The 56,975-nt window shown below is 59.6% G+C and carries 49 protein-coding genes (2 of these 49 running past the window's edge); 28 read left to right on the top strand and 21 right to left on the bottom strand.

Annotation, left to right across the window (positions count from 1 at the left end; all coding sequences use genetic code 11):
• Positions 1-691 carry the 3' portion of a quinone-dependent dihydroorotate dehydrogenase gene (locus ACQ4LH_RS04375; RefSeq protein ID WP_430696087.1) on the top strand. The gene continues 344 nt to the left of window position 1, outside the view, so only the last 691 of its 1,035 coding nucleotides appear in the window; its start codon lies off the left edge, out of view; the stop codon is at positions 689-691.
• Between the two features lie 247 nt (positions 692-938).
• Here the strand turns inward: ACQ4LH_RS04375 and rmf are convergent, their stop codons facing one another.
• On the bottom strand, positions 939-1,154 hold the full coding sequence (gene rmf / locus ACQ4LH_RS04370; protein WP_090255928.1) for a ribosome modulation factor: 216 nt from the start codon (positions 1,152-1,154) through the stop codon (positions 939-941).
• 425 nt (positions 1,155-1,579) lie between these two features.
• Here rmf and rlmKL point away from each other — a divergent pair, with 425 nt between their 5' ends.
• Positions 1,580-3,853, top strand: coding sequence for a bifunctional 23S rRNA (guanine(2069)-N(7))-methyltransferase RlmK/23S rRNA (guanine(2445)-N(2))-methyltransferase RlmL (rlmKL, locus tag ACQ4LH_RS04365; protein ID WP_430696086.1), 2,274 nt, complete (start codon positions 1,580-1,582; stop codon positions 3,851-3,853).
• Between the two features lie 34 nt (positions 3,854-3,887).
• On the opposite strand, the gene mnmC is transcribed toward rlmKL, so the two are convergent.
• The 4 genes from mnmC to ACQ4LH_RS04345 are packed head-to-tail and all read right to left on the bottom strand — an operon-like array spanning position 3,888 to position 9,577.
• On the bottom strand, positions 3,888-5,867 hold the full coding sequence (gene mnmC / locus ACQ4LH_RS04360) for a bifunctional tRNA (5-methylaminomethyl-2-thiouridine)(34)-methyltransferase MnmD/FAD-dependent 5-carboxymethylaminomethyl-2-thiouridine(34) oxidoreductase MnmC (protein WP_430696085.1): 1,980 nt from the start codon (positions 5,865-5,867) through the stop codon (positions 3,888-3,890).
• Complete coding sequence (gene greB, locus ACQ4LH_RS04355) at positions 5,864-6,361, bottom strand: transcription elongation factor GreB (RefSeq protein ID WP_430696084.1); 498 nt, start codon at positions 6,359-6,361, stop codon at positions 5,864-5,866. Before greB ends, mnmC begins: the two co-directional genes overlap by 4 nt.
• 34 nt (positions 6,362-6,395) lie before the next feature.
• Positions 6,396-8,894, bottom strand: coding sequence for an ABC transporter permease (locus ACQ4LH_RS04350; protein ID WP_430696083.1), 2,499 nt, complete (start codon positions 8,892-8,894; stop codon positions 6,396-6,398).
• Positions 8,894-9,577, bottom strand: coding sequence for an ABC transporter ATP-binding protein (locus ACQ4LH_RS04345; RefSeq protein WP_430696082.1), 684 nt, complete (start codon positions 9,575-9,577; stop codon positions 8,894-8,896). Before ACQ4LH_RS04345 ends, ACQ4LH_RS04350 begins: the two co-directional genes overlap by 1 nt.
• Positions 9,578-9,587: 10 nt before the next feature.
• On the opposite strand from ACQ4LH_RS04345, the gene ACQ4LH_RS04340 reads away from it, so the two are divergent.
• From ACQ4LH_RS04340 to ACQ4LH_RS04330, 3 genes are read left to right on the top strand one after another with little or no spacing between them, the layout of a single operon-like run.
• On the top strand, positions 9,588-10,193 hold the full coding sequence (locus tag ACQ4LH_RS04340) for an arylesterase (RefSeq protein ID WP_430696081.1): 606 nt from the start codon (positions 9,588-9,590) through the stop codon (positions 10,191-10,193).
• Between the two features lie 58 nt (positions 10,194-10,251).
• Complete coding sequence (locus tag ACQ4LH_RS04335) at positions 10,252-10,551, top strand: hypothetical protein (protein WP_430696080.1); 300 nt, start codon at positions 10,252-10,254, stop codon at positions 10,549-10,551.
• A gap of 58 nt (positions 10,552-10,609) precedes the next feature.
• Positions 10,610-11,563, top strand: a complete 954-nt coding sequence (locus tag ACQ4LH_RS04330; RefSeq protein WP_430696079.1) for a L,D-transpeptidase family protein — start codon at positions 10,610-10,612, stop codon at positions 11,561-11,563.
• Between the two features lie 136 nt (positions 11,564-11,699).
• Here ACQ4LH_RS04330 and oprI read toward each other — a convergent pair whose 3' ends face one another.
• Positions 11,700-11,951, bottom strand: coding sequence for an outer membrane lipoprotei OprI (oprI, locus tag ACQ4LH_RS04325; protein ID WP_090242095.1), 252 nt, complete (start codon positions 11,949-11,951; stop codon positions 11,700-11,702).
• Between the two features lie 518 nt (positions 11,952-12,469).
• On the opposite strand from oprI, the gene ACQ4LH_RS04320 reads away from it, so the two are divergent.
• Entirely contained in the window at positions 12,470-12,751 is a 282-nt protein-coding gene (locus ACQ4LH_RS04320) for a GNAT family N-acetyltransferase (protein ID WP_430696078.1), read from the top strand.
• Positions 12,752-12,819: 68 nt separating this feature from the next.
• Here ACQ4LH_RS04320 and ACQ4LH_RS04315 read toward each other — a convergent pair whose 3' ends face one another.
• Positions 12,820-13,554 carry a phosphoadenylyl-sulfate reductase gene (locus ACQ4LH_RS04315; protein ID WP_305590200.1) on the bottom strand — a complete coding sequence of 245 codons (735 nt, stop codon included), beginning with the start codon at positions 13,552-13,554 and terminating at the stop codon, positions 12,820-12,822.
• Positions 13,555-13,742: 188 nt separating this feature from the next.
• Between ACQ4LH_RS04315 and thrH the strand changes: the two genes are divergently transcribed.
• Positions 13,743-14,360, top strand: coding sequence for a bifunctional phosphoserine phosphatase/homoserine phosphotransferase ThrH (gene thrH, locus ACQ4LH_RS04310; protein WP_397493186.1), 618 nt, complete (start codon positions 13,743-13,745; stop codon positions 14,358-14,360).
• Positions 14,361-14,491: 131 nt separating this feature from the next.
• On the opposite strand, the gene pabB is transcribed toward thrH, so the two are convergent.
• Positions 14,492-15,841: an aminodeoxychorismate synthase component I gene (gene pabB / locus ACQ4LH_RS04305; RefSeq protein ID WP_430696077.1), complete on the bottom strand. Its 1,350-nt coding sequence runs from the start codon at positions 15,839-15,841 to the stop codon at positions 14,492-14,494.
• Between the two features lie 163 nt (positions 15,842-16,004).
• Here pabB and ACQ4LH_RS04300 point away from each other — a divergent pair, with 163 nt between their 5' ends.
• The 7 genes from ACQ4LH_RS04300 to ACQ4LH_RS04270 all read left to right on the top strand — a co-directional run bounded on the left by ACQ4LH_RS04300 (position 16,005) and on the right by ACQ4LH_RS04270 (position 26,780).
• Positions 16,005-18,719 carry a LuxR C-terminal-related transcriptional regulator gene (locus tag ACQ4LH_RS04300; RefSeq protein ID WP_430696076.1) on the top strand — a complete coding sequence of 905 codons (2,715 nt, stop codon included), beginning with the start codon at positions 16,005-16,007 and terminating at the stop codon, positions 18,717-18,719.
• Complete coding sequence (locus ACQ4LH_RS04295; RefSeq protein WP_430696075.1) at positions 18,716-21,439, top strand: LuxR C-terminal-related transcriptional regulator; 2,724 nt, start codon at positions 18,716-18,718, stop codon at positions 21,437-21,439. The genes ACQ4LH_RS04300 and ACQ4LH_RS04295 overlap by 4 nt, the downstream gene beginning before the upstream one ends.
• Before the next feature lie 244 nt (positions 21,440-21,683).
• Positions 21,684-22,118 carry a DUF6160 family protein gene (locus tag ACQ4LH_RS04290; protein WP_430696074.1) on the top strand — a complete coding sequence of 145 codons (435 nt, stop codon included), beginning with the start codon at positions 21,684-21,686 and terminating at the stop codon, positions 22,116-22,118.
• A gap of 88 nt (positions 22,119-22,206) precedes the next feature.
• Complete coding sequence (locus ACQ4LH_RS04285; protein ID WP_430696073.1) at positions 22,207-22,968, top strand: C39 family peptidase; 762 nt, start codon at positions 22,207-22,209, stop codon at positions 22,966-22,968.
• 38 nt (positions 22,969-23,006) lie between these two features.
• Positions 23,007-24,011: a transporter gene (locus ACQ4LH_RS04280; RefSeq protein WP_430696072.1), complete on the top strand. Its 1,005-nt coding sequence runs from the start codon at positions 23,007-23,009 to the stop codon at positions 24,009-24,011.
• A gap of 18 nt (positions 24,012-24,029) precedes the next feature.
• Positions 24,030-25,622 (top strand): outer membrane protein transport protein, encoded by a 1,593-nt coding sequence (locus ACQ4LH_RS04275; protein WP_430696071.1) that lies wholly within the window; start codon positions 24,030-24,032, stop codon positions 25,620-25,622.
• A 9-nt stretch (positions 25,623-25,631) separates the two neighbouring features.
• Positions 25,632-26,780 (top strand): MalM family protein, encoded by a 1,149-nt coding sequence (locus ACQ4LH_RS04270; RefSeq protein WP_430696070.1) that lies wholly within the window; start codon positions 25,632-25,634, stop codon positions 26,778-26,780.
• 64 nt (positions 26,781-26,844) lie between these two features.
• Here the strand turns inward: ACQ4LH_RS04270 and ACQ4LH_RS04265 are convergent, their stop codons facing one another.
• From ACQ4LH_RS04265 to ACQ4LH_RS04255, 3 genes are read right to left on the bottom strand one after another with little or no spacing between them, the layout of a single operon-like run.
• A complete protein-coding gene (locus tag ACQ4LH_RS04265; protein ID WP_430696069.1) occupies positions 26,845-27,831 on the bottom strand; it encodes an alpha-L-glutamate ligase-like protein in 987 nt (328 codons plus the stop codon).
• Positions 27,832-27,835: 4 nt separating this feature from the next.
• A complete protein-coding gene (locus ACQ4LH_RS04260; protein ID WP_430696068.1) occupies positions 27,836-29,362 on the bottom strand; it encodes an inactive transglutaminase family protein in 1,527 nt (508 codons plus the stop codon).
• Between the two features lie 5 nt (positions 29,363-29,367).
• Positions 29,368-29,904 carry an ATP-dependent zinc protease family protein gene (locus ACQ4LH_RS04255; protein ID WP_430696145.1) on the bottom strand — a complete coding sequence of 179 codons (537 nt, stop codon included), beginning with the start codon at positions 29,902-29,904 and terminating at the stop codon, positions 29,368-29,370.
• Positions 29,905-30,208: 304 nt separating this feature from the next.
• Here ACQ4LH_RS04255 and ACQ4LH_RS04250 point away from each other — a divergent pair, with 304 nt between their 5' ends.
• From ACQ4LH_RS04250 to prpF, 5 genes are all read left to right on the top strand, one after another.
• On the top strand, positions 30,209-30,946 hold the full coding sequence (locus ACQ4LH_RS04250) for a GntR family transcriptional regulator (RefSeq protein WP_430696067.1): 738 nt from the start codon (positions 30,209-30,211) through the stop codon (positions 30,944-30,946).
• The gene (gene prpB, locus ACQ4LH_RS04245) at positions 30,943-31,827 is read left to right on the top strand and encodes a methylisocitrate lyase (protein ID WP_397493199.1); all 885 of its coding nucleotides are present in this window, start codon (positions 30,943-30,945) and stop codon (positions 31,825-31,827) included. The genes ACQ4LH_RS04250 and prpB overlap by 4 nt, the downstream gene beginning before the upstream one ends.
• Positions 31,828-31,895: 68 nt before the next feature.
• A complete protein-coding gene (gene prpC / locus ACQ4LH_RS04240; RefSeq protein WP_430696066.1) occupies positions 31,896-33,056 on the top strand; it encodes a bifunctional 2-methylcitrate synthase/citrate synthase in 1,161 nt (386 codons plus the stop codon).
• 11 nt (positions 33,057-33,067) lie between these two features.
• On the top strand, positions 33,068-35,677 hold the full coding sequence (gene acnD / locus ACQ4LH_RS04235; RefSeq protein WP_430696144.1) for a Fe/S-dependent 2-methylisocitrate dehydratase AcnD: 2,610 nt from the start codon (positions 33,068-33,070) through the stop codon (positions 35,675-35,677).
• Positions 35,678-35,724: 47 nt separating this feature from the next.
• Complete coding sequence (prpF, locus tag ACQ4LH_RS04230; protein ID WP_430696065.1) at positions 35,725-36,912, top strand: 2-methylaconitate cis-trans isomerase PrpF; 1,188 nt, start codon at positions 35,725-35,727, stop codon at positions 36,910-36,912.
• Positions 36,913-36,979: 67 nt separating this feature from the next.
• Here prpF and ppsR read toward each other — a convergent pair whose 3' ends face one another.
• On the bottom strand, positions 36,980-37,798 hold the full coding sequence (gene ppsR, locus ACQ4LH_RS04225; protein WP_304867712.1) for a posphoenolpyruvate synthetase regulatory kinase/phosphorylase PpsR: 819 nt from the start codon (positions 37,796-37,798) through the stop codon (positions 36,980-36,982).
• A gap of 198 nt (positions 37,799-37,996) precedes the next feature.
• Here ppsR and ppsA point away from each other — a divergent pair, with 198 nt between their 5' ends.
• The 9 genes from ppsA to ACQ4LH_RS04180 all read left to right on the top strand — a co-directional run bounded on the left by ppsA (position 37,997) and on the right by ACQ4LH_RS04180 (position 46,199).
• Positions 37,997-40,372 (top strand): phosphoenolpyruvate synthase, encoded by a 2,376-nt coding sequence (ppsA, locus tag ACQ4LH_RS04220; protein ID WP_430696064.1) that lies wholly within the window; start codon positions 37,997-37,999, stop codon positions 40,370-40,372.
• A 64-nt stretch (positions 40,373-40,436) separates the two neighbouring features.
• Positions 40,437-41,444, top strand: coding sequence for an alpha/beta fold hydrolase (locus tag ACQ4LH_RS04215; protein WP_430696063.1), 1,008 nt, complete (start codon positions 40,437-40,439; stop codon positions 41,442-41,444).
• 49 nt (positions 41,445-41,493) lie between these two features.
• Positions 41,494-41,793, top strand: coding sequence for a Rieske (2Fe-2S) protein (locus tag ACQ4LH_RS04210; RefSeq protein WP_430696062.1), 300 nt, complete (start codon positions 41,494-41,496; stop codon positions 41,791-41,793).
• Positions 41,794-41,823: 30 nt separating this feature from the next.
• Positions 41,824-42,312 carry a ribonuclease E activity regulator RraA gene (gene rraA, locus ACQ4LH_RS04205; RefSeq protein ID WP_090255901.1) on the top strand — a complete coding sequence of 163 codons (489 nt, stop codon included), beginning with the start codon at positions 41,824-41,826 and terminating at the stop codon, positions 42,310-42,312.
• Positions 42,313-42,332: 20 nt separating this feature from the next.
• Complete coding sequence (locus ACQ4LH_RS04200) at positions 42,333-43,328, top strand: zinc transporter ZntB (RefSeq protein WP_430696061.1); 996 nt, start codon at positions 42,333-42,335, stop codon at positions 43,326-43,328.
• Positions 43,329-43,382: 54 nt separating this feature from the next.
• Positions 43,383-43,628, top strand: a complete 246-nt coding sequence (locus tag ACQ4LH_RS04195) for a CrfX protein (RefSeq protein WP_108488145.1) — start codon at positions 43,383-43,385, stop codon at positions 43,626-43,628.
• 2 nt (positions 43,629-43,630) lie between these two features.
• On the top strand, positions 43,631-44,446 hold the full coding sequence (locus ACQ4LH_RS04190) for a mechanosensitive ion channel family protein (RefSeq protein ID WP_430696060.1): 816 nt from the start codon (positions 43,631-43,633) through the stop codon (positions 44,444-44,446).
• Positions 44,447-44,534: 88 nt separating this feature from the next.
• Positions 44,535-45,134: an RNA polymerase sigma factor SigX gene (sigX, locus tag ACQ4LH_RS04185; RefSeq protein ID WP_430696059.1), complete on the top strand. Its 600-nt coding sequence runs from the start codon at positions 44,535-44,537 to the stop codon at positions 45,132-45,134.
• Between the two features lie 99 nt (positions 45,135-45,233).
• A complete protein-coding gene (locus tag ACQ4LH_RS04180) occupies positions 45,234-46,199 on the top strand; it encodes an OmpA family protein (RefSeq protein WP_430696058.1) in 966 nt (321 codons plus the stop codon).
• A 178-nt stretch (positions 46,200-46,377) separates the two neighbouring features.
• On the opposite strand, the gene cobA is transcribed toward ACQ4LH_RS04180, so the two are convergent.
• From cobA to ACQ4LH_RS04135, 9 genes are all read right to left on the bottom strand, one after another.
• Complete coding sequence (gene cobA, locus ACQ4LH_RS04175) at positions 46,378-47,115, bottom strand: uroporphyrinogen-III C-methyltransferase (protein ID WP_430696057.1); 738 nt, start codon at positions 47,113-47,115, stop codon at positions 46,378-46,380.
• Between the two features lie 359 nt (positions 47,116-47,474).
• On the bottom strand, positions 47,475-49,142 hold the full coding sequence (locus ACQ4LH_RS04170) for a protein kinase domain-containing protein (protein WP_430696056.1): 1,668 nt from the start codon (positions 49,140-49,142) through the stop codon (positions 47,475-47,477).
• Positions 49,143-49,350: 208 nt separating this feature from the next.
• Positions 49,351-50,562 (bottom strand): nitrate/nitrite transporter, encoded by a 1,212-nt coding sequence (locus tag ACQ4LH_RS04165; protein WP_430696055.1) that lies wholly within the window; start codon positions 50,560-50,562, stop codon positions 49,351-49,353.
• Between the two features lie 813 nt (positions 50,563-51,375).
• A complete protein-coding gene (locus ACQ4LH_RS04160; RefSeq protein WP_430696054.1) occupies positions 51,376-51,822 on the bottom strand; it encodes a thioesterase family protein in 447 nt (148 codons plus the stop codon).
• An 81-nt stretch (positions 51,823-51,903) separates the two neighbouring features.
• Positions 51,904-53,748, bottom strand: a complete 1,845-nt coding sequence (locus ACQ4LH_RS04155) for a sulfatase-like hydrolase/transferase (RefSeq protein WP_430696053.1) — start codon at positions 53,746-53,748, stop codon at positions 51,904-51,906.
• Positions 53,749-53,831: 83 nt separating this feature from the next.
• Positions 53,832-54,521, bottom strand: a complete 690-nt coding sequence (locus ACQ4LH_RS04150) for a polysaccharide lyase family 7 protein (RefSeq protein ID WP_430696052.1) — start codon at positions 54,519-54,521, stop codon at positions 53,832-53,834.
• Positions 54,522-54,697: 176 nt separating this feature from the next.
• A complete protein-coding gene (locus tag ACQ4LH_RS04145) occupies positions 54,698-55,489 on the bottom strand; it encodes an ABC transporter ATP-binding protein (protein ID WP_430696051.1) in 792 nt (263 codons plus the stop codon).
• A 39-nt stretch (positions 55,490-55,528) separates the two neighbouring features.
• Positions 55,529-56,380 carry a nitrate ABC transporter permease gene (gene ntrB / locus ACQ4LH_RS04140; protein ID WP_430696050.1) on the bottom strand — a complete coding sequence of 284 codons (852 nt, stop codon included), beginning with the start codon at positions 56,378-56,380 and terminating at the stop codon, positions 55,529-55,531.
• Positions 56,381-56,394: 14 nt separating this feature from the next.
• A protein-coding gene (locus tag ACQ4LH_RS04135; protein ID WP_430696049.1) for a CmpA/NrtA family ABC transporter substrate-binding protein crosses the window boundary here: on the bottom strand, positions 56,395-56,975 show its 3' end. It continues 703 nt past the right edge of the window; the window shows 581 of its 1,284 coding nt (coding positions 704-1,284); its start codon lies off the right edge, out of view; its stop codon occupies positions 56,395-56,397.

Below are 56,975 nucleotides of genomic sequence, written 5' to 3'. Positions count from 1 at the left end.
CAACCACGGTGTAGATCATCTGCTGGCCCGTGTGCAGGCAGCCAAATACAAGGGCGTGCTGGGCATCAATATCGGCAAGAACTTCGATACACCGGTCGAGAATGCAGTGGATGACTATCTGCTGTGCCTGGACAAGGTCTATCAACACGCCAGCTACGTCACCGTTAACGTCAGCTCGCCGAACACCCCAGGGCTGCGCAGCCTGCAGTTTGGTGATTCGCTCAAGCAATTGCTCGAAGCCCTGCGCAAGCGTCAGGAAGATCTGGCCGCGCAGTACGGTAAGCGTGTGCCGCTGGCGATCAAGATCGCGCCGGACATGAGCGATGAGGAAACCATCGAAGTTGCCAATGCGCTGGTTGAGGCCGGCATGGATGCGGTGATCGCCACCAATACCACGCTGGGCCGCGAAGATGTGCATGGTCTGGAATGTGCGGATGAGGCGGGTGGTTTGTCCGGTGCACCGGTGCGTGAGAAGAGCACGCACATCGTGCAAGTGCTGGCCGGTGAGTTGAAAGGCCGTTTGCCGATCATTGCAGTGGGCGGCATTACCGAAGGCAAGCATGCGGCTGAGAAGATCGCCGCAGGTGCCAGCCTGGTGCAGATTTACTCCGGCTTTATCTACAAGGGGCCGGCATTGATTCGCGAAGCGGTCGATGCGATTGCGGCGTTGCCGCATAAGCCTCAGGCCTAAATCCTGCGGGCAATAAAAAATGGCCTGGAGCCATTTTTAACGTCGCATAGCGACGGCCCGAAGGGTGGCCATCCATAGATGGCAGGCAATAAAAAATTACCGGGAGGAATTTTTAACGTCGCGTAGCGACGGCCCGAAGGGTTGCCGCCATGGATGGCAGGCAATAAAAAGGGCTCCCTAAAGGAGCCCCTGGGCTTGCGCCCGCCGCTCGGATGGAGCGCGCATGGTGAGTCGGTAGGTTCCTGAATCAGCCGACAGCGTGAAGTTCGTTAAGTCGATGGATGCCGGCGGTGCCGGTCATGCCGTCCCAATTGTCACCGCGGCCTTCGCGCCAGCCGTTTAACCAGGCTTGGCGGACAGAGGGGAGGGTGAATGGACAGAGTTCGCGGGATTTACCACTGATGCCGTATTGATAGCCGCGCAAAAAAGCTCTTTCTAACGGATCACGCTTAAGTCTTCTCATAGGGTGAAGCCCTCAATGTTGACTGTTATGTCCCTTAGACCTTGTAGCAAGGTCAGGCAGAAACGTTCTGCCTACGGAGTCCGCTGCCGGCGTCGCGAGCCTCCTTGCCAGCACCGTTGCAGTGCTGGCCTAGGTAGATTTCTAACGAATGCGCGGGTGCCTGTGAATGACCGTTTCGTCATAAGGCCGTAACCTTTTTGAGGGTCGGGCCATAAGGCGGTGCGGCGCCTACCCGGAGTTATCGCTGTAACGCCTATGCTGTGGGCGTATGCGCTGGATATGCTGGTGTTTTGCTATCGCGAATTAATTGCGATTGAGACTGTTGTTTATTCCGACGAAGGGTCGCGCTGCGATGCTTTGTCACTTATTTTGGCCGTGCTGATTTGTCTGCGCGCCGTTGATTGCCTTAGGCACTGGAAACTCCCATGTCGGATCGTTACGAACTATTCCTCACTTGCCCCAAGGGTCTTGAAGGCCTACTGCTCGAAGAAGCCAGCAGCCTCGGCCTTGAAGACGCACGTGAGCACACCTCAGCCATTCGTGGCATGGCCGACATGGAAACCGCCTACCGTCTGTGTTTGTGGTCGCGTCTGGCCAACCGCGTGCTGTTGGTGCTCAAGCGCTACAGCGTGCAGGACGCCCAGAGCCTCTACGAAGGCGTGCTGGAGGTCGACTGGTTCGAGCACTTGGAATCCACCGGCAGTCTGGCCGTGGAATTCAGCGGTAATGGCTCGGGCATCGACAACACCCATTTCGGCGCGTTGAAGGTCAAGGATGCCATCGTCGACAAGCTGCGCCTGAAAGACGGTACGCGGCCATCGGTCGATAAGCTCAACCCGGATCTGAGAATTCACCTGCGCCTGGATCGCGGTGAGGCGATTCTTTCCCTCGACCTGTCCGGCCATAGCCTGCATCAGCGTGGTTATCGCCTGCAGCAGGGCGCTGCACCGCTCAAAGAAAACCTCGCCGCTGCCGTATTGATCCGCGCCGGCTGGCCACGTATTGCTGCCGAAGGCGGCGCACTGGCTGACCCAATGTGTGGTGTTGGCACCTTCCTGGTTGAGGCGGCGATGATCGCCGCCGATATCGCGCCGAATATGACCCGTGAGCAATGGGGCTTCAGCAAATGGCTGGGCCATGTGCCGGCTTTGTGGAAGAAAGTGCATGCCGAAGCCGAAGAGCGTGCGGCAGCAGGCATGGCCAAGCCACCGCTGTGGATTCGCGGCTATGAAGCCGATCCACGGCTGATTCAGCCAGCGCGCAATAACATCGAACGCGCTGGCATGAGTGATTGGATCAAGGTCTATCAGGGCGAAGTGGCGACCTTCGAGCCGCGTCCGGATCAGAACCAGAAAGGCCTGGTGATCTGCAATCCACCCTACGGCGAGCGCCTGGGTGATGAAGCCAGCCTGCTGTATCTCTACCAGAACCTCGGCGAGCGTCTGCGTCAGGCCTGCATGGGCTGGGAAGCGGCGGTGTTTACCGGCGCGCCGGACCTGGGCAAGCGCATGGGTATCCGCAGCCACAAGCAGTACGCTTTCTGGAATGGCGCACTGCCGTGCAAGCTGCTGCTGATCAAGGTGCTGCCCGAGCAGTTCGTCACCGGCGAGCGTCGTACCCCTGAGCAGCGCGAACGTGAACGCGAGCAGGCCGAAGCGGACAAATCCCCGCTTGAGCCGCTGGAGCGTCAGTACAACAAGAACGGCAACCCGATCAAACCGGCGCCTGCACCTGCCCCGGTGGTTGAGCTGGCGCGCTTGAGCGAAGGCGGGCAGATGTTTGCCAATCGCCTACAGAAGAATCTCAAGCTGCTGGGTAAATGGGCGCGCAAGGAAGGCGTTGAGTGCTACCGCCTCTATGACGCCGATATGCCGGAATATTCCATGGCGGTGGATTTGTATGGTGACTGGGTGCATGTGCAGGAATATGCCGCACCCAAGTCCATTGATCCTGAGAAAGCCAAAGAGCGCATGTTTGATGCCATCGCCGCGATTCCGCAGGCGCTGGGTGTCGACAAGAACAAGGTGGTGATCAAGCGCCGCGAGCGCCAGAGCGGCACCAAGCAGTACCAGCGCCAGGCCACCCAAGGCCAGTTTATGGAAGTCAGCGAGGGCGGCGTAAAGCTACTGGTCAACCTCACCGATTACCTGGACACCGGCCTGTTCCTCGATCACCGTCCGCTGCGTCTGCGTATTCAGAAAGAGGCCGCCGGCAAGCGCTTCCTCAACCTGTTCTGCTACACCGCCACCGCGACCGTGCATGCGGCCAAGGGCGGCGCGCGTACCACCACCAGTGTCGACCTGTCGAAAACCTATCTGGACTGGGCGCGCCGCAACCTGTCGCTCAACGGTTATTCGGACAAGAACAAGCTGGAGCAGGGCGACGTTATGACCTGGCTGGCCGAGGATCGCGGCGAGTACGAGCTGATCTTTATCGATCCGCCGACCTTCTCCAACTCCAAGCGCATGGAAGGCATCTTCGACATCCAGCGTGACCACGTGCAGATGCTCGATCTAGCCATGGCCCGTCTGACCAAGGACGGTGTGCTGTATTTCTCCAACAACTTCCGCAAGTTTGAACTCGATGAGAGCCTGGCTGCGCGTTATCAGGTTGAAGAAATCAGTGCATCGACTCTCGATCCGGATTTTGCCCGCAACCAAAAAATCCACCGCGCCTGGCGGATCAGCCTGCGCGGTTGATGCTTGCGCGCGCCTGCTCGCAGGCGCGCGGTGTTCAGGATTTGTTGCGGATCAGTGCGCGCAAGGCGAAGCGATTCGGATGGCAGGCCTGCGCCACGTCGGCGGGCACTGGCAGCGGCTCGTTGTTAAGCCAGGCGGCGATCAACTCGCCGGACAGCGGCGCGGTGATCAGCCCGCGTGAGCCATGCCCGCTATTGATATACAGGCCATCTAGCCAAGGGCAGGGCGTTTCCGGCACTTGGCGGGCATCCTTGCTTAGCACCGCATAGGCCTCGGAAAAGGCGGTTGCGTCGGCTAACGGGCCGACAATCGGCAGGTAGTCCGGACTGGTACAGCGAAACGCTGCACGGCCCTGCAGTTGCTCTGGGCTCAGCGCGGCGACGTTAAGCCGGTTGGCCAGCTCTGGCGATATCTTTTCCAGAAGATGCAGGTTGCTCACGTGATCGGCGCTGTTCAGCGCCAGGTCGTCACTGTTGAAATCAAAGCTCGCGCCCAGGGTATGTTCATTCTGGCGTACCGGGGCGACATAGCCTTCAGCGCACACCACTGTGCTTAATCCGCGGCTGGCGGCTGTGGCCGGCAGGCGGCTGATCTGCCCACGGATGCGTTTTAGCGGAAGGCCTGCGCTCTGACTAAAACCTTTGATCTCGGCAGCGCTGGCTAATACCACAACACTGGCGCTGGCCAGCAGCTGCTCGCCATTCCAGGCCTGCCATTGATCGCCTTCACGGCGCAGCTCCAATGCCTCCTGATGCAGTTGCAGCTGGATATTCGGCTGCTGGCTAAGCAGTGCACACAGTGCCGGCGGATGCACCCAGCCCGCCTCGGGATAGAACAAGCCACCGGCTGGCAGGATTATGCCGGCTTTGGCTTCGGCGGCGCTTCTGTCCAGGTTTGTCAGCAAGTCGGCCGGAAAGGCCGCAGCGAGTTGCGTTTGGCGCTGCGCTTCTTTGGCGTCGAAAGCCAGTTGCAGCACGCCGCAGTTATCCCAGTCTTGGCCTTTGTGCAGACGCTCTAGCAGCCTGCGGGTATGGCCGAAGCCGCTGACGATCAAACGTGACAGCGTGGTGTGATGGGCTGAGAGCTTGAGGTAAAGCACGCCTTGCGGGTTGCCCGAGGCCTCCTGAGCGATGGCGCCGTGCCGCTCCAGCAGGGTGACCTGCCAGCCGCGCTGGGCCAGGCTGGTGGCAGTGGCACAACCGGCCAGCCCTGCGCCAATCACCAGTGCGCTGCGCTCGCCAATCGGCTGCTGTGGGCGGGCAAACCAGGGATTTTCGGCTGTTTCAGCTGTACCGATAAAACCGCCTTTAAGCACTTCCCATTTCTTGCCCAGGCCCGGTACACGCTTCATCTTGAAGCCGGCATCGTTCAGCCGCCGGCGTACATAGCCGGTGCTGGTAAAGGTGCCGAGAGTGGTGTCGGCGTGGGACAGCCTAGCCAATTCGTTAAACAGTTCTGGCGTCCACATGTCCGGGTTTTTTGCTGGGGCAAAGCCATCGAGAAACCAAGCGTCGACCTTGGCATCCAGCTGCCCGAGCAGTTCCAGGGCATCGCCGATCAGCAGGGTCAGAACAATGCGCCCGCCCGCAAACACCAAACGCTGAAAGCCTGGGTGCAGCGCCACGTACTGCGCCAGCAGCTGTTCGGCGTAGGGCGCAAGCTCCGGCCATAAGGTCAGTGCACGGTGCAGGTCGGCCTTGTGCAGCGGGTATTTTTCCACGCTGACAAAGTGCAGACGCGCCCCCGGTGCTGCGTGTTGTTCAAATAGCTGCCAGGCGCAGAGAAAGTTCAGCCCGGTGCCGAAGCCGGTTTCGCCAATGACCAGCTGCTGATCGGCCGTCAGTGCGGCGAAGCGTTCCGGCAGCTGGTTGTTGGCGAGAAACACATAGCGGGTTTCGGCCAGAGCGTTCTCGTTGGAGAAGTACACATCGGCGAACTGGCTGGACAGCGGTTGGCCCTGTTCATCCCACTCAAGGAGGGCCTGCTGGGTTGGGGCTTCTGGGGCGTCGGTCACGGGTAGTCGATCGCGACGATGTACCAGGTCTTCTCGCCGGTCGGGGTTTGTACCCGTACCTCGGCGTCCAGGCTTTTGCCGATTAGGGCGCGGGCCAGGGGCGAGTCGATGCTGATCAGGTTGTTTTTCAGGTCCAGTTCGTCTGGGCCGATGATACGGTAGCGCGATTCAGCGCCGTCCTCATCTTCCAAAGTGACCCAGGCGCCAAAGTAGACCTTGTCCGGATCGCTGGGGTGGGCGCTGACGACCTTGAGGTTTTCCAGGCGCTTGGTCAGAAAACGTACGCGGCTGTCGATCTCGCGCAGCATCTTCTTGCCGTAGGTGTATTCGGCGTTCTCCGAACGATCCCCTTGCGCCGCGGCTTCACTGACCGATTGGGTAACCTGGGGGCGGCGAACATGCCAAAGCTCATGCAGCTCGGCGCGCATGCGGGCTTCGCCCTCGGGGGTGATCAAGGGCGTGCCGGCGGAGCGTGGTGGGCGGTAGCGACTCATTAGTTCAGCTTGTTGGAGGCGGTGCGCGAGTCTATCAGCCCTCGCGCAGCACCGTCAGCGGGCTGATGTTTAGCGCCCTGCGTGTACCAAGAACGCCCGCCGTGCCCACCAGCAGCGCGCCGATCAAGGGCAGCAAAAGCAGCCAGGGATGCGGCTGCCAGGTGAGGTCGAAGGCAAAACGATAGAGCAGGAAGCTGATCAGCTCACAACCAAAGGCCGCCAGCAGCCCGCTTGACGCGCCAAGCAGGCCGAACTCGGCGCGGCGCGCCTTGATCAACAGTTTGCGTTCGGCACCCAACGCGCGCAGCAGAGCGCCCTGGCGGATGCGTTCATCCAGAGTCGCCTGCAGCCCGGCGAACAGCACGGCAAGGCCAGCTGCCAGGACGAACAGCAGAACGAACTCAATGGCCAGTGTGACCTGGGCGAGAATGCTGCGCAGTTGCGCCAGCAGCGCTTCGACCTGCAGCAATGTCACGGCTGGGAAGGCGCGCGACAGTTCGACCAGTTGCTTTTCGTACTGCGGCGGCAGGTAGAAGCTGGTCAGGTAGGTGACCGGTAGATCCTGCAGGGTGCCGGGCTGGAAGATCATGTAGAAGTTGGGCTGGAAGTTGTTCCAGTCGACTTCACGCAGGCTGCTGACCACCGCGTCGCGGTTGAGCCCGCCGACACTGAAGCTCAGGCGGTCGCCCAATTTCAGTTGCAGGCTTTCGGCCAGCTCGGACTCCACCGATACGCCCGGCAACTCGCTGGTATGCGCATCCGTCCACCAGTTCCCTGCGATGAGTTTATTGTCCGCCGGCAAATCGGCGGCCCAGGTCAGACTTAGGTCGCGGCGAATCGCGCGCTCGCCCTGGGATTCCTTGCTGACGATCTGCCGTACTGGCTCGCCATTGATCATCACCAGTCGACCGGGCACCACGGGGAACAATGGTGCGGGGTGCGGTGATAGTTCATTAAGGCGAGCGGCGAAGGCGTCTTTGTCTGCCGGCAGGATATTCAGCGCAAAGTGATTGGGCGCGTTCTCAGGCAGTTGATCCTGCCAGGTGTCGAGCAGCTCGCCACGCAGCAAGGCGATCAGCGCCATGGCCAGAATGATCAGGCCGAAAGCCAACGATTGCCCGGCTGCAGCCAGTGGATGACGTAGTAATTGGCCCAGGCCCAGCCGCCAGGGCAGTGAAGCACCGGCCAGCATGCGGCGCAGGCTCTGCAGGCCGAGCAGCAGTAATCCGCCCAGCAGCAGCGCGGTTACCAGGCCGCCGCCGAGCAGGGCGAAGGTCAGCTGCAGATCGAGGCTTAAACGCCACATGATCAGGCCGAGTGCTAGCAAGGCTGCGCCATACACCAGCCAGGAACTGGCCGGCACCGGCAGCAGATCGCGGCGCAGTACCCGTAGCGGTGGCACGCGACCCAGCGCGGCCAGCGGAGGCAAGGCGAAGCCTGCGAGGGCGACCAGCCCGGTGGCCATACCAGCCAGCGCGGGCCACAGCCCGCCAGGCGGAATCTGCGCTGGGAGCAGGTCCTGCAGCATATTGAACAGAGCCAGTTGAGCCAGCCAGCCCAGCAATGCGCCGATCAGGCTGGCGGTAATCCCCAGCAGTGCCAATTGCAGGCTAAACAGACCGAGTGCCTGGTTACGGGACAGCCCCAGGCAGCGCAGCAGTGCACTGGCATCGAAACGCCTGGCGGCAAAGCGTGCGGCCGAAAGGGCCACGGCCACCCCGGCCAGTAGCACGGCGGCCAGGCTGGCGAGGTTCAGATAGCGTTCGGCGCGGCCCAGGGCGCTGCCGACCTGGCGATTGCCATCTTTGGCATCTTCCAGGCGCTGGTTGGGCGCAAGCGTGATGCCCTGACGATACTGCGCCAATGCATCAGCCTCGCCGCGCCACAGTTCCTGATATCGCACGCGGCTGCCGGGTTGCACCACGCCGGTGGCGGCGAGGTCATCCAGGTGCATCAGCAGGTGCGGCGTCAGGCTGTAGAAGTCGCCGGCTTCGTCCGGGAGAAAGGTCAATACGCGGGTCAGACGTAGGGTTTTTGCGCCGACTTCCACGCTGTCGCCAGGTTTGAGGTTAAGCGCGACAAACAGGCGGGCTTCGGCCCAGGCTTCGCCGGGCTGCGGACCGGGACCAGTGTGTTCGGTGTCGTACAGCGCGGCGGCACTCTTCAGTTCACCGCGCAGTGGATAAGCGTTGTCCGCTGCTTTGACGCTGGCCAGCTGGATACCAGCATCGCTGGCGACCACGCTGGAGAACTCGACTAGCTGCGCGTGTTCCAGCCCTAATTGTTTGCCGCTGCTGATCTGCTCGGCTGTGCTGGGCGAGCTGCCAGTCAGGCGCAGGTCTGCAGCGAGAAATTCAGTCGCGCGCAGCAGCATGCCGTCGTTCAGGCGTGCGCTGAAATAACCGATGGCCGTGCTGGCGGCGACCGCGATCAGCAAGGCGAAAAACAGCACACGCAGCTCGCCAGCGCGGGCATCACGCAGCAACTGACGGCTGGCCAGGGAGAGCAGGCGGGTAAACGGCAGATGGTTCATCAGGGTTCCACGTGGTCGACCAGGTGGCCGCCCTCTAGACGGATCAGGCGTTGGCAGCGGTGCGCCAGGCGCTCGTCATGGGTGACCAGCACCAGGGTCGCGCCGCGCTCCTTGTTCAGTTCGAACAGCAGGTCGCTGATCCGCTCGCCGGTATGGCTGTCGAGGTTGCCGGTGGGCTCGTCGGCAAACAGCACCGCAGGCTCGGCGGCAAAGGCGCGGGCAATGGCCACACGTTGCTGCTCGCCGCCTGACAGCTGGCGTGGGTAATGGGTCAGGCGCTGGCCCAGGCCGACGCGGTCGAGCAGGCTGCGAGCGCGCTGGCGGGCATCGGCATGGCCTTCAAGCTCCAGCGGTAGCATGACGTTTTCCAGGGCATTCAAACTGTCGAGCAACTGGAAGGACTGAAAGACAAAGCCGACATGTTCAGCGCGAACGCGTGCGCGTTGATCTTCATCGAGGCTGGCTAAGTCGTTACCGGCCAGCACAATGCTGCCGCTACTGGGCAGGTCGAGCCCGGCGAGCAGGCCGAGTAGGGTGGATTTGCCCGAGCCGGAGCTGCCGACAATCGCCAGGCTGTCACCAGATACCAGCTCCAGCGACAGATCATGGAGTATGGTTAGCTCGCCTTCCGTGCTGGGGACCACTTTGCTAAGGTTTCGCGCGGTGAGAATACTTGAGCTCATGGAGAATCCAATGCGTAAGTGGTTGATCGGTACTGCCCTGAGCCTGCTGCTGTGGGGGCCGGCGGCGTTCGCTGGTACCGTACTGGTCGTCGGCGATAGTATCAGCGCGGCTTTTGGCCTGGATACCCGCCAGGGTTGGGTCGCCTTGCTGGAAAAACGCTTGGCGGAGGAGGGTTTTGACCATCGAGTGGTCAATGCTTCGATCAGTGGCGACACCAGCGCAGGTGGCGCCGCACGGCTGCCTGCGCTACTTGCAGAGCATCAGCCGGAGCTGGTGATTATCGAGTTGGGAGGCAACGACGGGCTGCGTGGCCAGCCCCCTGCGCAATTGCAACAAAACCTTGCGGCCATGGTGCAGGCATCGCAGCAAAAAGGCGCCAAGGTGCTGATCCTGGGCATGCAGCTACCGCCCAATTACGGTGTGCGTTACACCACTGCGTTCGCTGAGGTGTTCCCCCAGGTGGCGAAAGAGTACGACACCGCCTTGGTGCCTTTCGTGCTGGAAGGTGTAGGTGGCGTGCCTGCAATGATGCAGAACGACGGGCTTCACCCTGCTGCCGTAGCGCAACCCAAGCTGCTGGATAACGTATGGCCGGCCTTGAAACCTTTGCTCTGACAGGCTTTTCTGGGCGGTGCCTTTCGGCTAATGTGGCGGCCCCGCACTGGAGCCCTCAATGCCGCGCCCTGCCTGGTCCTTGCATGCCTACCAACTGATCGAGCCCGACGAGCAGCTTGACCTGTTCGCCTGCCGAGAAGTGCGCGTGCATTTGCTGGCGCGCCAGCTTGAGTTGGGCCAGTTTGCCGACCGTACGTTGTGCGGTGGTTTGTTGCCGGCGCAGCCGGTGTGGCGCGATCTGGATAAGACGATGCTGCGTGACAAGCGCTTGTGCCCTGCGTGCCGGGCAACACTTGAGGCGCAGAAACGCGGTGATCGTCCAGCATTGCCGGGGGCGTTGAGCTATCCAAGCCGCTGATCAATCGGTGTACAATCGCCTTCTACTTTTACCAACCATTTTCGTCAGGAATTTCCGGATGTTGTCGCGTGCCATTGCCGTCACCCGCTGCCTGCCGCTTGCCGCTGTCTTCGCGGTAGCGTCTGCCAATGCTCTTGAGTTTCCTCTGCCGCCACCTGGCGAGGATATCGTTGGTGAAGTGCAGGTGATCCAGGCCAAGTATGAAGACACCTTTGCCGATCTAGGTGTGGCCAATGACCTGGGTTATCTGGAAATGGTTGTGGCCAATCCAGGTGTTGATCCCTGGCTGCCGGGCGCTGGCAACGAGATTATTTTGCCGACGCGCTACATTCTGCCGCCTGGCCCGCGCGAAGGCATTGTGATCAACCTCGCCGAGTACCGCCTGTACTACTACCCGAAAGGTCGTAACGTGGTTTACACCTATCCATTGGGTATTGGTCGCGAGGGCTGGAGCTCGCCGGTTGCCAATGCGCGCATTACGGCCAAGACGCCGAACCCGGGCTGGACGCCGCCTAAGTCTATTCGCGAGGAGCATGCTGCCGATGGTGATCCGCTGCCGGCTTACGTGCCGCCAGGCCCAGATAACCCGCTGGGTCCATACAAGATGGGCTTGTCGGTGCCGGGTTACCTGATTCACGGCTCGAATAAGAAATTTGGTATCGGTATGCGCGTTAGTCATGGCTGCTTCCGCATGCTTAACCATAACGTGCTGAAGTTGGCTTCGATGGTTTCTGTGGGCACCTCGGTGCGTATCATCAACGAGCCTTACAAGTTTGGTCGTAGTGGCGGCAAGGTCTATCTGGAAGCGCACGCACCGCTGGATGATTCCGGTGATGCTTCGGTGGTCGATAAACACACTGCAGTGATCAATGCGCTACTGAAAAATGATCAGTTCGCCGATCTGCGTCTGGATTGGGAAATGTTGCGCGAAGTAGTAGCGGCTGAAGATGGCTTGCCGGTTGAAATTGCTCAGCCTGATCAGGCCATGGTGGCGACCGAGCCAGCTATCTGACTTCAGCTTGTTCAAAAGCCCGTTATGCGTAATCGCTTGCGGGTTTTTTATTGTCTTTTGATTGATGGGTACTTTCTCTTGGCAATAAAAAAGCCGACCCAGAAACTGGGTCGGCTTGTCATAGCCTTGTGAGCTATTACTTGCGGCTGGCTTTTTCCAGCATACGCAGAGCGCGCTCATTGGCTTCGTCAGCAGTTTGCTGAGCCTTCTGAGCAGCAGCCATAGCGTCATCAGCCTTACGGTAGGCTTCGTCGGCACGGGCTTGAGCGCGAGCAGCTGCATCTTCAGTTGCAGTCAGACGAGCTTCAGTTTCTTTGGACATGCTGCTGCAACCGGTAGCCAGAACTGCGGCCAATGCCAGAGCAGAGAATTTCAGAACGTTGTTCATCGTGTTCCCCTTGAGGTGGAGTTTTTCCATAAAAGCAATTTCCTAATGGTAGGAAATTAGCCGGCGTACATACTACCTGTAACTTGTAGTAAGTAAACGGAGGCAAGGCAAGCCGCAGAGGTTTTTTTCTGTTTATGCGGTGGTTGTTGGGGTGCTTGCTATCTTTTGGTTGAAAAACAATCAGTTCTGGGTGGGATGGCAGTTCTTTGCGCAGTGCTTACAGTCATTTTGTTACTGTGTCGGTTGTTCAAAGCAGCCTGAAAGTGATTCCGGAATTCCCCCAAGTATGATTGGTCAAAGGCCTCGCATCTAAATGCACCACTGGCAGATGCAACGGTTGGGCTGCACGGGTGTCGAAACGCCGTCGTGTGTGATCTAAGTCATTGATTCGCGTGACCTCACAGGTTTTGGCCTGATAAGCTCGGGATAATTGCCTACAACTTAATAGGTGCATGATGCTGTAACCCGATTGCTGCGCAAGCAAAGAGTGGGTTGCACGAGTTAACAGAGGAGTTGCGATGAGCGAGGCGTTGTCCATTCACCATGACCTGGCAGGCCATCAATTCGAGACCACAGTGGATGGTGATCGGGCGTACCTTGCTTATATGGATCTTGGGAAGCAAACCCTGGATATCTACCGCACCTTTGTGCCCAACTCGTTGCGTGGGCGCGGGATTGCAGCGGCATTGACCGAGCATGCGCTGCAATATGCCGAAGGCCTGGGTTACACGGTGATTCCTTCGTGCTCCTACGTGGAGCGCTACATGGTGCGCCGTCAGCGTCAGGTGGATAAAAGCTGAGTGATACGGACAAGAAAAAGGCCAGTCAGTGACTGGCCTTTTTTATATCTGCCTTTGTGCCTGCGGAGTCAGATTTTGGCGATCAGATTGCCGGCATGCAAACCGCATTCTTTCTGCGTGGCTTCTTCCCACCACCAGCGGCCCTCACGTTCGTGCTGATTTGGCAGCACCGGGCGGGTGCAGGGCTCGCAACCGATGCTGATAAAGCCGCGTTCATGCAAGCTGTTGTAGGGCAGCTCAAGCATGCGGATATAGGCCCAAACATCTTCGCTGCTCATCTGCGCCAGCGGATTGAACTTGTACAGGGTGTTGTCGGCAGTAGAAAAGGCACCGTCGATTTCCACCACGGCAACCTGGCTGCGTGTGCCCGGGCTCTGGTCACGGCGCTGACCGGTGGCCCAGGCCTTTACCGTGGCGAGTTTACGGCGTAGCGGGGCGGTCTTGCGGATGCCGCAGCATTCGCCATGGCCGTCCTTGTAGAAGCTATACAGGCCTTTTTCTTTGACGAAAGGCTCCAGCGCTGCCGCCTCCGGCGAGAGTATGTCGATGCTGATGTTGTAGTGCTCGCGCACCTGATCGATAAAACGATAGGTCTCCGGGTGCAGGCGGCCGGTGTCGAGGCTGAAAACTTTGACGTTCTTGTTGATTTTCCAGGCCATGTCGACCAGCACCACATCTTCCGCGCCGCTGAAGGATAGCCACAGTTCATCGCCAAAATGTTCGAAGGCGAGCTTGAGAATATCCTGGGGCGACTTGTTGGCGTAGGTTGCCGCCAGTTCGGCTGCATCGAAGGGGTGGCTCATCGGGCTGAATTCCTAGTTATGGTGACGTCGCGCGTCTTGTGTGGGGATGGTAGCAAAAGCCGGTTATACGACTAAATAACCAAGTGCCGTAGTAGACCTTTGATTTGGGTATAAACCTCTGCGTTGCAGAGCTTTGGGGGAGCGGCTAGAGTGCCGCCTCTCAAATAAATCCAAGCTAGGAGTGTCCTGTGGAAATCGCGTGTCTCGACCTGGAAGGCGTGTTGGTCCCGGAAATCTGGATCGCCTTCGCGGAAAAAACTGGCATCGAATCGCTGAAAGCGACCACCCGGGATATTCCGGACTATGACGTGCTGATGAAGCAGCGCCTGCGCATCCTGGACGAGCACGGCTTGAAGCTGTCCGACATCCAAGAGGTGATCGCCACACTCAAGCCTCTGGAAGGCGCGGTGGAGTTTGTCGACTGGCTGCGTGAGCGCTTTCAGGTGGTGATTCTCTCAGACACCTTCTACGAGTTTTCCCAGCCGCTGATGCGTCAGTTGGGTTTCCCTACATTGCTGTGTCACAAACTGATCACCGATGAAACGGATCGGGTAGTGGATTACCAACTGCGCCAGAAGGATCCCAAGCGTCAGTCGGTCATCGCCTTCAAGAGCCTCTACTATCGCGTGATCGCGGCGGGTGACTCGTATAACGACACCACTATGCTCAGCGAAGCCCACGCCGGCATCCTGTTCCATGCGCCGGATAACGTGATTCGCGAATTCCCGCAGTTCCCTGCAGTACACACCTATGAAGACCTCAAGCGCGAGTTCCTCAAGGCGTCCAACCGCGAGCTGAGCCTGTAATCAGCTCTCTATTGAAAAGCCCGCATTTGCGGGCTTTTTTGTAGCCTGCCATCCATGGCGGCCACCCTTCGGGCCGTCGCTGGGCGACGTCAAAAACTTCTCCCGGAAGTTTTTTGTGCCCGCCATCCAGGTCAGTCGCAGAACTGTTCCAGAGTCTCCAGCAGCACTTTGACCTTGGTAATCGACTCCTGGTATTCGGCCTGGCCGTTGGAGTCGGCGACTATGCCGCCGCCGCCCCAGCAACTGAGCTGTCCATCCTTGGCCAGCAGGCTGCGGATAGCGATTGAGCTGTCCATTTCGCCGCGCACATCCAGATACAGCAACGAGCCGCAATACAGCGCGCGGCGGGTTGGTTCCAGTTCGTCGATGATTTGCATGGCGCGAATCTTCGGCGCGCCGGTAATCGAGCCGCCGGGGAAGCTGCCAGCGATCAGGTCCAGGGCATCCTTGTCGGCCGCAAGTTCGCCGGTTACGGCGCTGACCAGGTGATGCACGTTGGGGTAGCTTTCCAGAGCGAAGAGTTCCGGTACCTGTACCGAGCCGACGCGGCAGCTGCGGCCTAGGTCATTGCGCAGTAGATCGACAATCATCAGGTTTTCCGCCCGGTCCTTACTGCTGCACAGCAGGGCGTCGGCTTGCGCTTTATCCCGCTCGGCATCGGTATGGCGAGGGCGGGTGCCTTTGATCGGCCGCGTTTCCACCTGGCCTTCGCTGATGCGCAAAAAGCGTTCAGGCGACAGGCTGATGATGGCGCCGCCGTTTGGCAACGTCTGATAACCCGAGAAGGGTGTTGGGCAGGCGGCGCGCAGGGCTTGGTAGGCGGTCCATGGAGAGCCCTGATAGCCCGCGCGAAAGCGTTGGGCAAAGTTCACCTGATAGCAGTCGCCGGCCTGGATATAGGCCTGAATGCGCGCAAAGCACTGCTGGTACTCGGCTTCGCTAATGTCGGACTGAAAACACCCCAGCAGCCTGAACGGTTCCGGCGCAGACGCTGCCGGCGCGGCGAACAGAGCACTTAGACGTTGGCGTTCGCCCGCATCCAGGCTTGGGTGAAACATCAGTTGGCTGCGTTGTTGCTGGTGATCGGTGATCAGCGCCCAGGCATACAGGCCAAAGCGCGCATCCGCTAAGTCGAGGTCATCAACGGCCTGAGCCGGCAGCTGTTCCAGCCGGCGGCCGAAGTCATAACTCAGGTAACCAATCAGCCCGCCGACGAACGGAAGCGGATTATCAGCCGGTGGCTGGCACTCGCCGAGGTCTGCAAGGCTCTGGCGCAGGCGTTGCAGGAAAGCGTTGGCCGTTTCGTCAGGCGTCGGTGCCAGCTCTGCCAATGGCCAGGCGCTGATAAGGTCATAGCGTCCACGCTGCGCGGTCGGCCGCCCCGCATCCAGCAAGACTGCGCCGGGTGCATGCATGACGCAGCTGAAGTAACGCGAAGGGTCTGCGAGGTAGGGCAGAGCCTGTACAAGGCAAGTAGGCATATGACACTTTCAAGGTGCGCGGATGCCGATTGTAGAACGTCGCCAACATTCATCCTAGAGCTTGCGGATGGGTTTACTCGGGATGCTGCCGCTCATTAGTATGGAAAGGTCCGCGGATGTTCGATGTGACTCATAAAATAATAATTACTACGGGATCAAGGCCATGGATGAAGTAATGGATCCTGCCGCTGGCAGCCTTTTGCGCGCCAAACTGATGCCACCCCAGGCTTCTACGGATTACCTGGTCAGGCCGCAGCTTGAATCTGCCCTGTGCGCCAACCCCCATGCGCGCGTGCTGCTATTGGCAGCCCCGGCCGGGTTTGGCAAAACCAGTGCGCTGGTCGCACTGGCCCATGCTCGCGAGCAAAGTGGTCATGCGGTGGCCTGGCTGTCGCTCGGCCCCGGTGACGATGAGCCATCGCGTTTTCTGTTGCAGCTGATTGAGGCGCTTTCCCGCCTGTTGCCGGGCTTTGGCGCAGAAGCTCTGGCCTACTTGCAGAACACCATGCGGGTGCCGGTTTCCGCGGTGATGGAAAGCCTGCTGGTGGATCTGGCGCAGCTGGAAACCCCGCTGTTGCTGGTGCTTGATGATCTGCACCTGATTCAGGACGCCGAGTTGCTTAGCGCACTCAATCGCCTGATCAAATTTGCCCCCGAAGCTTTTACCCTGGCCATCGGCAGCCGCTCGCAACCGGCGCTGAACTTGGCCACTCTGCGCGCCAAGGATTTGCTGGTGGAGATCGGTGAACAGGAACTGCGCCTGAGCAAGGCGGAAACCCGTGATTATCTGCAGCGTTGCGGCCTGCAACTGGATGCAGTGGCGTTTTCCGCCCTGTACAGCCAGACCGAAGGTTGGATGGTGGGTGTGCATCTGGCCAGTCTCTGGCTGCGCCATCAGCCCCAGGCCGCCGCGCAGATTGCTGATATGGGCACCGACCAGGCGGCGGTGGGCGCGTACCTGCTGCGCAGCGTTTTCGAACAGCTGCCGGTCGACAAACAGGAATTGCTGCTGGCCCTGGGCGTGGCGCAGCAACTCAGTGGCGACCTGGCCAATGCCCTGACTGGGCGGCATGACGGCCAGCAGTTGCTGGAAGAGCTTGAGGCCATGCAGCTGTTCCTCTTGCCGCTGGACCGCGAGCGCCAGTGGTATCGCTTTCACAACCTGTTTGCCGAATTCTTGCGCGGTCGCCTGAAAGAGCGCGACCCGGAGCGCTTCAAACAGCTGCATTTCAACGCCAGCCTGTGGTTCACCAACCACCATATGCAGAACCTGGCTATCGAGCATGCCTGTCTGGCCGAAGACCCGGAAATGCTCGCCGCATTGGTCGACGGTTGTGGTCTGGAGCTGATCAACCGTGGCCAGCTCAACCTGATCTACAAGTGGCGTCAGCATGTGCCGGATGAGATCGCCGAGCGTTTTCCCGTGCTGGTACTTGCCGATGTCTGGACTCGCGCCGCCGAGCTGGGTCTGGTGGAAGCCAATCGCATGCTCGATGAACTGCTTGAACGTTGGACGGAGGCCAAGCCGGGTGCGCCGTTGAGCGACAAGCTGTTGGCAACCCTGGCGATCAAGTCAGTTATCGCCTTGCAGAAGGATGATTTGCAGACCTGCATTGCCCTGGCGCGACGGGTTGAAGTGCAGCTGGGCCAGCACACTGCCTTTCTCGAAGTGGCGATGCTGATTGTCGGCGCGCTGGCCAATGTGATGATCGGCCAGCCGGACCAAGCCAAACGCCTGCTGGCTCTGGCGCAGCAGCGCAATCACTTCCTTGAAGGACGCTATCTGGATATGCAGCTGGCCAACGTCGAGGTGCTGCTGAGTCTGGAGCAGGGGCAGATCCGTCAGGCCGAGTTGTTGTTCGCCCAGCTGCGTGCTCGGGTTATTCCCTGGTTTGCCGATAGATCGCGGGCCCTGGCGCTGCCGACCATCACCGAGGCCCTGATCGCCTATAACCAGGGCCGCCTGGAGGGCATCGAGGAGCGCCTGCGTTGGGCGCTGGCTACGGTCGATGTGATCAACCCGATCGACCTGTATGCCCAAGGCATGCTGTGCATGGCCCATGTGCAGCGCATGCAGGACAACCCCAAGGATGCCTACGCCAGCCTGGTGCTGATGCAGAACCTCGCCGCGCGCAACCAGTCCTGGCGCTTTTACGCCCAGGCGGTGGCCGATGAGGTGGTGCAGATTCTTCAGGAGCCTGCTGCTGATCGATTGAAACGCGCCGAGCAACGGCTGAAGACCGTGGACTGGAACAAGCTGGCCGAGCATTACCAGCACATGCGCTTCAATCCAGTGCTGTGGGTGCGCGGTCTGACCCGTATTCGTCTGCAGCAGGCGCGCGGCCATTACAGCGAAGCGCTGCACGAAATCACCCAGCTGCGCGGCATGCTGCTGGATAACTGGCATGGCTTGCAGCGCCTGCGGCTCGATTTGCTGGCGGCACTGAGTTATCAGCGTCTGGGCTATCAGGAACGGGCGCAAAGCTTGTTGGTGCAATGTTTGATCGGTGCCGAGCGCGAAGGTGTGCGCAGCCTGTTTGTCGAGGAGGGCGAGGCCATTCGTCTGTTGCTGCAGCAGCTGGAGGCCGCCGAACGCCAGCCGGCGCTACAGGGCTTTATTCGCGGCTTGCTGGCCATCTGGCCGGGCAATAGCGCGCGGCAATCGCTGGAAGTGCTCGAAGAAGGGCTGACCGAGCGCGAGCGTGAGGTGGTCTGCCTGGCGGCTCAGGGCATGTCCAATGATGAGATCGGCCAACAACTGTCATTGGCCCTCGGTACGGTCAAATGGCACCTGCACAACATTTACGAAAAGCTCAAGGTGCGTAACCGTACGCAAGCCATCCGTCGCGCCCGTGAACTGAGTCTTCTGGACCTATGAATAGCCAATCGATGCCCCGTAAGGGCAAGTTGCCGTTACTGCGTACCAAGCTGTTTCCCGCAGAATCTGCCGGCCGGCCGTTGCTGGCCCGTTCAGCCTTGCTTGACCGGCTGTTCAATGCCCGCGAACAGCGCCTGATTCTGCTCAGTGCGCCCGCCGGTTTCGGCAAAAGTACGGTGCTTAGTCAATTTCGTCTGCGTTTGTTGGAGACCGGTGCGCGGGTGGCCTGGTTGTCCTGCGATGAAGCCGACAGTGAGCCGCAACGCTTGTTGCACTACCTGATTGCCGCGATAGAGGCGCAGCTGCCCGGCTTTGGCGCGAGTACCGCGCGCCTGTTGCGTGACGACCTGAGCGTGCCCAATGAATTGTTGCTGGATTCGTTTATTGGCGACCTGAAGAGGGTCCAGGGCGACCTGTACCTGATCTTCGATGACTTTCACCGCGTGCGGCATACGGAGCTGGGGCCACTGGTCAGTTACTTCGTCAAACAAGTGCCAGCCAATGTGCGGATGATTGGTAGCACCCGCTATAACCCGCGCTTTCTTGATGAACAACCGGTCATCACGCCTTGGGCGTTGTGGGTCAAGGCGGATGAGTTACGCCTTACCCGTAGCGAGACGGAAGCCTATTTCCATGAGCTCAAGCAATTGCAGCTGAGCAGTGCCGAGCTGGATTTGCTGCACCGGCGTACCGAGGGCTGGATTACGGCATTGCACCTGGTGGCTTTGGCACTGGCGCGGCACCCGGAGCGCGCTGCCTTTCTCGCTGGGCTTTCCGGTACCGAGCGCAATATCGCTGATTACCTGGCGGAGGATGTGCTGGATCATCTGCCGCAGGACCAGCAGCTATTTCTCGATCAGACCTCGGTACTCGATGAGTTCAACGCCGAGTTGTGCAACGCCCTGACCGGCCGCACAGATGGCGCGCAGATGCTCAAACGTCTGCAGACCGCTCAGCTGTTTATCATCGCGCTGGACGAGCAGGGCGAGTGGTTTCGCTATCACCATCTGTTTGCCGAGTTTCTCCAGGGCCGCCTGAGTCGTGCGGGCGACCCAACCCATCTGTTGCACGCCGCTGCCCGCTGGTGTGAAAGCCATGAGCTGACTGATAAATCGGTCAAATACGCCTTGCGCGCGCGTGACTACGCCTTTGCCGCCGAGCTGCTGGAGCGCCAGGGCGCGACGCTGATTGCTGGCAATCAGGTGTACGGCATTTTGGCGATCCTCAAGGATGTGCCGGCCGAGGTGATTCGCGAACACCCGGTGTTCCAGATTTTCTACGCCTGGCAGCTGGCCTTCGAGCAGAAGTACGCTGAAGCCGAAGCGCTGATCGAAGAGGTCAGCACGCGCCTGATGCAAGGGCGTGGCAAGCCGATGCACTTTGGTCTGGCAGTGTTGCTGGCGGTGGCCCAGGTGCTCAAGGCGCTGGTGCTGCTGTATCAGGACAGGCTGGAGGGCGCGCTGAAAGTGGCGCGTCACTGGCTGGCCCTGGTGCCGGATAACCAGCCGATTTTCCGCGCGAGCATGTCCTGTATTCAGGCCGCTGCTTACGCATTGTTGGGCGAGTTCGGCGATGCGGCCAAATCGATTGCGGTGGCGCGCGACAACCTGGAGCAGGCCGACAGCGAATACCTGCACGCGGTGGTCAGCCTGATTGAGGCCTTGATCTGCAAGGAGATGGGGCAGCCCGAGCGCGGTCGCGTATTGGCGGAAAGTGCGCGGGCGCGGGTTGAGCAGGTGTTTGGCCGCCGCAGTCGGGTCGGTGGGCCGCTGGCTCTGGCCTATGCCGACCTGCTGTATGAGCAGGATCGGCATGCGGCGATCCTGGCCGAGTTACCACTGGCGACCACGTGGCGCGATGTGGCCACGCCGATTGAGCTGATCAGTCGCGGCAAGCTGGTCATGGCCAAGGCGCGTTTCTTTGCCGGCGAGGGCGAGTCGGCCTTGGCGGAGCTTGATGAGTGGCTGGCCGGCTTGCATGGCCCAGGTTATGAGCGGGTCTACGCGCTAGGCATGAGCTGCAAGGTGCAGTTTCTGCTGTGGCTGCGTAAGCCCAATGAGGCCGAGCGCACCTGCCTGCAGCTGCAGCGCCATCTGGCGGTATTGCCGCCGGGCCGTTATGCCGATGCGGAAACCGTGCAGGTATTGTCGGAAGCGCGCCTGGCCCTCTCCGAACGCCGTGCCGACAAGGCGCAAGCGGTGCTAGAGGCCTGCCTGGCCAAACAGACGGCCGAGCATCAGCGTGATCGGCGCCTGCGTCTGGCCTTGTTACTTTCTGTGGCGTACTGGCGCAAAGGTAACAGCGACAAGGCCTTTGCTTTGCTCAAAAGCACGGTCGAAGACGCCTGGGTCAGCGGTTACCGGCGCATGTTTCTGGATGACGCACTCTGGCTGCTACCGCTCTGGGACGCCTGGCACAGCGCCGAACCCAAGCGCGCCAGTGCCTGGCAAGGGCTGGCCGAGCAACTGCGTGAGCAATGCCGTCGGTTGTCTATTGATCTAGAAACTTTCGATGAGAATCAAGATGTTAGCCATCGAGAGCGAGAGATTCTGCGCTTCGTGGCGGCTGGTTTGTCGAACCGTGATATCGCCCAGGCGGTGCATTTGTCCGAGGCCACGATCAAATGGCACCTGCACAACCTGTTCGCCAAGCTGGGCGTGCGCAGCCGCACGCAAGCGGTTTTGAAGGGCAAGAGCCTAGGGTTGTTGAGCGAGGCCTGAGGATTGGCTGCCGGATTTGCGCCAGATGGGCGCTCCATCCCTTGGATGGGCTGGCAGCCAGGGCTTGCACCAGTAGTTTTAGCGTCAGGACGAGAAGCATGGTGCTTCACGATTCCAAGCCTGGCGCGAATAGGGAAGCAGTGTCAGACCTGGTGAGCGGCGCACGCCGCTGTAGCTGAGACGGACAGGAGTCCAGAGCAGCCTGCCGGGGACAACCCATAAGTGAACTGTGGAGACAATAACAATGAAAACCCTCAAACAACTGGCCTTGGCCACCGCTGTTCTGGCTGTTCCTTTCATGGCTCAGGCTGAGCTCAAGGCCATGGATGACACTGCTCTGGCAACCGTAACCGGTCAGGATGGCATCAGCATCTCCGGTAGCTTCAACGGCACCATCGGTAGCCTGGTTTACACCGACGGCGACACTGGCGGTGGTTCGCTGCGCATGGAAACCGTTTCCTTCACTGGCTTCAACATCGACGACAACGCCCCGGTCATGGTTGACGTGGTCACCAACGGCAGCGGCACCCAGCAACTGCAAATCAGCCTGCCGACCATCACCGGTCAGCTGAGCGTTGGCGCGATCAAAGTCGGCGGTCCAACCGCAGCCAGCATCGGCTCCCTGGCGGTTAACGACATGAACATGGCCGGCACCACCGTAAAAGTCTGGGGCCACTAAGTTCGCTTAGTTGTTCCGTGTGTTGAAAAGTCTTACCGGCTTCGGCCGGTAGGACTTTTCTCTTGCCGGATAGGAGTGCGGTTGGCTGATGATCGAGATTCTGCTGGGCAGCCTGATCGGCGTGTGGGGCTTTACCGAAGCGGTGGATACCAAGCCGCCGGCGCCGGGCACTGTGCATATCAATCAGCACTTGCTGCCAAATGGGCCTTTGCGTGAGACGGTGACGCTTGAGCCGATGAGCCAGTTGCAGTTTCGCAATGTGATTCGTCAGGCTTATGACTACAGCTGCGGCTCGGCTGCTTTGACCTCGCTGCTGGACTATTTCCTCGGCCGCAACCTGCAGGAACGCCAGGTGATGGAGGGTCTGTTGCAGTTTGGCGAGGCCGACAAGATCGTTGAACGGCGCGGTTTTTCCCTGCTCGACATGAAGCGGTTTGTCACGGCGCTGGGTTACAAAAGTGGTGGTTTTCGCGCGGCCTTTGCCGATCTCGACGAGCTTGAGCATCCGGCCATCGTGCCGATCGAATATGCCGGCTTCAAACACTTTGTGGTGGTGCGCGATGTGTACAACGACCATGTGTTTGTGGCGGACCCGGCACTCGGCAATATCAGTTTTACCCGTACGCGTTTTGAGGAAATCTGGGACCAGAACGTGCTGTTCGTGATTTTCCCCAATGGTAATGAGCCACCGAATGCCCTGGCCTTGAGCGAGCAGGATCTGCGCATCATCGATGATCGCACCATCAGCTTGCTGGCATTTCGCGAGTTTCCACAGATGACCAAGTTCACCGAGAACCAGGCCACAGAGCTGGGTTCCGATGGCGATATTCGCTATATCCGACGCAAGTAAAACGCCCGGCATAACAATAAATATTTGGGGGCTGCGCCATGAGAGTTTTGCATTATGTATGGCTGGCCATGCTGGCAGGGGCTGCCAGCTCAGCGGTGTTTGCCGATCCGACTTCGGTCGATCAGGCGCGTGAAGCGTTGAGCAAGCAGGAAGACGACGCCGATAGCGCCAAGGCGCTGGAAGAGGTGTTTCAGGCTGCGGAGAAAAGCTACACCTTGCTGAAAAAAGGCGAGCGTACCCTGACCTATGGGTTCGATTACTCGCTGCTGCGCGATACGGTTATCGAGACTGTGCGCACCGGCAACAACGTATTCAGTGTGATTGGCCAGAGCGAGGCGCAGCACACCTTTACCAACTCGTTCACCTTCGACTACGGCGTATGGGACAACCTGACCTTCAGTGTCCGTCTGCCCATGGTCGCCAAGTACGACACTGAGCGTGACCTGGATGCCTACAGCCTCGGCGATATCTCCGCCAGCCTGCGCTGGCAGCCGTGGACCTCCTTGCGCGGCAAACCGGTGACTACCCTGTACGCGACTCTGGGCTTACCAACGGGTAACAGTCCTTATGACATCAATACCGCGAGCGACCTGTCTACGGGCAGCGGCGCATACAGCCTGGGCGTTGGCGCGAACATGTCCTATGTGATCGACCCGGTCGTGCTGTTCGGCTCCGTTGGCTACACCTACAACATGCCAATCACCGGCATTGGCCAGGTACGCGGCGGTCGCTTGCTCGAAGAAGTCGACCCCGGTTCGTCATTCTCCCTGAGCATGGGTTTTGCCTATGCATTGTCCTATGACGTGTCGCTGGCGACTTCCTATCAGATGTCGCATTCGCTTAAGCCGACCTTCACCTTTGCCGATGGCGAAGCCGAGGGCCGCGGGCAGACCAGTGCGGTGATGAACTTCTCGCTGGGCTTGCGTACATCGCCGGAGCGCATCGTCAACGTCAACGCCGGTTTCGGGATGACCGAGGATTCGCCAGATGTGCTGTTGGGCATCTCCATGCCTTTGGATATCAAAGGCCTGAAGGCCCAATAGACGCGAGCGAACCTTCCTATGAACACGCGAATTTCGCTGCTGACGCAGGCGATTTTTTGGGCAACCTCGCTCTGCTGCGGGCTCGCTCAGGCACAGCTGGCGCAGAATCTGACGATTGGCAGTCCCAAGGCCATGGCGTTAGGCAATGCAGTAACGGCCGATTTCACCGGTATCGATGCAGTGCATTACAACCCGGCCGCCCTGAGCAAACTCAAGGGCCGGCAGACGACGGTCAAGTTCATCACCGGAATGATGGATATTCGTGCCGACTTCGATGCCCCTGATGGTTATGGCAGCAATTTTCTCGGTCTGGATAACGACCCCGTGGCCAATTCGTCCAGTCGAGCAGGGGCTGCGATGATGTACCTGCCGGGTGTAGGTGGCGCCACCGAGTTGCCGATGCTGTTTGCGCCGCTGGCAGGGCTGTCCATCACACCGCCAGGTTCCAAACTGACCTTCGCCACCAATATGTACACACCGCAGGCACTGGGTTTTGCCCGTGACGATGATGACCCGGGGCGCTATCAGGGCAAGGAGCTGGTGATTCAGCGTCTGACCTACTTCTCGCCTTCACTGGCATATCAGGTTAACGATGAGCTGTCGCTGGGGCTGTCCATCGGCTTTTCCCATCAGGCCATGGCGCTGAACCAAGACTTCCGCGCACCGGGCATCCTCACCGGTTTTGTCGGGGTGGCTCAGGATGCGTTGTGCCTGGTAGACAATAATCCGTTCGAGATTTTTCTGAATATCTGCGGCGGTGAGCTGGGGCCTTTCACCGATATCGCCAATATCGACATCGATATGCAGCAGACCCTTTCGCCCACCTGGAACGTCGGTTTCCTCTGGGAACCAAACGACTGGTTTGCGTTGGGAGCGGTCTACCAGAGCGAGGCCAAGATGCGCTTGAAAGGGCGCTATGTGGTGGATTATTCGGAGAACTGGCAGGGCTTCTGGCAGGGCTTGGACAGCTCATTTATCGGCGCGGTGTTCAATACCCTGACACCAGACGGCTTGTTCGATAAGGAGCAGGGCAACGTCTCGTTGAACATGACCTACCCGGCGCACTTTGCCAGCGGCATCAAGTTCAAGCCGCATGAGCGTTGGCAGATCAACCTGGATGTGAAATGGACCGACTACGCCGCGTGGGACAAATTCGAGCTGGAGTTCGATCGCCAGCTGGATATTCTGACCATCGCCAGCCTGTTCTCCCCGGAGAACGCCACCTCGACCAGCATCATTCTTGACCGTGGCTATGAGTCCGTCTGGAGCTGGGCTGTCGGTGTGGAGTACCAGGTCAATGATCGCTTGAGCCTGCGTATGGGCTATGAGCCACGGCCTTCGGCCATTCCTGGCAACAAGGCTGATGTACTGGCGCCTTTGGGCGATGCCAAGCTCTATGGCCTGGGGCTGGGTTACCAGTGGGATAAGAACACTGTGATCGACTTGGGCTTCAACTACCTGGTCAGCAAGCAGGACATCCCGGCGCGCTCCAGCTGCAACCTCAACTGCTCATCCATTGACAGCATGGTGTACAACCCCTATGCCGATCTGGATGTGAAAACCAGCGTCAAAGCCTATGTGTTGGCGTTGACCTACCGCACCACTTTCTAGGGTTCAGTCATGCGCATTGTGCTGATGCTGATAGGTTTTTTGGCGGCTACGCAGGCCAGCGCCAGCGGCCGCTACCTGACCTGGGTCGATGACCAGGGGCGGGTACACAACAGCTTTGTCGACAATCGCTATATGGCTCACCAGCGCACGGCTGCCGGTAATATCCAGCGCAGCGATCAGGCGCGTTTGAATGAGGGTGAGGCAGCGGCCTGGCCTGGTAGCAAGAGCAGTGGTGAGAGCAAGCGGCGCTATTTCACTTGGGTGGATGCCAGCGGCAATCTGCAGAACAGCTTCTATGTCGGCCAGCAGGTGCAGGCGGGTGGCAATGAGATTCTTCTAGGTACCGGTGAGCGCTCCAGTGCCTACATCAGCTCGGATGTGCTGGAAGGGCGTGATTTTGCCCGTGATGAGCAAGATGGCCGCTACTTTACCTGGGTCGATGAGCAAGGCCGTATGCGTAACTCCAAGGTGCCCCCCAAAGGAGCTAAACCGCCGCCGCCAACCATGCACAATGCCGCGTTGACTCAGGGGCGAGAAGTTACCTTTGACGGCAAAGCGCAGGCCTTGCCAGGGCTGGATGGGCAACCCACTGCCGCGATGCAGTCCTTGCTGGCTGGTACCGAAGAAAAGAGCGAGGGGCGCTATCAGGAGTTGGTCGAGCGTTGCTGCGGGCAATTGACTGAAGAGGATTTCACCCCCATCAGCGCCGATGAACCACGTTACGAAGAGTTAAATCGCTTTTCCCCCAGTCTGGATTTCCCCATGGGCAAGAGCTATTACGCAGCCCTGAAACTGCCGCGCTCGCAGTACGACTTCGGTTTGCGTATCCGCAGCTTTGCCAACAAACAGGTGGCTTATCCCTCCTTGCTGTTCCTTGATCAGGCCAAGCAGCCAACTCGCCTGGTCAGTGATGCGGTGTACCAGCTACACGCGGAAACCTGGTACCGCTATGCCTTTATCGAAGGCACTGTCCCCGTGCGAGCCGCCGCCGGTGAGCACTACGTACTGCTATTAACCACGGATGAAGATCGCAGCTTGCAAACCCTGGATAACAAACCCTTCAAGCGCCCCCTGCAGGCGCTGGCAGTCGATGAAGCAGGCATGCAGACCCATGCGCACAGCGATGAAGGTGCATTCGAGTTGGCGATTGTGCGTTAGTGACTCAATCAAGCCGCCATAAAAAAGCCCGGATGAGTCCGGGCTTTTTTATTTGTGCGATCAATCAGATTTGGGCAATCGAGACGTGGCCAAACAGCTCTTGCGAGAAGCGCACGCGCTCTTCGGCGGTTTCGACGATGCCTTTTTTCTGCAGTTCGGCTATACGGTCTTCGACGGCGTGTGCGCGGTGAGTCAGACCACAGTCGTTGGCGATCTGGATATTCAGGCCGGGGCGGGCGTTGAGTTCGAGAATCAACGGGCCCTTGTCCTGGTCCAGCACCATGTCAACGCCGATATAGCCCAGGCCGCACAGCTCGTAGCAGCCGGCGGCGAGCTTCATAAAGCCGTCCCAGTTAGGTAGTTGCACACCGTCCACCGCGTTGGTGGTGTCCGGGTGTTTGCTGATCTTGTTGTTCAGCCAGGTACCGCGCAGGGTCACGCCGGTCGCCAGGTCGACACCGACACCGATGGCGCCCTGGTGCAGGTTGGCCTTGCCGCCGGATTGGCGGGTGGGTAGGCGCAGCATGGCCATGACCGGGTAGCCCATCAGCACGATGATGCGGATGTCTGGCACGCCTTCGTAGCTGATGCTTTTGAAGATCTGGTCCGGGGTTACGCGGTATTCGATCAGCGCGCGATCACGGTGGCCGCCCAGGGAGTAGAGGCCCGTCAGGATGCTGGAGATCTGATGTTCGATCTCCTCGTGGCTAATGATCTTGCCCGAGACGGTTTTGTACTTTTCTTCGAAGCGATCAGCGATCACCAGGATGCCGTCACCGCCAGCGCCCTGCGCTGGCTTGACTACGAAGTCCGGGCGATCACCGATGATTGCACGCAGGTTATCGATGCCTTTTTCGGTATCGATGATGCCGTACATTTCCGGCACATCGATACCCGCGTCGATGGCGCGCATCTTGGTGATGATCTTGTCATCGACGATCGGGTAGAGGTGCCGTTTGTTGTACTTCAGCACGTAGTCCGCGTTACGCCGATTGATGCCCATGATGCCTTTGGCTTCCAGGGCTTTCCACGTCTTGATCAGACCGAACATGGCATTAGTCCTTGAGGAAGGCTTTGAAGCGGAACAGTTCGGTCAGGCGGTAGCCACGGTAGCGACCCATCGCCAGCATAAAGCCCACCAGAATCATCAGTACGGCCGGGAAGGTGAAGATGAAATAGTTCAGCTCCGGCACGCTCATCAGCAGGTGCGCCAGGGTTGCCGCGAACAGAGTGCCGATGGCCACTTTAAAGGCATGGCCACCGCCGCGTTCTTCCCAGGTGATCGACAGACGTTCGATGGTCATGGTCAGAATCACCATCGGGAACAATGCCACCGACAGGCCGCGTTCAAGCCCCAGTTTGTGACTGAACAAACTGATGGCAGCGATCAATACCACGACGAAGGTCAGCACCACCGACAGGCGTGGCAGCATTTGCAGCTTCAGGTGCTCCAGGTAGGAGCGCAGCGACAGACCCAGGGCGGTGATGACGGTGAAGAACATAATGCCGTAGCCCAGTTGCATCTCGCGGAAGGCCAGGGCGATCAGTACCGGGGTGAAGGTGCCGAGTGTCTGCAGGCCACCGAGGTTGCGCAGGATCAGAATCACCAGCACGCCGATCGGGATCATCACCATGATCATAAAGGTTTGCTGGGTCTGCAGTGGCAGACCATACAGGCTGTATTCGAGGAAGTCAGCGTCGGTGTTTTCGTCGGTCAGCTTGGCCAGGCGAATGGCGTTCATTTCGCTATTGTCGAGGCTGAAGCTGACCTGCGCCTGCTTGCCACCTTCCAGGCTGACGAGGGTTCCATCACCGATCCACCAGACTAGGCGGTCGCTAGGCAAGCCTTGCTCACCGGTTTCCGGGTTGAAGTACAGCCAGTTCTCGCCGTTGAAGCTACGCAGCCACAACTCAGGGCTTTGCTGGATATCGGCAGCCAGGCGAATGGTGTGCACGCGCTCCATCGGTACGTGGGCGATGGACAACAGCAATTCGATGGCTTTGGCTTTGTTTGGCGTTGAGGCATCGCCGGCTAGCAGCAGTTTGACGTTGTCGTCATTGCTGTTGTTAACGCGTTTGATGGTCTCGCTGATAAAGGTTTCAACGTCCGCCGAGTGCTGGCGAATCGGTGCGAGCAGCGCTTCGGCGGCAATCTTCTCGGCACCCTCAACTGGGATGCTGTCGCGGAAGATCGGGCCCTTGGCCTTGGCTTGCTCACCGCTGTAGCGCTTGGTCAGCACCAGGCGGTAATAGAGGGTCTGCTTACCACTGGCGCGACGTGCGGACCAGGTGACTTTGCGGTTGCCGTCGGCGCGGTTGATGCTCACGCCGTAGTTATTCGAGATAAAGCTCTCATTCAGGCTGACGTAATCCTGGGCCAGGGGCGGCACGAACATCTGCAGCTTGACCGGTTCACGTGGACTGGCCTGGAACTCGACTTTGGCGTCGATGTTCCACAGGTCATCAGTCTCGTCTTCGGTCATCGGGATGCCGAGGATGAAGATCTGATAAGCCGTAATCAGAATGCCCAGACTCACGAGGAGTATGACCAGGACTTTCAGATGGAGGGTAAGAGAGCGCATGGGAGTTACTCGCCAAGGTTTGCGTCAGGGGCACAAGCAGGTTTGCCTGCTGCGTATTTAAGACTCGGGTCGACCAGGGCCGAAAACCGTTTTAGTGCTTCGGAGCCTATCAACAACGGGTATTGGAAAGCACTGCGGTCGGTCAAGTTCACTTCAATTGTGCGTAAGGCATTGCCCATGCAGACATCCATTTCGATCACGGGGCGTGCGGTATAGGTTTTTTCTTCCTGTGGATCATAGTCGCCCGCGCGGCGTTTGATCTTGCTGATGCGCGCCAGGGGGCGTTCGATCGGGCTGCTGTGCGCCTCGTCGATAGCCAGGTAGAAGCGTACCCAAGTTTCGCCATCGCGCTTGAAGCGTTTGATGTCGCGAGCACTGAGTGATGCGGTCTTGGCGCCGGTGTCGAGCTTGGCAGCAAGTCTTAAGTCGAGGTCGAATAAGCGGACGTATTCATTAAGCCCATAGACTGTCTTCTCCGCGGCGAAACTCAGGCCGGGAGCAAGTAGCAGGCATAGCAGCAGGATGGAGGGCTTTAGTGTCATAAGTCCTGAAGGCATGGTGTTGATGATGGCTTGAGCAAATGCTGGCAACGCGTGTTGCAGTTGGCGTACCTGGGTTTGGAGTCTAGCAGGCAGTCAGAAATTCCTCTGCAGGCGTTAAGCGGGCGGCATTCTACCATGGGCTTTTTCAGTCAGGACAGGCGCTTATAGGCGTTTATGCAAGTAAGGTCGCGGCTGAGGGCTACTAAAGTAGTGCTGCGTACTGTCAACAATCTTATTGGTTTGTTTGACAGTAATGCCGTCTAGGCGTAATTTTTAGGCACTTAATTCGCACAGTGTCGACAATATGCTTGATGTAATTGAGCCCCTCGAGTCCAGTCAGGAAGACTCTGAAACCCTTTCCGAGCAGGTTTTTCGGCGTATTCAGGCAGCTATCGTCAAGGGCGAGATTGCCCCGGGTAGCAAGATTTCCGAGCCTGAGCTGGCGCGCACCTACGGCATCAGTCGTGGCCCGCTGCGCGAAGCGATCCATCGCCTGGAAGGCCAGCGCTTGCTGGTGCGTGTGCCGCATATCGGCGCGCGGGTGGTCTCGCTTAGCCATGCCGAGCTGATCGAACTCTACGAAATTCGTGAGTCCCTGGAAGGCATGGCCTGCCGCCTGGCTGCCGAACGCATGACCCAGGCGGAAATCGATGAGCTGCGCGCGGTACTCGACCTGCATGAGCAGGACGCCGCCTTCAAGGCCGGTGTCGGCTATTACCAGCAGGAAGGCGATTTCGACTTTCACTACCGGATCATCCAGGGCAGCGGCAACAAGACCCTGACTCAGATGCTCTGCGGCGAGCTGTATCAGCTGGTGCGCATGTACCGCCTGCAGTTTTCCGCCACACCGAACCGACCGCATCAGGCCTTCGCCGAACACCACCGCATTCTCGATGCCATTGCCGAGCGTGACGGCGAGCTGGCCGAATTATTGATGCGCCGACACATCGGTGCCTCCAAACGCAATATCGAGCGCCACTATTCCATGAGCATGGGGCAGGGCGCGCATCCCAAGACAGCCAAAAACCGAGGTGAGTCATGAGCTTGAAGAGTCCAGGCCAGCGTTTTCGTGATGCCGTTGCCGAAGAGCATCCGCTGCAAGTCATTGGTGCGATCAACGCCAACCATGCGCTGCTGGCCAAACGTGCTGGTTTCAAGGCGATCTACCTGTCTGGCGGCGGCGTAGCGGCAGGCTCTCTCGGCTTGCCAGATTTGGGCATCACCGGTTTGGATGACGTACTGACCGATGTGCGCCGCATCACTGACGTGTGCGACCTGCCGCTGCTGGTGGATGTCGATACTGGCTTTGGCGCCTCGGCGTTCAACGTCGCGCGCACCGTCAAATCGATGATCAAGTTCGGCGCGGCGGCGATTCATATTGAAGATCAGGTCGGCGCCAAGCGTTGCGGTCATCGCCCTAATAAGGAGATCGTGACCCAGCAGGAAATGGTCGACCGCATCAAGGCGGCCGTTGATGCGCGCACCGATGACAGCTTTGTGATCATGGCGCGCACCGATGCCCTGGCGGTGGAAGGCCTGAATTCGGCGCTGGACCGCGCCGCGGCCTGTGTCGAGGCCGGTGCTGACATGATTTTCCCGGAAGCCATCACCGAGCTGGCGATGTACAAGACCTTCGCCGACCGAGTGAAGGCGCCGATTCTGGCCAATATCACCGAATTCGGCGCCACGCCGCTGTACACCACCGAAGAGCTGGCCTCGGTGGATGTCGGCCTGGTGCTGTACCCGCTGTCGGCCTTCCGCGCCATGAACAAGGCGGCCGAGAACGTCTATATGGCCGTACGCCGCGACGGCACGCAGAAGAATGTGGTCGACACCATGCAAACCCGCATGGAGCTGTATGAGCGCATCAATTACCACGCCTTCGAGCAGAGCCTCGACGCGCTGTTTGCTGCCAAAAAATAACCGGAACGCAGGTCTTAGCCGCCTGCTTAAAAGAACGACCGACCGGATCGGATGAGGAGAGATTAGCGATGAGTGCGACCCCAGAAACCACCCCAGGCGTCAAGCCGAAAAAATCCGTGGCCCTGAGCGGCACCACTGCTGGTAACACCGCGCTTTGCACGGTCGGCCGCACTGGCAACGACCTGCATTACCGCGGCTATGACGTGCTCGACTTCGCCAATCGTTGCGACTTCGAAGAAATTGCCCATCTGCTGGTCCACGGCAAGCTGCCCAACGCTGCCGAACTGGCTGGCTACAAGGCCAAGCTCAAGGCCCTGCGTGGTTTGCCTGCTGCGCTGAAGGTATCGCTGGAGCAGCTGCCGCCGTCCGCCCACCCGATGGATGTGATGCGCACCGCCGTATCCGTGCTGGGCTGCGTATCGCCGGAGAAGGACGATCACAACCACCCGGGCGCCCGCGATATCGCCGACAAGCTGATGGCCTCGCTGGGTTCCGCGTTGCTGTACTGGTATCACTTCAGCCACAACGGCAAGCGCATCGACGTGGAAACCGACGACGACTCCATCGGCGGTCACTTCCTGCATCTGCTGCATGGCGAGAAGCCGCGCGAGTCCTGGGTGCGTGCCATGCACACCTCGCTCAACCTGTATGCCGAGCATGAGTTCAATGCCTCCACCTTCACCTCGCGGGTAATCGCCGGTACCGGTTCCGACATGTACAGCTGCATCGCCGGTGGCATCGGCGCGCTGCGTGGCCCGAAACACGGCGGCGCCAACGAAGTGGCCTTCGAGATTCAAAAGCGCTACGACAACGCCGATGAGGCCGAGGCCGATATCCGCGCCCGCGTCGAGAAGAAAGAAGTGGTGATCGGCTTCGGTCACCCGGTTTACACCGTGAGCGACCCCCGTAACAAGGTGATCAAGGATGTGGCCCGCGAGCTGTCGGTAGAGCAGGGCAATATGAAGATGTACAACATCGCCGAACGCTTGGAATCGACCATGTGGGAAATCAAGAAGATGTTCCCCAACCTCGATTGGTTCAGCGCTGTCAGCTACCACATGATGGGCGTGCCTACCGCCATGTTCACTCCGCTGTTCGTGATTGCCCGCACCTCGGGCTGGTCCAGCCATGTCATCGAGCAGCGCATCGACGGCAAGATCATCCGCCCGAGCGCCAACTATACAGGCCCTGAAGACCTGAAGTTCGTGCCGCTCAAGGATCGCCCATAACCATGAACAGCATGAATACTCAGTACCGCAAGCCTCTGCCCGGCACTGCGCTGGACTACTTCGACACCCGTGAGGCGATCGATGCCATCGCCCCGGGTGCCTACGCCAAACTGCCCTATACCTCCCGTGTGCTGGCTGAGCAGCTGGTGCGTCGCTGTGAGCCGGCCGCACTGACCGATTCGCTCAAGCAGCTGATCGAGCGCAAGCAGGACCTGGATTTTCCCTGGTACCCGGCTCGCGTGGTGTGCCACGACATCCTCGGCCAGACCGCACTGGTCGACCTGGCCGGCTTGCGTGATGCCATCGCTGAGAAGGGCGGTGATCCGTCCAAGGTCAACCCGGTAGTGCCGACCCAGCTGATTGTCGACCACTCCCTGGCCGTGGAAGCTCCGGGCTTTGACCCGGATGCTTTCGCCAAGAACCGCGCCATCGAAGACCGTCGCAACGAGGACCGTTTCCACTTTATCGAGTGGACCAAGACCGCGTTCAAGAACGTCGACGTGATCCCGGCCGGTAACGGCATCATGCACCAGATCAACCTGGAGAAAATGAGCCCGGTGATCCAAGCGCGTGGCGGCGTAGCCTTCCCCGATACCTGCGTGGGTACCGACTCGCACACCCCGCACGTCGATGCCCTGGGCGTAATCGCCATTGGCGTCGGCGGTCTGGAAGCCGAAACCGTGATGCTCGGCCTGCCGTCGATGATGCGCCTGCCCGACATCGTCGGCGTGCAGCTCACTGGCAAGCGCCAGCCTGGCATTACCGCCACCGACATCGTCTTGGCCATCACCGAGTTCCTGCGCAAGGAGCGCGTGGTCGGCGCCTGGGTCGAGTTCTTTGGCGCGGGTGCGGATAGCCTGTCGATCGGCGACCGCGCGACTATTTCCAACATGTGCCCGGAATACGGCGCCACCGCTTCGATGTTCTACATCGACCAGCAAACCATCGATTACCTCAAGCTCACCGGCCGTGAGCCGGAGCAGATCGAGCTGGTAGAGAACTACGCCAAGACCACCGGTCTGTGGGCCGATGCGCTGGTGACCGCCGAGTACGCGCGCGCACTGAGCTTCGATCTGTCGACCGTCGTGCGCAACATGGCTGGCCCATCCAACCCGCACAAGCGCCTGCCGACTTCGGCACTGCAAGAGCGCGGCATTGCTGATGAAGCCAAGCTGGCCTCCGGCAAGGTCGAGGAAGCCGAAGGCCTGCTGCCAGATGGCGCGGTAATCATCGCCGCCATCACCAGCTGCACCAACACCTCCAACCCACGCAACGTGGTGGCCGCCGGGCTGCTGGCGAAGAAAGCCAACGAGCTGGGGCTGCTGCGCAAACCGTGGGTCAAGACCTCGTTCGCTCCTGGTTCGAAAGTCGCCAAGCTGTACCTGGAAGATGCCGGTCTGCTGTCGGAGCTGGAAAAGCTCGGCTTCGGCATTGTCGGCTATGCCTGCACCACCTGTAACGGCATGTCTGGCGCGCTGGACCCGGTAATCCAGCAGGAAATCATCGACCGCGATCTGTACGCCACTGCTGTGCTGTCCGGTAACCGCAACTTCGATGGTCGTATCCACCCCTACGCCAAGCAGGCCTTCCTCGCTTCGCCGCCGCTGGTCGTGGCTTACGCCATTGCCGGTACCGTGCGCTTTGATATCGAGCAGGACGTGCTGGGTACCGATAAAGCTGGCAACCCGATCACCCTGAAAGATCTGTGGCCGAGCGACGAGGAAATCGACGCAATCGTTGCCGCTTCGGTGAAGCCGGAGCAGTTCAAGCAGATCTACATCCCGATGTTCGATCTGGGCACCATTGAGGAAGCCGAAAGCCCGCTGTACGACTGGCGCCCGATGTCTACCTACATCCGCCGTCCGCCTTATTGGGAGGGCGCGCTGGCCGGGGAGCGTACCCTCAAGGGCATGCTGCCGCTGGCAATCCTGCCGGACAACATCACCACCGACCACCTGTCGCCGTCTAACGCGATCCAGATGAACTCGGCCGCCGGTGAATACCTGCACAAGATGGGCCTGCCGGAAGAGGACTTCAACTCCTACGCCACCCACCGCGGCGACCACCTGACGGCGCAGCGCGCTACTTTTGCCAACAAAGAGCTGGTCAATGAAATGGCCGTTGTTGACGGCGTAGTGAAGAAAGGTTCGCTGGCGCGCGTTGAGCCGGAAGGCAAGGTCATGCGCATGTGGGAGGCGATCGAAACCTACATGAATCGCAAGCAGAACCTGATCATCGTTGCCGGTGCCGACTACGGCCAGGGCAGCTCGCGTGACTGGGCGGCCAAGGGCGTACGCCTGGCGGGCGTGGAAGTGATAGTCGCCGAAGGCTTCGAGCGCATTCACCGAACCAACCTGGTCGGCATGGGCGTGCTGCCGGTCGAGTTCAAGCCGGGCACCACCCGCCTGACCCTGGGCCTTGACGGCACTGAAACCTATGACATTCAGGGTGAGCTGTCGCCACGCTGCGAGCTGACTCTGGTGGTCAATCGTCGCAATGGCGACGTGGTCAAAGTGCCGGTGACCTGCCGTCTGGATACCGCCGCCGAAGTCAACGTCTACAACGCTGGCGGCGTGTTGCAGCGCTTTGCTCAGGACTTCCTCGAGTCGACCCAGGGCTGATCCACCACCGGGGCGACAACGCCCTGGTCTTTTTTCAGGAGCGCGTTATGGCTTATCCAGCCCAGATCAAGATTGCCGCCACTTATATGCGTGGCGGCACCAGCAAGGGCGTGTTCTTCCGCTTGCAGGACCTGCCGCCAAGCTGCCAGGTGCCGGGCGCAGCGCGCGACAAGCTGTTTATGCGGGTGATCGGCAGCCCCGACCCTTATGCCGCGCAGATCGACGGCATGGGCGGCGCCACCTCCAGCACCAGCAAGTGCGTGATCCTCTCAAAAAGCAGCCAGCCTGATCACGATGTCGACTACCTCTACGGTCAGGTGTCGATCGACAAGGCCTTCGTCGATTGGAGCGGCAACTGCGGCAACCTGTCCACAGGTGCCGGGGCTTTTGCCATTCATGCAGGCTTGGTTGATCCGGCGCGTATTCCGGAGAGCGGCGTGTGCGTGGTGCGTATCTGGCAGGCGAATATCCAGAAAACCATCATCGCCCATGTGCCGGTCAGCAATGGCCAGGTGCAGGAAACCGGCGACTTCGAGCTTGATGGAGTGACCTTTCCGGCTGCCGAGATCGTGCTGGAGTTTCTCGATCCGTCCGATGATGGCGAGGAGGGTGGTTCGATGTTCCCCACCGGCAATCTGGTCGATGAGCTGGAGGTGCCGGGAGTCGGCACCTTCAAAGCAACCATGATCAGCGCCGGCATTCCGACCGTGTTCGTCAATGCCGAAGATATTGGCTACAGCGGCACCGAGTTGCGCGAGCAGATCAACGGCGACCCCGAGCAACTGGCGCGCTTCGAGAAGATCCGCGTGGCGGGGGCCCTGCGCATGGGTTTGATCAAGACGGCGGAAGAGGCGGCGACGCGTCAGCACACGCCGAAGATTGCCTTTGTGGCCAAGCCCAAGGATTACGTCTCCTCTAGCGGCAAGACGGTAACGGCGGGCGAGATCGATCTGCTGGTGCGCGCGCTGTCCATGGGCAAGCTGCACCACGCGATGATGGGCACCTGCGCGGTGGCCATCGGCACTGCGGCGGCGATTCCCGGCACTTTGGTCAATCTGGCGGCGGGCGGCAGTGCGCGGGAATCGGTGCGTTTTGGTCATCCGTCCGGCACCTTGCGCGTTGGGGCGCAGGCGGCTCTGGTCGAAGGCCAGTGGACGGTAACCAAGGCCATTATGTCGCGTAGCGCGCGGATATTAATGGAAGGCTGGGTGCGGGTGCCTGGCGATACTTTCTAGCGTGTATAAACAAGAAAAGGCTCGAAGTCTTCGAGCTTTTTCGTTTGGCTTCAACGGCTTATGCGGGTTACTTGAGGCGGCGCTCAACACCTTTTTCCACCAGGATCTTCGCGGAGATCTCTTCCACGGAGAAATAAGTGGAGTTGATAAAGTTGATGTTCTCGCGGCGGAACAGGTTTTCCACCTCGCGCACTTCAAACTCGCACTGGGCGAAGCTGGCGTAGCGGCTATTGGGCTTGCGCTCGTGGCGAATGGCAGTGAGGCGATCCGGGTCGATGGTCAGGCCAAACAGCTTGTCCTTGTGCTTTTTCAGCACGGCCGGCAGCTGCAAGCGCTCCATATCATCTTCGGTCAGCGGATAATTTGCGGCACGAATGCCGTATTGCATTGCCATATACAGGCAGGTCGGAGTTTTACCGCAGCGCGAGACGCCGACCAGGATCAGATCGGCCTTGTCGTAGTAGTGGGTGCGTGCGCCGTCATCGTTATCGAGCGCGAAGTTCACCGCCTCGATACGCTCCATATAATTGGAGTTATGCCCGATAGAGTGGGACTTGCCGACCGAGTAGGAGGAGTGCGACGTCAGTTCCTGCTCCAGCGGGGCGAGAAAGGTCGAGAAGATATCGATCATAAAACCATCGGACTCGGCCAGGATGTCGCGAATGTCCTGATTGACGATGGTGTCGAAGATGATCGGCCGCGCGCCGTCTTTCTCTGCTGCGGTGTTGATTTGTTGTACCATTGCGCGCGCTTTTTCCACGCTGTCGATGTAGGGTCGCGTGAGTTTGGTGAAGTCGATGGTTTCAAACTGTGCCAGCAGACTCTGGCCCAGGGTTTCGGCGGTTATGCCGGTGCCATCTGAGATGAAAAACGCGGTTCGTTTCATTTGCACCATGGGCCTTAAGCTGAGGACGAATCTTGGCTATCATAGGCCCGCCTTTGCAGGGCCGATCTGGCCGGCATTGTTACTTATTTTCCAGGGCCAGGCCACAATCGTGCGGGCATGTCTGCCGCCGAGCTTCCCAGCCCCTAGAGAGCCTTGAATGGGTTCTGAGCTTTTCCAACATTTAGTGGAGAGATCACCTTGGTAGAGTACGTAGTTTCCCTCGATAAGCTCGGCAACCACGATGTTGAGCACGTAGGGGGCAAGAACGCCTCCCTGGGCGAGATGATCAGCAACCTTGCCGGTGCCGGAGTGTCGGTGCCCGGTGGTTTCGCCACCACAGCCCAGGCCTACCGGGACTTTCTCGAGCTGAGCGGTCTGAACGCGCAGATCCATGCGGCGCTGGATGCCCTTGATGTCGATGACGTCAACGCTCTGGCCAAGACCGGTGCGCAGATTCGCCAGTGGGTGATGGATGCGTCCTTCCCTGAAGAGTTGAACGCACAGATTCGCACCGCCTTCGCCGAAATGTCCGCTGGTAACGACAATATGGCCGTTGCCGTGCGCTCATCGGCCACCGCCGAAGATCTGCCGGACGCCTCGTTTGCCGGCCAGCAGGAAACCTTCCTGAACATTCGTGGCGTTGAAAACGTGATCCGCGCGGCCAAAGAGGTATTCGCCTCGCTGTTCAACGACCGCGCCATCGCTTACCGCGTGCACCAGGGCTTCGACCACAAGCTGGTCGCCCTGTCTGCCGGCGTGCAGCGCATGGTGCGTTCGGAAACCGGCACCGCCGGCGTGATGTTCACCCTCGATACCGAATCGGGCTTCCGCGACGTGGTGTTTATCACTGGCGCCTACGGTCTCGGCGAAACAGTAGTGCAGGGCGCGGTCAACCCTGACGAATTCTATGTACACAAGCAGACGCTGGAGGCGGGTCGCCCGGCCATTCTGCGCCGCAATCTGGGCAGCAAAGCCATCAAGATGATCTACGGTGACGAAGCCAAGGCCGGTAAATCGGTCAAGGTCGTTGATGTCGATCGCGCCGAACGCGCGCGCTTCTGCCTGAGCGATGCCGAGGTCAGCGAGCTGGCCAAGCAGGCGATGATCATCGAGAAGCACTACGGTCGCCCGATGGACATCGAGTGGGCCAAAGATGGCGACGACGGCAAGCTGTATATCGTTCAGGCGCGCCCTGAAACGGTGAAAAGCCGCACCAATGTCAATGTGATGGAGCGCTACCTGCTTAAGGAAACCGGCACCGTGCTGGTGGAAGGTCGTGCTATCGGTCAGAAGATCGGTGCAGGCCGCGTGCGGGTCATCCATGACGTGTCCGAGATGGACAAAGTCCAGCCTGGCGATGTGCTGGTCTCTGACATGACCGATCCGGACTGGGAACCCGTGATGAAGCGCGCCAGCGCCATCGTCACCAACCGCGGCGGGCGTACCTGCCACGCGGCGATCATCGCTCGTGAACTGGGTATTCCGGCGGTAGTCGGCTGCGGCAACGCCACCCAGGTGCTGAAAGACGGCATGGGCGTGACTGTATCCTGCGCCGAAGGTGACACCGGCTTTATCTTCGAAGGCGAGCTGGGCTTTGACATCCGCAAAAACTCGGTCGATGCCATGCCCGATCTGCCGTTCAAGATCATGATGAACGTCGGTAACCCGGATCGCGCCTTCGACTTCGCTCAACTCCCTAACGAAGGTGTTGGCCTGGCGCGTCTGGAGTTCATCATCAACCGCATGATTGGCGTGCACCCTAAAGCGCTGCTGAACTTCGCCGGCCTGCCGCCGGAGATCAAGGACAGCGTCGAGAAACGCATTGCGGGTTACGACGATCCAGTCAATTTCTACGTCGAGAAACTGGTTGAGGGCATCAGCACCCTGGCTGCGGCGTTCTGGCCGAAGAAGGTCATCGTGCGTCTGTCGGACTTCAAGTCCAACGAATACGCCAACCTGATCGGCGGCAAGCTGTATGAGCCGGAAGAAGAAAACCCGATGCTGGGCTTCCGTGGCGCTTCGCGTTACATCAGCGAATCGTTCCGCGACTGCTTCGAGCTGGAATGCCGTGCGCTGAAGAAAGTGCGCAACGAGATGGGCCTGACCAACGTCGAGATTATGGTGCCGTTCGTGCGCACCCTCGGCGAAGCCAGTCAGGTAGTCGAGCTGCTCGCCGCCAACGGCCTGGCCCGTGGTCAGGATGGCCTGAAGGTCATCATGATGTGCGAACTGCCATCCAACGCGATTCTGGCTGAAGAGTTCCTCGAATTCTTCGACGGTTTCTCCATCGGTTCCAACGATCTGACTCAGCTGACCCTGGGGCTGGATCGTGACTCCGGCATTGTCGCGCACCTGTTTGATGAGCGTAATCCGGCGGTGAAGAAGCTGCTGAGCAACGCCATCCAGGCCTGTAACAAGGCCGGCAAGTACATCGGTATCTGCGGTCAGGGCCCTTCGGATCACCCGGATCTGGCGCGCTGGCTGATGGAACAGGGCATCGAAAGCGTGTCGCTGAACCCGGATTCGGTGCTCGATACCTGGTTCTTCCTGGCCGAAGGCCAAGCGCCGGCCTGATAGCGTTTTAAAATCTCTATTCAAGGGCGGGTTGAACCTGCCCTTTTTTTACGCCAGAGCAAAAATGCAAAGCAGCAGTGAGCTTTTCCCCGTCGCCTTGATTAGCGCGGAGTTCCGTGGCGATTTGAGCGAGGATGTCTATCGCCTCAAGCCCGGCAACAGTCCGGATAGCAGTGTCGAACTGGCACTGACCCGTCTCGGCCGTGCCGGGCATGAGCAGAATCGCGGCGTGCCGGTGATTCTGCTTCCCGGTAGTTTTTCCAATCGGCGCTTCTGGTATTCACCCAAGTGCATTGGCCTGGGGCCTTACCTGGCGCGCGCCGGTTTTGATGTATGGATCGCCGAAATGCGCGGCCACGGTTTATCGCCGCGTAACCGCGACTATTCACGTAACACGGTCAGTGATTACGTGCGCTACGACTTGCCGGCGATTGCCGATTTTGTCCATGAGCAAAATCCGCAGAAGGCCCACTGGTTGGGCCATTCGCTCGGCGGGATTACGCTCGCCGGGGCGCTCGGCGGGCATTACCTGAGTGAAAGCAAAGTCGCCTCCGCTGTGTTGTTCGGCAGCCAGGTCAGCCGAGTTTACTGGCCGCTGAAGGTGCCGCCGCTGGAGTGGGGCAGCCGTTTGCTGCTGAAGCGCTTCTCGGTGATTTCCGGTTCGCGGCTCAAACGCGGCCCCGAGGATGAGCCGATTGGCCTGGCGGTGGAAAGCTTGCGTTGGCATGGCTTGTTCGGCCGTTTTGGCGACGCTGATCGCGATTGGTGGGCTGGCCTGGCTGAGGTACGCGTGCCGGTTATGGCTGTTGCCGCGCTTGGCGATCATCAGGACCCGGCCTGGGCCTGCGAGAAGTTGCTCAAGCAATTCGGTTCGCCCCTGAGTGAGTTTCTCTGCCTAGGCAAAAAGCATGGCTTTAGCGGTGATTTTGGCCATGTCGAAATGCTTGTCAGCAAAGAAGCGCAGCGTGAGGTCTGGCCGTTGGTCGAGCAGTGGCTGCGCAAGAGTCCGCAGGTGGCTGCCGAGCTTGAGAGCGGCGAATTAGAGGGCAATAAAGCCGTTTCCGCTGAGTAAGCTTGCGGCTAGTATCGCGGTTCACGTTTGCCGCGAAGGCGCAGGTGCGATGTTTATAGCTCTTGAACGCGTGCTCAACCTGGATGACGGCTATCGGCAGGTTTTTCAGCTGCAGGGGCGTAGTCTGCTGCTGATGGTGGTCGAAGGTCGTACCTTGCTGCTGGAAAACCGCTGCCCCCATCAAGGTGCGGCGCTGGATAAGGCCAGCATCACTGCTGGTGTGCTGCGCTGCCCGCGGCACGGAATTGAGTTTGAGCTGGCCAGTGGCCGCGCGTTGAGTGCGCCATGCACCAATCTTGTGTATTTGCCTGTGGCTTATGATGCGGATCGGGTCGGGATCGACCTGTAAGCACCTTCACACTATCCAAGGAGCTTTGCCATGCACTACATCACTCCCGATCTGTGCGACGCCTACCCGGAGCTGGTCCAGGTGGTTGAGCCGATGTTCAGCAACTTCGGTGGTCGCGATTCCTTCGGTGGCGAGATCGTCACCGTCAAGTGTTTCGAGGACAACTCGCTGGTCAAAGAGCAGGTTGACCTGCCAGGTAAAGGCAAGGTGCTGGTGGTTGACGGTGGTGCTTCCATGCGCCGCGCGCTCTTGGGCGACATGCTTGCCGAGAAAGCCGCGAAGAATGGCTGGGAAGGCATTGTGGTGTATGGCTGCGTGCGCGATGTCGACGTACTGGCGCAGACCGATCTGGGCATCCAGGCCCTGGCCAGCCACCCGATGAAAACCGACAAGCGCGGCATCGGTGACCTCAATGTCGCGGTGACCTTCGGCGGCGTGACCTTCCGTCCGGGCGAGTTTATTTATGCCGACAACAATGGCGTGATCATCTCGCCGTCTGCGCTGCAGATGCCGGAGTAGGGCGCTTGCAGGAAACCGTCATGCACGAAGGTGACAACGCGCAATGGGGCCTGGTGCACGCCTTTGTCCTTAATGGTCAGGGCGGCGCCCGCAGCATTGCCCGGCAGGAACTGCACGGCCTGGTGCTGGGCGAGCAGGAAAGCCTCTGGCTGCATTGGGATCGCAGCCATCCGCAGACGCACACTTGGTTGCGTACAGAGAGTGGCCTGAGCGGCTTTGCCTGCGATCTGCTGCTGGAGGAGAACACCCGTCCGCGTCTGTTGGCGCTGCCTGAACAGCAACTGCTGCTGTTCCTGCGTGGCCTGAACCTCAACCCTGGGGCAGAACCCGAGGACATGGTGTCGGTGCGCATCTTTGCCGATGCCCAGCGTGCTATCTCCCTGCGCTTGCGGCCTTTGCACGCAACCGAAGCCTTGATCGAGGACTTGCTGGCGGGCAGGGGGCCGAAAACCTCGGCTGAGCTGATTCTGCGTCTGGCGCATTACCTGACCGACAAGATCGAGCTGCTGGTCGGCGAGTTGTCCGAGCAGGTCGACGATCAGGAAGAACGTGCCGATGCGCTGGAGAGCCAGGCCCCTGACCATTCAGCATTGCTGCAAATCCGCCGGCGCGCCGCCAGCCTGAGACGTTTTCTCTCCCCGCAGCGGGATATCTATGGGCAGCTCACGGCCAGTGCTCAGGCCTGGCTGGTTGGCGCCGATAGCAGTTACTGGAACGAACTGAACAACCGTCTGACGCGCTACCTTGAAGAGCTCGAGCTGAGCCGTGAACGGGTCAACCTGCTGCTGGAGGCTGAGAATCGGCGCATGGATGAGCGGATGAACCACACCATGTACCGCTTCGGCATCATCACCGGGATTTTCCTGCCGATGAGTTTTCTCACCGGCTTGCTCGGTATTAATGTTGGCGGTATTCCAGGCTCGGAAAGCCCTTATGGGTTTCTTCTGGCGTGTTCGTTGATGGCTGCGGTGGCGCTGGTGCAGTGGCTGCTGTTTCGTCGCTTGCGCTGGATCTGATGTGACTTGCTCCGTATTCACCTCGTCTAGCCGTCACATCCTGTGAGGTGCGCCATGCACGATCCCTTTGAAGAATCACTGCGCGATTTGCTCAAGTCGCCCACCTCGAGTCACGACGATGACGCCTGTTTGCATCGCGTGCTGAAAACCGCCAACCGCCAGGTCGGCGCCGGTGATCTGTTTGCCCTGATGGGGCACTGGGCTGGCGCACTGATGCTGGCACTGAATAACGGCTCGGCGCATGTGGCGCCGGTCTCGCGTCGTAAAACCACCGAATCAACTGTTAATAAGGCTGACTGAGCATGGAATTTACTCAAGTTCTGGTTGACGCGATGGCCAGCGTTTGGACCCCGATTGCCGCCTTTATCCCGCGTCTGTTTGGCGCGATGGTGGTGGTACTGCTGGGTTTTGTGGTGGCCAAGTTCCTCGACACACTGCTGTCGAAATTGCTCGGCAAGATCGGTCTGGATCGCCTGATGGCCGGTACGGGCCTGACCAAGTTGCTGAGCCGTGCCGGCATTCAGGTGCCGGTATCGACCCTGATCGGCAAGATTGTCTACTGGTTCGTGCTGTTGATCTTCCTGGTTACGGCCGCTGAGTCCCTGGGGCTGGAGCGGGTTTCCGCGACGCTTGATGTACTGGCCTTGTACCTACCGAAAGTCTTTGGTGCAGCCTTGGTGCTGCTCGCTGGCGTGCTGCTGGCGCAACTGGTCAGCGGCCTGGTGCGCGGCGCCGCAGAAGGTGTAGGGCTGGATTATGCGAGCGGGTTGGGTCGCGTTGCCCAGGGGCTGGTGATCATCATCAGCATCTCGGTGGCGATTGGCCAACTGGAGGTTAAGACCGACCTGCTCAACAACGTGATCGCCATCGTGCTGATCTCGGTGGGTCTGGCGGTCGCTCTGGCGCTGGGGCTGGGCAGTCGGGATATTGCCAGCCAGATTCTGGCCGGCATTTATGTGCGCGAGTTGTATGAGGTTGGGCAACAAGTGCAGGTCGGTGCGGTCGAAGGGCAGATCGAGGAAATTGGTACGGTCAAAACCACATTGCTGACGGAAGCCGGCGAGCTGATTTCAGTGGCCAACCGTACCTTGCTCGAGCAGCAGGTAAGCAGCCGCTAAGGCCAATCCCTGCTATTGTATGCGGCCAATCCGCAGCCTGAATTGCAGGCTGCGCTGGCTTTTGTCCTGACTGTCGGCCCGACTCGTTTTGAATAAAGCCCAATCTGCGTCTCTGCGTTACGACCCCCGCGAACTCTCGGACGAAGAGTTGGTGGCGCGTTCCCGTGACGAGTTATTCCACATAACCCGCGCTTATGAAGAGCTGATGCGTCGTTACCAGCGCACGTTGTTCAATGTGTGCGCGCGTTATTTGGGTAATGACCGTGATGCTGATGATGTTTGTCAGGAGGTCATGCTCAAGGTCTTATATGGCCTTAAGAACTTTGAGGGTAAATCAAAGTTCAAAACCTGGCTGTACAGCATTACCTACAACGAATGTATTACTCAATATCGCAAAGAACGGCGTAAACGCCGTCTTATTGACGCCTTAAGTTTGGACCCGCTTGAAGAAGCGTCCGAGGAAAAGGCGCCAAAGCCTGAAGATAAAGCCGGTCTTGATCGTTGGCTGGTGCACGTCAATCCGATAGATCGGGAAATTCTGGTGCTACGTTTTGTCGCAGAGCTGGAGTTTCAAGAGATTGCCGACATCATGCATATGGGCTTGAGTGCCACGAAAATGCGCTATAAGCGCGCACTCGATCGTCTGCGCGAGAAATTTTCCGATAGTACTGAAACTTATCTTGAATAAAGCCGTCATAGCTAACGGTTAATTCTGTTAGAATAGCCGGCTGAGTTGTCTTGTGTCTGTCAGACAACTTACTGACCACCAAGATAGGGAACATTAGTAATGAAATTGAAAAACACTTTAGGCGTTGTCATTGGCTCGTTGTTGGCCACATCCTCCCTCAGCGTTCTGGCTCAGGGTCAAGGCGCTGTCGAAGTGGAGGGTTTTGCCAAGAAGGAAATCTTCGACAGCGCCCGTGACTTTAAAAACAACGGCAACCTGTTCGGCGGTAGCATCGGCTACTACCTGACTGACGACGTTGAACTGCGCCTGGCCTACGACGAAGTGCACAACGCTCGTGGCGAAGACGGCCGCAACATCAAGGGCTCGAACACCGCTCTGGATGCTTTGTACCACTTCAACAACGCTGGCGACGCACTGCGTCCTTACGTTTCTGCAGGTTTCTCGGATCAGAGCATCGGTCAGTCCGGTCGCAATGGTCGTAACGGCTCCACCTTCGCCAACATCGGCGGCGGTGCCAAGTACTACTTCACTGACAACTTCTACGCCCGTGCTGGCGTTGAAGCTCAGTACAACATCGACCAGGGCGACACCGAGTGGGCTCCAAGCGTCGGTGTCGGCATGAACTTCGGTGGCGGCAGCAAGCCGGCTCCGGTTGCCGTTGCTGCTGTTGAACCGACTCCAGAGCCAGTTGCTGCTGAAGAGCCAATGGAACTGGTTCGTGTTGAGCTGGACGTTAAGTTCGACTTCGACAAAGCCAGCGTTAAAGAAGAAAGCTACGGCGACATCAAGAACCTGGCTGACTTCATGAAGCAGTACCCACAGACCACCACCGTGGTTGAAGGTCATACTGACTCCAAAGGCAGCGACGCCTACAACCAGAACCTGTCCGAGCGTCGTGCAAGCGCTGTTCGTGACGTCCTGGTCAACCAGTACGGTGTAGACGCTGCTCGCGTTAACGCTGCTGGCTACGGCGAAGCTCGTCCGGTTGCTGACAACGCTACCGACGCTGGCCGCGCTGTTAACCGCCGTGTAGAAGCTGAAGTAGAAGCTCAGATCCAGCAGTAATTGGTCTGGCTACATAGAAAACCCGGCTTCGGCCGGGTTTTTCTTTGCCTGCGAGAAATATCGGGAAGACGCTTTTAACATCACATGACAGCGATCTATTGGGTTGCAACGATGGATGATCGGGCAGAAAAAAGCCCGCTTGTGGCGGGCAAGGGGAACTTCGCGGAGCGCGAAGCGGTTAGGCGCTGATAGCAGCTAGCTGCATGTTAGGTTGAGCCGCGACCTCACCAATCACCAGAATGGCCGGGCTTTTCAATTTGAAGTCGTGGGCGGCTTGTTGCATGGCCGCGAGGCTGCTGCGGCACTCACGTTGGTGTGGTAGCGAGGCGTTCTCGATCAAGGCCACGGGCATGTCGGCGCGCATGCCGCCGGCCAGTAGGCTTTCGCGAATTTCTGCCAGTTTGGCCACGCCCATATACACCACCAAGGTTGTGCCGCTTTGAGCCAGGGCGGGCCAGTTGAGGCTGCTGTCGTCTTGGGTATGCGCGGTGACCAGGGTGACTCCGCGGGCTACGCCGCGTAGCGTCAGGGGGATGCCGCAGTTGGTGGCTCCGGCCAGGCCTGCGGTGATGCCATTGACCATCTCCACCTCGATACCATGCTCGCTCAGCCAGTCGGCTTCTTCGCTGCCACGGCCGAAGATGCAGGGATCGCCGCCTTTTAGGCGCACCACGCATTTACCCTGGCGCGCATAACGCAGCATCAGGCGATGGATAAACGCCTGTGGAGTGGAGCGGCAACCGCCACGTTTGCCTACCGGCATAATCCGCGCGTTGGGGCAATGCTCCAGTACGGCTGGATTGACCAGGTCATCAATCATCACGATTTCGGCTTGGTTCAGGGCTTTAACCGCCTTGAGGGTCAGCAACTCCGGGTCACCGGGGCCTGCGCCTACCAGCCAGACTTTTGCGCTCATATTGATCTCCTCAGCCCTTGTGCATCACCAGCAGTGGTTTGATTTGGCTACGCAGCAGCCGTGTTGCAACAGTCATTTAGGTGGCCAGCAATCTGCTGAAAAAAACTCACGCAAAACAAAAAAGGCGTCCCGCTAGTCACCTAGCGAGGACGCCTTTGTCCAAGTCCCGTTCTATCGGGAAGTGCAGCCTTCTTCGTTGAGGCCGCGCTTTATTAAATTGTGCGATTACCAATGCAGAGCCTGTGCCAACTTGATTAGTGCGTATTTTCAAGGTTTATCAGCGAGTTACAGCTGATTTGCGAAGTCTTTACGCACCGTTTAAAGGCGCCTTGCGCAGTATTGGTGCGCAAGTTGCGGCTTTAACGCAGCAGCCCGATCAGCAGGGCCAGGTTCAGCAGCAGGGAAAACAACGCCACGCCGCGCCAGACCAGCAGCGGTTCACGTTCCAGCAGTGGCCGTGGCCGGCTGCTAAGGGATTTGCGTTCCGCTTGCTCTAGAGTTAGCAGCCATTCTTCGGCGGTTTCATAGCGCTGCTTGGGCTCGGCACTAAGGGCTCGGTTGAGGCTGTCATCGACCCAGCTGGGTAAATCCGGGCGATAGCGGCTGGCTGGGGCCGGTTGGCCAAAGCGTGGATGCTGAAAGGCTTCAATTTCGCCGTAGGGGTAGTGTCCGGTGAGTAGGAAATACAGGGTTACGCCTGCGCTGTAGAGATCCTGCTGTGGACTGGGGGCGACGCCGGTAAAGGCTTCGGGGGCGATATAACTGGGGGTGCCGGGCAGCTCGCAGGCTTCATCACGGGTCAGGCCGGGGCAGTAGGCCAGACCGAAATCCAGCACGCGCAGCTCGCCGTCATCGCCCCACAGCAGGTTTTCCGGCTTGATATCGCGGTGCAGGATATTGCGCCGATGCAGCATACCCAGGGCTTTGATCAGCCGCGGGGCGATGTCCAGCCATTCCGGTAGCCCCAGCGGGCCGCTCAGGCGCAGATGCTCCGCCAAGGTTTGCCCGGCGTATTCGCGCTGCACGTAATACAGATGCTGACGCTGCGGCAGCGGATGCACTTCGGCGAAGAAGCGCCCGGCCACGCGACGTAGAAACCATTCTTCGAGCAACAACGCTGGGCCGGCTTGCGGTTCATCACTGCGGCTGGGCGGCAGGGTTTTCAGCAGCCAGCGCCGCGCCTGGGCATCGCGCACCCGGTAGACCAGCGACTGGCGTGATTCGGCCAAAAGTCGCTCGACCTGCCAGCCTTCGAAGCTCTGTCCTTCACGCAGTTTTGTCGGTAGCGGCCAGTGCTGCAGTTGCGCCAGGGTGTCGGCCAGATCGCTTTGCGGCAATGCCTCGACGCGCAGCAGCAGAGCACTGGCATTGTCCTGACTGCCAGCCAGGTGCGCGGCATTGACCAGCGCACTGCTGGCGGCGGGCAGGTCCTGTTCATCGTGGAGGATGCGTTGAATGCCCGCGTCGCCCAGGGTGGCCCAGATACCGTCGCTGACCAGTACGAAACATTCGCCTTCTCGCAGCTCGCCATCCAGGTAATCCATTACCAGGTGCTGGTCCAGGCCCATGGCGCGCTTGAGCACATGCTGCATGCCGGGTTGTTCCCACACATGGTCTTCGCTGAGGCGCTCGAGCGTGCCGTTCAGCCAGCGATAGGCCCGGCAATCACCGACGTGCGCCAGGGTAAAACGCCGGCCGCGCAGGATCAGCGCGCTCAAGGTGGTGAGTAGCGGCTGACCGCCGCCATTGGCTTGCAGCCAGCGGTTGTGCGCGACCAGCACACGGTCCAGCGATTGGGTGACCGCCCAGGTTTCCGGGGTGGAGTAGTAATCCAGGGCCAGGGCCTGCAGGGTGGCGCGCGCCGCCAGACCGCCGTCGGCGCATTGGCTGACGCCATCGGCGAGGGCAAACAAGTAACCCTTGCTGGCCGCCAGTGCCGGAGCCGGGGTAACCACGCGAATGGCGTCCTGATTTTCGCTACGCGGGCCAGTGGCGCTGGCTTCGCCGAAGGTCAGTTGCAAGGCCATGCAGAGGTTCCTGGGTAGGCGGCTGAAGAAGCGCTGAGGCAAAGGCGAGGCTGGTGAGGCAGCTAAGGAGAGCCGCTGCCGACTTCTCCCGCCTTTCCTGACCAGTGCAATAAGCGCTGCCAGCCAGCCTCGCCTTTGCCTCAGTGCTCCAATAATGAATGGCTACAGGGTGGATGAACCGAGCGTCATCCACCCTGCATTTTTGTTATTACACCCGAGCGGCGGTCACTGCGGCGCTGCCCCAGGTGGTGCGCCAGCGCAGCTTGACTCCGTAGAGGCCGAACCAGGCGAGCACGCCGAGGCTGGCGAACAGCCACAAGCCGAGCTGGTAATCACCGGTCTGCTGCTTGATGGTGCCCAGGCCTGCGGCGAGGAGGAAGCCGCCGATGCCGCCGGCCATGCCGATCAGTCCGGTCATCACGCCGATTTCCTTGCGAAAGCGCTGCGGCACCAGTTGGAACACTGCACCGTTACCTGCGCCAAGGCCAAGCATGGCGGTGACGAACAGGGCCAGCGCGGCGGTCGAACTTTGCAGATTGAAACCCACAGCGGCAATGCTCAAGGACGCCAGTGTGTACATCATCAGCAAGGTGCGGATGCCGCCAATACGGTCGGCCAGTGCGCCGCCGAGGGGGCGCAACAGGCTGCCGGCGCAGACGCAGGCGGCGGTGTAGTAACCGGCGGTCACCGGGTTCAGACCGTACTGGTCGTTGAAATAACCGGGCAGGGCGCTGGCCAGGCCGATAAAGCCGCCGAAGGTCACGCTGTAGAAAAACATAAACCACCAGCTGTCGCGGTCACCCAGAGCTTTCAGGTAGTCAGCCAGTGCTTTTGGTTTGGGCCGCTCCGGAGCATTCTTGGCAACCAGAGCAAAGATCAGCAGGGTTGCCAGCAGCGGAATCAGCGCCCAGCCGAAGACGTTCTGCCAGCCGAACAGCGCGGCCAAACCTGGGGCAAACAGCGCAGCCAGCACGGTGCCGGAATTGCCTGCACCGGCAATGCCCATGGCCTTGCCCTGGTGCTGCGGTGGATACCATTGCGAGGCCAGGGGTAGAGCGACGGCGAACGCGGCACCGGCAAAACCGAGGAACAGACCGAGCAGTAACGCTTGCTCATAGCTGCTGATACCGATCTGCCAGGCGCAAAACAACGCCACGATGACTATCACCTGACCAACCAGGCCGGCGGTTTTGGGTGATAGGCGATCGGCCAGAAAACCCATCAGCAAGCGCAGCACGGCGCCGGCGAGAATCGGCGTGGCGACCATCAGGCCGCGCTGTTGCGCGGTCAGGTCGAGATCGGTGGCGATCTGCACAGCCAGTGGGCCGAGCACGTACCAGACCATAAAGCTCAGGTCGAAATACAGAAACGCGGCGAACAAAGTTGGGGTGTGGCCGGATTTCCAGAAACTTGTATTCATCGAAAACCTCATTCAGCAAAAAAGGGTCCCGGTGGGGTGCGGTACGCCATGGTCGTGGACACGGCGGCCGCAACCCATCGGGGGAGGTGGTGTACTTGTGGTACGCCACCCTGAGGCCGAAGCCACAGCTGGGTTGAGAGAGTTACTAGCGCGAGTCCTGGATCGCAGGGCAGGTGCCAGCCCCAAACGCTGGGGCGTAAAACGCAAAACGCCGCATAAGCCGAACGCCTTGGGGCGTGGTCTATGCGACGTCTTTGTCGTTTGTTGAGCAGCCGCCATTGGCTACCTGTAACAGGGCTATAGCAAGAGCTGCGCCAACCGGGAAAAACCCTGGATTAACGGGTTTTCAGCTGTTGGATAGCTGCGCTTGTGCTGCAAAAGGAGGCGTTATCAGAGTGGCTCGCCCTTGAATGGGGCGCAGGCATATTCCCGGTTCTGGCAAACCAGGTTGGGTAAAGGCAGGCCGCGATGGGCCTTGGTTCGAGTGCGTCAGCTGGTAAGCGTTAGCGCGCTGCAGCGTGAGTCAATTGGTCGGGCGTCGGCGGCGGAACTTGCAGCCTGGGTGGGTAAGGGAAGGGTGAGGAGGGCCAGAGCGAGTAGGTTGCTCAAAAGCCCGGCGTGGCGGACATGGCTGCGCGTGGTCGGCATAGCAATTCCCCTGCTTTTGTTGTTATGCCTAAGGCGTAGCAGAGGATGTGCCAGCTGTCACGGTTGCAGCTGGATAATTGGACAATTAGTGTTCAATTATTCAGCGTTGCTGCGATCAAGCGTGATCAGGCCGTCAATCGGCCTCTTTGTGCTGATAAGCCCAGGTTACTTGCTGAGCCAGTTGACTTTGCTGAATTTGCCGCTGAATGTCGCCGGCATCTGCACCACTTTGCCCAGTTTGTAGTTGAAGAACACGAAACCGGATTTGGCCATGGCCACCAGCGTGTCGTCGGCCGGGCGGGTGATGCGGAAGGTGATGTCGCCGCCGTAGGCGTTGAAGTCCATCACACCGACTTCAAACAGCAATTGATCGCGGGCGTGGGCTTCAGCGCGGTAGGTGGTGGCAAGATCGGTGACGATGATGCCGGTGCCGTCTTCCTGGGTTTCCTCGATGCCGAACTCGAAGAGAAAACGTGCCCGCGCCTCGGAAATCATCGAGATCATCGAATCATTGCCCAGGTGGTTGGCGGCGTTGATATCGGTCACCCGCACGGTCAGGTGGGTGGCGTAGCAGAACTGGTCTTCAGGGAACTCAAGTTTCAGGCGGGCCATGGTCAAGATCGCAGTCGAGAAAGGCTGCCAGTTTACCCACTAGCGGCGGGCGCCATCCATGGCTGTATATGCCCGCGCTAGTTAATGCGCGAGAAAGCGGCGAATGCCCTGCAGTTCGCTGCGTATCACCGGCATGGCCAGTGGCAATAGCCGCGAGGCATCGACTATCGGGCGGTCATCGGCGTGGCTGGTTTGCATGGCGGTGAAACTGCCGCTGGAAAACGGCAGTACCACCTTGTGTTGGCCGTCCATAAAGGCCAGGCGGTCCCAGTCGCCGGCAATCAGCATGCGTTTGGCGCTGGGTTCGAACAGGCTTTGGCCGATGCTGTAGTCGCGCGGCGGGTTATTCACCCCAAGCAGTGGCAGCAGGGTTGGCAGCAGGTCGACATGGCTGGTCGGCAGCACTTCGCGATGCGCCGCCTGGCCAGGTACCCAGAGCACCAGCGGGACCTTGATCTGCTCATCAACAAAGGTCGAGTTGTGGCCCCAACGGCCTTTTTCCATAAATTCTTCACCGTGGTCGCCGGTGATCACGATCAGCGTGTTGTCGAGCAGCCCCTTGGTCTGCAGATGCTCAGTGATGCGCGCTATCTGGCTGTCGAGGTGGTGCACCGAGTTGAGGTAGCGCTTGTAGATGCCTTTGATGTCTCGCTCAAGATCCATGCTGGCGTAGCTGAAGTCCGGCAGGTAGTCCGGCTCGATAACCGACTCGGGTGGGAACTCGTAATTGGCGTGGGGCGACTCGAAAAATATAAAGGTCATAAAGGGCTTGGCCGGTGCGCGCTGGTCAATGAACTGCAGCAGATCATCGACATTCTTGCGGTCACGCTGCCAGCTGTAGCCCTGGTCAAAGGCCTGCATCTGCTCTGCGGGGACTTTGACGAACAGGGTTTTGTCGAACTCCGGGTAGCTGAATTTGGCGCTGGTAAACAGCTTCATCTGGTACTGCTGCTGTTGCAGTACATCGATCACTGGGCTGCCGATTCGCGCATCCAGTACCGGGAACCAGAGGTTGGCCGGCAGCCCGTAGAATTGGCTGAACATGCCGATGCGTGTGCCGTTGCCGCCGGAAAAGTGATTGTCGAAACGCTGCGCGCGCTCGGCGAATGCATTGGTCTGCGGCATTACCCGCGGGTTGAGGCTGTCCGCACGCCAGGACTCGGCCACCAGCCAGACCACGTTTAATGGCTTGGCCGGCGGTTCAATACGCAAGGGGGCTTGTGGGTAGGCCAGCTGGCCTTTCAGCGCGACATTTTCCACTTCCATACGCTGCGGGCGCGCCAGACCCAGGCGTTTCTCGAGGAAGCCGCGCATAGTCAGTGGTTGATAAAACGGCATGCGCTGGGCGGTTTCCAACAGCGGGCTGTAGCCATAGAAATGGCTGAGCGCATAGCTGGTCCGCTCACCTAGGGCCAGCAGGATAAACAGCGGCAGCACCCAGAGCAGGCGTGGCACCGGTACGCCGCGCGCCTTGCGCACCAGACCCGCTGCCAGCAGATAGAGCACGCCTTGGCCGGCCACTGTGGCGAGGGCGATCAAGGCAAAACCGCGCTCACTGGATTCTGATGAGCCCAGTGCGGCAATCCCGCCGGGGGTGGTCAGAATGTTCCAGACAAAACCGTTGAGGTGAAAGCCATAGAGTTTCCACAGCAGCATGTCTGCGTAGATCAGCAGTTGCAGCGCACTGGCCAAGGCAATCAGCAGGGCAATTCGCGCCGCCCCCAGCCAGCGTCCGCACAGCCGGCATAGCAGCCAGAACGGGCTGATAAACAGCAAGGCATAGCTGCTGATCAACAGTCCCTGGTACACCCCCATGCTCAATGACTCGGCCGGTTCAAACAGTTGGCTCAGGTGGACGGCTACGGCCAGCCAGGTAAACAGCCAATACAACGCGTCAACGCGGCGAGCGGGCGCAAAGGGGGGCATAGACAGTTCCTTATTAGGGGTGTGGCACGAAGCGTTGCAGCGTAAGGCTGCTTGCTTAAGCGGGGCTTAACGCAGACGGGGGGTTAGCGATGTCTGCTCTTGAGCCAATAGAAGGTCACTCTGCCGCCTTCGCTAGAGGGGCCACTGTGATCCTGGATGTAGGCGCCAGCCTTGAAATACAGCTGCTGGTTGCCCCAGTGCGTACTCAATTCTCTATGCAGGCCGCCATTGTCGCCATCGTTGCTGCTGACACTAACTGCCAGCATGCCGCTGGGGCTGAGGCGCAGATCATAGCCGAAGCGCTCGCCCAGCCTGATGTTTTCCGCCAGCAGGATATTTTCCACCTCGGCGTCGCCAGGGCGTTTGCGCAGCAGCAGTTCGAGGCGGCCAACGCCGCGTAGATAGTGGTATTGCAGTTTGAGCAGGGGGTCGTTGTGGCTGCCGGGCTCATTCTTGCTGTGGATCTGCCCAATAACGATTTTGTTCTGACTGGGTATCTGCTTGACCGCCAGCACGGCGCTCAAATAGTTGTCGGCACTGGCGTGGTACCAAAAGCTCAGCGTGCCATCGGCCTGGGTTTCGCGCAGTTCGCTGCGGGGATAGTCGGAGTTTTTGCTGTGCGAGCCGCTGGCCGGTACCCAGAAGGTCACGCTGCCATCGCTATGTTGGCGAAAATACTGGTTCTGGTAGCCATTATTCAGGCGGGCGGTGGCGATGGTGCTGGGTTCGGTATGGGTGGGGATCGAGAGATTCCACGTGCTGAGATCAATCACGGTGCATCCTTACTGAGTCATGGATGGGTAAATAACTCCGGTTCGGTGGCCGTGGTGGGGTGAAGTTCAATTGGACTGATCAACGGGACCTGATCAACCCGCTAAACAGGAAACTGCCGTTTATCACGCTATTGGCGAAACACCCGCAGGTTGCGGGTGCTTCGCCAGCAGGCGGTTCAGGCTGCGGGGCGCTGCTGGCGCTGGTAGAGAAACTCCAGCACGGCGGTGCGGTAGGCGTGGTAGTGCGGGTCATTGGCCAGGGCCAGGCGATCGCGCGGGCGCGCCAGATCGACCTTGACGATATCGCCCACGGTCGCCGCCGGGCCATTGGTCATCATCACGATGCGATCTGAGAGCAGCACCGCCTCATCGACATCGTGGGTGACCATCACCACCGTGCTGTGGGTTTCGCCGACAATGCGCAGCAGCTCGTCCTGCAGGTGCGCGCGGGTCAGGGCATCCAGCGCGCCGAAGGGTTCGTCCATCAACAGCACCTTGGGCTGCATGGCCAGGGCACGGGCAATGCCGACGCGCTGCTTCATGCCGCCAGAGATTTCATTCGGGTGTTTGTAGGTGGCGTGGCTGAGGCCAACCATGGCCAGGGCCGCTTCGGTGCGGGCCTTGAGCTGGGCCTTGCTTTCCTTGCCGGCGAAGACTTTCTCCACCGCCAGGTAGACGTTGCCGTAGCAGGTCATCCAGGGCAGCAGGCTGTGGTTTTGAAACACCACGCCGCGCTCCGGGCCAGGACCGTCGATCTCGCGGCCATTGCAGATCAGGCCGCCTTCGCTGGCCTCGAGCAGGCCGGCGATCAGATTGAGCACGGTTGATTTACCGCAACCCGAGTGGCCGATCAGGGTGACAAATTCGCCCTTGGCAATGCTCAGGTTGACGTCGGTGAGGGCCTGGAAGCGGCCTTTCTTGGTGTCGAAATGCTTGCCGACCTGGGTCAGCTCCACGAATTTATCCATGTTGCGGCTCCTTAAACTGGCGTAATCAGCTGGCCTGCTTTAACTGGCGTAGTCGAAACGTTTGGCCAGCAGCAACAGCAGTTGCTCCAGGGCCAGGCCGACCAGACCGACGATGATGATGGCGATCAGGATGTGTTCGACGTTGAGGTTGTTCCACTCATCCCACACCCAGAAGCCCAGGCCAGTGCCGCCGGTGAGCATCTCGGCGGCGACTATCACCAGCCAGGCCACGCCAATGGCCAGACGGATGCCGGTCATCAGATGCGGTAATACGGCAGGAAACAGGATGCGTGTGAGCACCTTGAACTCCGACAGCTTGAGCACCCGCGCTACGTTCAGATAATCCTGCGGCACGCTGGCCACGCCGGCGGCGGTATTGAGGATGATCGGCCAGATCGAGCTGATAAAGATCACCCAGATCGACGCCGGGCCAGCCGCTTCGAACACCAGCAGACCAATCGGTAGCCAGGCCAGCGGCGAAACCGGACGCAGCAGGCTGATGATCGGCGAGAGCATGCCGGCCAAGAAGGCAAAGCGGCCGATGGCAAAGCCCAGCGGGATGCCGATCAGCGCCGCCAGACCAAAGCCGATACCGACGCGGCCCAGCGAATGCAGGATGTTCCAGCCGATGCCCATGTCATTCGGGCCGTTGTCATAGAACGGGTTGGCAAACAGCTCCAGCGCCGCCGCCCAGGTACTTACCGGGCCAGGCAGGCCCTCGCTCTTGGTCGCAATCAGCGCCCACACGCCGATAAACAGCAGGATGCCCAACAGCGGCGGCACAACCGCCTTGAGCAGGCTGGTCAGCGCCGCCACGCCTGGCAGAACCAGGCGTGGCGCTTTGCTGATCGGCGCAGCTAACGGCAATGGGGTTTTTAGTGGTGCGTTCATCACGAACCTCCCAATCAGGCTTTAATCGCAAAGGAGTTGGCGTAGGCAGCCGGGTCAGAGCCATTCCACACGTTGCCGTCGATCAGCGTGCTGCTACGCAGCGAGCTGGCCGGCACAGGGATGTTCAGCGCACTGGCGGCTTCCTTGAATAGCGCCACCTGGTTGACCCCGGCGGCGACGGCGGCGTAGTTCGGGTCTTCTTTGATCAGGCCCCAGCGCTTGAACTGGGTCATAAACCACATGCCGTCGGAGTGATACGGGAAGTTCACTGTGCCGTTTTTGCAGAAGGCCATGGCGTGGTCGTCTTTCCAGCTGTTGCCCAGGCCGTCCTCGTACTGGCTGAGGAAGCGTGGCTCAATCACCTTGACCGGCGCATTGACGTAAGCCTTACCGGAAATCAGCTTGGCGGTGCTCTTGCGGTTTTCCTCGCTGGCCTCGATAAACTGGCTGGCGTCCAGCACCGCCATGATCAGCGCGCGGGCCGCGTTGGGGTATTGCTCGATAAAGGCGCGGGTGGTGCCGAGGACTTTTTCCGGGTGATCCGGCCAGATCTGCTGAGTAGTGACGGCGGTGAAACCGATCTTGTCGGCAATCG

The sequence above is a fragment of the Pseudomonas peli genome (assembly GCF_050563605.1).
Classification (GTDB): Bacteria; Pseudomonadota; Gammaproteobacteria; order Pseudomonadales; family Pseudomonadaceae; genus Aquipseudomonas; species Aquipseudomonas peli_A.
The sequence above is the reverse complement of the archived record's forward strand: the minus strand, read 5'-3'. Positions and strand labels throughout refer to the sequence as shown.

Excerpts from the sequence above, each read along its gene's own strand:
- rmf (WP_090255928.1), bottom strand. The coding sequence starts at position 1,154 with ATGAGAAGACTTAAGCGTGATCCGTTAGAAAGAGCTTTTTTGCGCGGC.
- rlmKL (WP_430696086.1), top strand. The coding sequence starts at position 1,580 with ATGTCGGATCGTTACGAACTATTCCTCACTTGCCCCAAGGGTCTTGAA.
- greB (WP_430696084.1), bottom strand. The coding sequence starts at position 6,361 with ATGAGTCGCTACCGCCCACCACGCTCCGCCGGCACGCCCTTGATCACC.
- ACQ4LH_RS04350 (WP_430696083.1), bottom strand. The coding sequence starts at position 8,894 with ATGAACCATCTGCCGTTTACCCGCCTGCTCTCCCTGGCCAGCCGTCAG.
- ACQ4LH_RS04345 (WP_430696082.1), bottom strand. The coding sequence starts at position 9,577 with ATGAGCTCAAGTATTCTCACCGCGCGAAACCTTAGCAAAGTGGTCCCC.
- ACQ4LH_RS04340 (WP_430696081.1), top strand. The coding sequence starts at position 9,588 with ATGCGTAAGTGGTTGATCGGTACTGCCCTGAGCCTGCTGCTGTGGGGG.
- ACQ4LH_RS04335 (WP_430696080.1), top strand. The coding sequence starts at position 10,252 with ATGCCGCGCCCTGCCTGGTCCTTGCATGCCTACCAACTGATCGAGCCC.
- ACQ4LH_RS04330 (WP_430696079.1), top strand. The coding sequence starts at position 10,610 with ATGTTGTCGCGTGCCATTGCCGTCACCCGCTGCCTGCCGCTTGCCGCT.
- oprI (WP_090242095.1), bottom strand. The coding sequence starts at position 11,951 with ATGAACAACGTTCTGAAATTCTCTGCTCTGGCATTGGCCGCAGTTCTG.
- ACQ4LH_RS04320 (WP_430696078.1), top strand. The coding sequence starts at position 12,470 with ATGAGCGAGGCGTTGTCCATTCACCATGACCTGGCAGGCCATCAATTC.
- ACQ4LH_RS04315 (WP_305590200.1), bottom strand. The coding sequence starts at position 13,554 with ATGAGCCACCCCTTCGATGCAGCCGAACTGGCGGCAACCTACGCCAAC.
- pabB (WP_430696077.1), bottom strand. The coding sequence starts at position 15,841 with ATGCCTACTTGCCTTGTACAGGCTCTGCCCTACCTCGCAGACCCTTCG.
- ACQ4LH_RS04300 (WP_430696076.1), top strand. The coding sequence starts at position 16,005 with ATGGATGAAGTAATGGATCCTGCCGCTGGCAGCCTTTTGCGCGCCAAA.
- ACQ4LH_RS04295 (WP_430696075.1), top strand. The coding sequence starts at position 18,716 with ATGAATAGCCAATCGATGCCCCGTAAGGGCAAGTTGCCGTTACTGCGT.
- ACQ4LH_RS04290 (WP_430696074.1), top strand. The coding sequence starts at position 21,684 with ATGAAAACCCTCAAACAACTGGCCTTGGCCACCGCTGTTCTGGCTGTT.
- ACQ4LH_RS04285 (WP_430696073.1), top strand. The coding sequence starts at position 22,207 with ATGATCGAGATTCTGCTGGGCAGCCTGATCGGCGTGTGGGGCTTTACC.
- ACQ4LH_RS04280 (WP_430696072.1), top strand. The coding sequence starts at position 23,007 with ATGAGAGTTTTGCATTATGTATGGCTGGCCATGCTGGCAGGGGCTGCC.
- ACQ4LH_RS04275 (WP_430696071.1), top strand. The coding sequence starts at position 24,030 with ATGAACACGCGAATTTCGCTGCTGACGCAGGCGATTTTTTGGGCAACC.
- ACQ4LH_RS04270 (WP_430696070.1), top strand. The coding sequence starts at position 25,632 with ATGCGCATTGTGCTGATGCTGATAGGTTTTTTGGCGGCTACGCAGGCC.
- ACQ4LH_RS04265 (WP_430696069.1), bottom strand. The coding sequence starts at position 27,831 with ATGTTCGGTCTGATCAAGACGTGGAAAGCCCTGGAAGCCAAAGGCATC.
- ACQ4LH_RS04260 (WP_430696068.1), bottom strand. The coding sequence starts at position 29,362 with ATGCGCTCTCTTACCCTCCATCTGAAAGTCCTGGTCATACTCCTCGTG.
- ACQ4LH_RS04255 (WP_430696145.1), bottom strand. The coding sequence starts at position 29,904 with ATGACACTAAAGCCCTCCATCCTGCTGCTATGCCTGCTACTTGCTCCC.
- ACQ4LH_RS04250 (WP_430696067.1), top strand. The coding sequence starts at position 30,209 with ATGCTTGATGTAATTGAGCCCCTCGAGTCCAGTCAGGAAGACTCTGAA.
- prpB (WP_397493199.1), top strand. The coding sequence starts at position 30,943 with ATGAGCTTGAAGAGTCCAGGCCAGCGTTTTCGTGATGCCGTTGCCGAA.
- prpC (WP_430696066.1), top strand. The coding sequence starts at position 31,896 with ATGAGTGCGACCCCAGAAACCACCCCAGGCGTCAAGCCGAAAAAATCC.
- acnD (WP_430696144.1), top strand. The coding sequence starts at position 33,068 with ATGAATACTCAGTACCGCAAGCCTCTGCCCGGCACTGCGCTGGACTAC.
- prpF (WP_430696065.1), top strand. The coding sequence starts at position 35,725 with ATGGCTTATCCAGCCCAGATCAAGATTGCCGCCACTTATATGCGTGGC.
- ppsR (WP_304867712.1), bottom strand. The coding sequence starts at position 37,798 with ATGAAACGAACCGCGTTTTTCATCTCAGATGGCACCGGCATAACCGCC.
- ACQ4LH_RS04215 (WP_430696063.1), top strand. The coding sequence starts at position 40,437 with ATGCAAAGCAGCAGTGAGCTTTTCCCCGTCGCCTTGATTAGCGCGGAG.
- ACQ4LH_RS04210 (WP_430696062.1), top strand. The coding sequence starts at position 41,494 with ATGTTTATAGCTCTTGAACGCGTGCTCAACCTGGATGACGGCTATCGG.
- rraA (WP_090255901.1), top strand. The coding sequence starts at position 41,824 with ATGCACTACATCACTCCCGATCTGTGCGACGCCTACCCGGAGCTGGTC.
- ACQ4LH_RS04200 (WP_430696061.1), top strand. The coding sequence starts at position 42,333 with ATGCACGAAGGTGACAACGCGCAATGGGGCCTGGTGCACGCCTTTGTC.
- ACQ4LH_RS04195 (WP_108488145.1), top strand. The coding sequence starts at position 43,383 with ATGCACGATCCCTTTGAAGAATCACTGCGCGATTTGCTCAAGTCGCCC.
- ACQ4LH_RS04190 (WP_430696060.1), top strand. The coding sequence starts at position 43,631 with ATGGAATTTACTCAAGTTCTGGTTGACGCGATGGCCAGCGTTTGGACC.
- ACQ4LH_RS04180 (WP_430696058.1), top strand. The coding sequence starts at position 45,234 with ATGAAATTGAAAAACACTTTAGGCGTTGTCATTGGCTCGTTGTTGGCC.
- cobA (WP_430696057.1), bottom strand. The coding sequence starts at position 47,115 with ATGAGCGCAAAAGTCTGGCTGGTAGGCGCAGGCCCCGGTGACCCGGAG.
- ACQ4LH_RS04170 (WP_430696056.1), bottom strand. The coding sequence starts at position 49,142 with ATGGCCTTGCAACTGACCTTCGGCGAAGCCAGCGCCACTGGCCCGCGT.
- ACQ4LH_RS04165 (WP_430696055.1), bottom strand. The coding sequence starts at position 50,562 with ATGAATACAAGTTTCTGGAAATCCGGCCACACCCCAACTTTGTTCGCC.
- ACQ4LH_RS04160 (WP_430696054.1), bottom strand. The coding sequence starts at position 51,822 with ATGGCCCGCCTGAAACTTGAGTTCCCTGAAGACCAGTTCTGCTACGCC.
- ACQ4LH_RS04155 (WP_430696053.1), bottom strand. The coding sequence starts at position 53,748 with ATGCCCCCCTTTGCGCCCGCTCGCCGCGTTGACGCGTTGTATTGGCTG.
- ACQ4LH_RS04145 (WP_430696051.1), bottom strand. The coding sequence starts at position 55,489 with ATGGATAAATTCGTGGAGCTGACCCAGGTCGGCAAGCATTTCGACACC.
- ntrB (WP_430696050.1), bottom strand. The coding sequence starts at position 56,380 with ATGAACGCACCACTAAAAACCCCATTGCCGTTAGCTGCGCCGATCAGC.